General features: G+C 45.2%; 49 protein-coding genes (1 of these 49 running past the window's edge). 19 read left to right on the top strand and 30 right to left on the bottom strand.

Annotated features, from left to right (window positions below; genetic code table 11):
* Positions 1-540, bottom strand: the 5' portion of a protein-coding gene (gene motA / locus AC1DVJ_RS07470; RefSeq protein ID WP_477589571.1) for a flagellar motor stator protein MotA. Its footprint begins 258 nt before the window's first position; only the first 540 of its 798 coding nucleotides appear in the window; its start codon is at positions 538-540; its stop codon lies beyond the left edge, outside the window.
* A 363-nt stretch (positions 541-903) separates the two neighbouring features.
* Between motA and AC1DVJ_RS07465 the strand changes: the two genes are divergently transcribed.
* A complete protein-coding gene (locus AC1DVJ_RS07465) occupies positions 904-1,776 on the top strand; it encodes an aldo/keto reductase (RefSeq protein WP_477589570.1) in 873 nt (290 codons plus the stop codon).
* A gap of 85 nt (positions 1,777-1,861) precedes the next feature.
* Here AC1DVJ_RS07465 and AC1DVJ_RS07460 read toward each other — a convergent pair whose 3' ends face one another.
* The 7 genes from AC1DVJ_RS07460 to AC1DVJ_RS07430 form a co-directional block, all read right to left on the bottom strand.
* The gene (locus AC1DVJ_RS07460; protein WP_477589569.1) at positions 1,862-2,359 is read right to left on the bottom strand and encodes a metallophosphoesterase family protein; all 498 of its coding nucleotides are present in this window, start codon (positions 2,357-2,359) and stop codon (positions 1,862-1,864) included.
* A gap of 87 nt (positions 2,360-2,446) precedes the next feature.
* Entirely contained in the window at positions 2,447-2,677 is a 231-nt protein-coding gene (locus tag AC1DVJ_RS07455; RefSeq protein ID WP_477589568.1) for a cold-shock protein, read from the bottom strand.
* Between the two features lie 63 nt (positions 2,678-2,740).
* The gene (locus tag AC1DVJ_RS07450) at positions 2,741-2,941 is read right to left on the bottom strand and encodes a cold-shock protein (RefSeq protein ID WP_029194307.1); all 201 of its coding nucleotides are present in this window, start codon (positions 2,939-2,941) and stop codon (positions 2,741-2,743) included.
* A gap of 242 nt (positions 2,942-3,183) precedes the next feature.
* Positions 3,184-3,945 carry a DeoR/GlpR family DNA-binding transcription regulator gene (locus AC1DVJ_RS07445; RefSeq protein ID WP_477589566.1) on the bottom strand — a complete coding sequence of 254 codons (762 nt, stop codon included), beginning with the start codon at positions 3,943-3,945 and terminating at the stop codon, positions 3,184-3,186.
* Positions 3,946-3,955: 10 nt separating this feature from the next.
* Positions 3,956-5,458: a rhamnulokinase gene (gene rhaB / locus AC1DVJ_RS07440; RefSeq protein WP_477589730.1), complete on the bottom strand. Its 1,503-nt coding sequence runs from the start codon at positions 5,456-5,458 to the stop codon at positions 3,956-3,958.
* Positions 5,452-6,672, bottom strand: coding sequence for an L-rhamnose isomerase (gene rhaI / locus AC1DVJ_RS07435; protein ID WP_477589564.1), 1,221 nt, complete (start codon positions 6,670-6,672; stop codon positions 5,452-5,454). The genes rhaB and rhaI overlap by 7 nt, the downstream gene beginning before the upstream one ends.
* A 26-nt stretch (positions 6,673-6,698) precedes the next feature.
* Positions 6,699-8,768: a bifunctional aldolase/short-chain dehydrogenase gene (locus AC1DVJ_RS07430; RefSeq protein WP_477589563.1), complete on the bottom strand. Its 2,070-nt coding sequence runs from the start codon at positions 8,766-8,768 to the stop codon at positions 6,699-6,701.
* Positions 8,769-8,929: 161 nt separating this feature from the next.
* Between AC1DVJ_RS07430 and AC1DVJ_RS07425 the strand changes: the two genes are divergently transcribed.
* Positions 8,930-9,136 (top strand): DUF6199 family natural product biosynthesis protein, encoded by a 207-nt coding sequence (locus tag AC1DVJ_RS07425; RefSeq protein WP_477589561.1) that lies wholly within the window; start codon positions 8,930-8,932, stop codon positions 9,134-9,136.
* Positions 9,137-9,568: 432 nt separating this feature from the next.
* Here AC1DVJ_RS07425 and AC1DVJ_RS07420 read toward each other — a convergent pair whose 3' ends face one another.
* Positions 9,569-10,198: an SLOG family protein gene (locus tag AC1DVJ_RS07420; protein ID WP_477589559.1), complete on the bottom strand. Its 630-nt coding sequence runs from the start codon at positions 10,196-10,198 to the stop codon at positions 9,569-9,571.
* 162 nt (positions 10,199-10,360) lie between these two features.
* Here AC1DVJ_RS07420 and AC1DVJ_RS07415 point away from each other — a divergent pair, with 162 nt between their 5' ends.
* The gene (locus AC1DVJ_RS07415) at positions 10,361-10,738 is read left to right on the top strand and encodes a YmaF family protein (RefSeq protein ID WP_477589558.1); all 378 of its coding nucleotides are present in this window, start codon (positions 10,361-10,363) and stop codon (positions 10,736-10,738) included.
* A 25-nt stretch (positions 10,739-10,763) separates the two neighbouring features.
* On the opposite strand, the gene AC1DVJ_RS07410 is transcribed toward AC1DVJ_RS07415, so the two are convergent.
* Positions 10,764-11,783 carry an alpha/beta hydrolase family protein gene (locus AC1DVJ_RS07410; RefSeq protein WP_477589557.1) on the bottom strand — a complete coding sequence of 340 codons (1,020 nt, stop codon included), beginning with the start codon at positions 11,781-11,783 and terminating at the stop codon, positions 10,764-10,766.
* Between the two features lie 21 nt (positions 11,784-11,804).
* On the bottom strand, positions 11,805-13,088 hold the full coding sequence (locus AC1DVJ_RS07405) for a Gfo/Idh/MocA family protein (RefSeq protein ID WP_477589555.1): 1,284 nt from the start codon (positions 13,086-13,088) through the stop codon (positions 11,805-11,807).
* Between the two features lie 161 nt (positions 13,089-13,249).
* Between AC1DVJ_RS07405 and AC1DVJ_RS07400 the strand changes: the two genes are divergently transcribed.
* From AC1DVJ_RS07400 to AC1DVJ_RS07385, 4 genes are all read left to right on the top strand, one after another.
* Positions 13,250-14,071: a helix-turn-helix transcriptional regulator gene (locus tag AC1DVJ_RS07400; RefSeq protein WP_477589554.1), complete on the top strand. Its 822-nt coding sequence runs from the start codon at positions 13,250-13,252 to the stop codon at positions 14,069-14,071.
* 65 nt (positions 14,072-14,136) lie between these two features.
* The gene (locus AC1DVJ_RS07395) at positions 14,137-15,468 is read left to right on the top strand and encodes a spore germination protein (protein ID WP_477589553.1); all 1,332 of its coding nucleotides are present in this window, start codon (positions 14,137-14,139) and stop codon (positions 15,466-15,468) included.
* The gene (locus AC1DVJ_RS07390; protein WP_477589552.1) at positions 15,465-16,574 is read left to right on the top strand and encodes a GerAB/ArcD/ProY family transporter; all 1,110 of its coding nucleotides are present in this window, start codon (positions 15,465-15,467) and stop codon (positions 16,572-16,574) included. Before AC1DVJ_RS07395 ends, AC1DVJ_RS07390 begins: the two co-directional genes overlap by 4 nt.
* Positions 16,571-17,677, top strand: a complete 1,107-nt coding sequence (locus AC1DVJ_RS07385; RefSeq protein ID WP_477589551.1) for a Ger(x)C family spore germination protein — start codon at positions 16,571-16,573, stop codon at positions 17,675-17,677. The genes AC1DVJ_RS07390 and AC1DVJ_RS07385 overlap by 4 nt, the downstream gene beginning before the upstream one ends.
* Positions 17,678-17,822: 145 nt before the next feature.
* Here AC1DVJ_RS07385 and uxaC read toward each other — a convergent pair whose 3' ends face one another.
* The gene (uxaC, locus tag AC1DVJ_RS07380; RefSeq protein ID WP_477589550.1) at positions 17,823-19,223 is read right to left on the bottom strand and encodes a glucuronate isomerase; all 1,401 of its coding nucleotides are present in this window, start codon (positions 19,221-19,223) and stop codon (positions 17,823-17,825) included.
* A 134-nt stretch (positions 19,224-19,357) separates the two neighbouring features.
* Positions 19,358-20,290: a VanW family protein gene (locus AC1DVJ_RS07375; RefSeq protein ID WP_477589549.1), complete on the bottom strand. Its 933-nt coding sequence runs from the start codon at positions 20,288-20,290 to the stop codon at positions 19,358-19,360.
* Between the two features lie 272 nt (positions 20,291-20,562).
* Here AC1DVJ_RS07375 and AC1DVJ_RS07370 point away from each other — a divergent pair, with 272 nt between their 5' ends.
* Both AC1DVJ_RS07370 and rocF read left to right on the top strand, forming a co-directional pair.
* Positions 20,563-21,795, top strand: a complete 1,233-nt coding sequence (locus AC1DVJ_RS07370; protein ID WP_477589548.1) for an aminopeptidase — start codon at positions 20,563-20,565, stop codon at positions 21,793-21,795.
* 203 nt (positions 21,796-21,998) lie between these two features.
* Positions 21,999-22,916 carry an arginase gene (gene rocF, locus AC1DVJ_RS07365; RefSeq protein WP_477589547.1) on the top strand — a complete coding sequence of 306 codons (918 nt, stop codon included), beginning with the start codon at positions 21,999-22,001 and terminating at the stop codon, positions 22,914-22,916.
* Between the two features lie 86 nt (positions 22,917-23,002).
* On the opposite strand, the gene AC1DVJ_RS07360 is transcribed toward rocF, so the two are convergent.
* Positions 23,003-24,430: an aspartate ammonia-lyase gene (locus AC1DVJ_RS07360; RefSeq protein ID WP_477589546.1), complete on the bottom strand. Its 1,428-nt coding sequence runs from the start codon at positions 24,428-24,430 to the stop codon at positions 23,003-23,005.
* A gap of 233 nt (positions 24,431-24,663) precedes the next feature.
* On the opposite strand from AC1DVJ_RS07360, the gene AC1DVJ_RS07355 reads away from it, so the two are divergent.
* Positions 24,664-25,863 carry an ornithine--oxo-acid transaminase gene (locus AC1DVJ_RS07355; protein WP_477589544.1) on the top strand — a complete coding sequence of 400 codons (1,200 nt, stop codon included), beginning with the start codon at positions 24,664-24,666 and terminating at the stop codon, positions 25,861-25,863.
* 450 nt (positions 25,864-26,313) lie between these two features.
* Here AC1DVJ_RS07355 and AC1DVJ_RS07350 read toward each other — a convergent pair whose 3' ends face one another.
* From AC1DVJ_RS07350 to AC1DVJ_RS07340, 3 genes are all read right to left on the bottom strand, one after another.
* Positions 26,314-26,952, bottom strand: coding sequence for a carbohydrate-binding family 9-like protein (locus tag AC1DVJ_RS07350; RefSeq protein WP_477589543.1), 639 nt, complete (start codon positions 26,950-26,952; stop codon positions 26,314-26,316).
* 3 nt (positions 26,953-26,955) lie between these two features.
* Positions 26,956-27,399, bottom strand: a complete 444-nt coding sequence (locus AC1DVJ_RS07345) for a DUF2663 family protein (RefSeq protein ID WP_477589541.1) — start codon at positions 27,397-27,399, stop codon at positions 26,956-26,958.
* A 146-nt stretch (positions 27,400-27,545) separates the two neighbouring features.
* Complete coding sequence (locus AC1DVJ_RS07340; protein WP_477589539.1) at positions 27,546-27,779, bottom strand: cold-inducible protein YdjO-related protein; 234 nt, start codon at positions 27,777-27,779, stop codon at positions 27,546-27,548.
* Between the two features lie 157 nt (positions 27,780-27,936).
* On the opposite strand from AC1DVJ_RS07340, the gene AC1DVJ_RS07335 reads away from it, so the two are divergent.
* The 5 genes from AC1DVJ_RS07335 (at position 27,937) to AC1DVJ_RS07315 (ending at position 35,571) form a co-directional block, all read left to right on the top strand.
* The gene (locus AC1DVJ_RS07335) at positions 27,937-29,196 is read left to right on the top strand and encodes an MFS transporter (protein ID WP_477589537.1); all 1,260 of its coding nucleotides are present in this window, start codon (positions 27,937-27,939) and stop codon (positions 29,194-29,196) included.
* Between the two features lie 100 nt (positions 29,197-29,296).
* A complete protein-coding gene (locus AC1DVJ_RS07330; RefSeq protein WP_477589536.1) occupies positions 29,297-31,666 on the top strand; it encodes a helix-turn-helix domain-containing protein in 2,370 nt (789 codons plus the stop codon).
* A gap of 343 nt (positions 31,667-32,009) precedes the next feature.
* Positions 32,010-33,674, top strand: a complete 1,665-nt coding sequence (locus tag AC1DVJ_RS07325) for a type 2 periplasmic-binding domain-containing protein (RefSeq protein ID WP_477589534.1) — start codon at positions 32,010-32,012, stop codon at positions 33,672-33,674.
* A gap of 75 nt (positions 33,675-33,749) precedes the next feature.
* Complete coding sequence (locus tag AC1DVJ_RS07320) at positions 33,750-34,679, top strand: ABC transporter permease (protein ID WP_477589533.1); 930 nt, start codon at positions 33,750-33,752, stop codon at positions 34,677-34,679.
* Positions 34,680-34,695: 16 nt separating this feature from the next.
* The gene (locus tag AC1DVJ_RS07315) at positions 34,696-35,571 is read left to right on the top strand and encodes a carbohydrate ABC transporter permease (protein ID WP_477589531.1); all 876 of its coding nucleotides are present in this window, start codon (positions 34,696-34,698) and stop codon (positions 35,569-35,571) included.
* Between the two features lie 339 nt (positions 35,572-35,910).
* Here AC1DVJ_RS07315 and AC1DVJ_RS07310 read toward each other — a convergent pair whose 3' ends face one another.
* From AC1DVJ_RS07310 to AC1DVJ_RS07285, 6 genes are all read right to left on the bottom strand, one after another.
* The gene (locus AC1DVJ_RS07310; protein WP_477589529.1) at positions 35,911-37,674 is read right to left on the bottom strand and encodes a glycoside hydrolase family 2 protein; all 1,764 of its coding nucleotides are present in this window, start codon (positions 37,672-37,674) and stop codon (positions 35,911-35,913) included.
* A gap of 211 nt (positions 37,675-37,885) precedes the next feature.
* Positions 37,886-38,149 carry a hypothetical protein gene (locus tag AC1DVJ_RS07305; RefSeq protein WP_477589527.1) on the bottom strand — a complete coding sequence of 88 codons (264 nt, stop codon included), beginning with the start codon at positions 38,147-38,149 and terminating at the stop codon, positions 37,886-37,888.
* Positions 38,150-38,314: 165 nt separating this feature from the next.
* Positions 38,315-39,157 (bottom strand): hypothetical protein, encoded by an 843-nt coding sequence (locus tag AC1DVJ_RS07300; protein ID WP_477589525.1) that lies wholly within the window; start codon positions 39,155-39,157, stop codon positions 38,315-38,317.
* Positions 39,154-40,161: a hypothetical protein gene (locus AC1DVJ_RS07295; RefSeq protein ID WP_477589524.1), complete on the bottom strand. Its 1,008-nt coding sequence runs from the start codon at positions 40,159-40,161 to the stop codon at positions 39,154-39,156. The genes AC1DVJ_RS07300 and AC1DVJ_RS07295 overlap by 4 nt, the downstream gene beginning before the upstream one ends.
* A gap of 25 nt (positions 40,162-40,186) precedes the next feature.
* Positions 40,187-40,954 carry a DUF975 family protein gene (locus AC1DVJ_RS07290; protein WP_477589522.1) on the bottom strand — a complete coding sequence of 256 codons (768 nt, stop codon included), beginning with the start codon at positions 40,952-40,954 and terminating at the stop codon, positions 40,187-40,189.
* Between the two features lie 89 nt (positions 40,955-41,043).
* Positions 41,044-41,826, bottom strand: a complete 783-nt coding sequence (locus AC1DVJ_RS07285; protein ID WP_477589520.1) for a phytanoyl-CoA dioxygenase family protein — start codon at positions 41,824-41,826, stop codon at positions 41,044-41,046.
* 141 nt (positions 41,827-41,967) lie between these two features.
* Here AC1DVJ_RS07285 and AC1DVJ_RS07280 point away from each other — a divergent pair, with 141 nt between their 5' ends.
* Entirely contained in the window at positions 41,968-42,837 is an 870-nt protein-coding gene (locus tag AC1DVJ_RS07280) for a helix-turn-helix domain-containing protein (RefSeq protein WP_477589518.1), read from the top strand.
* A 147-nt stretch (positions 42,838-42,984) separates the two neighbouring features.
* Here the strand turns inward: AC1DVJ_RS07280 and AC1DVJ_RS07275 are convergent, their stop codons facing one another.
* Positions 42,985-43,857: a helix-turn-helix domain-containing protein gene (locus AC1DVJ_RS07275; RefSeq protein ID WP_477589516.1), complete on the bottom strand. Its 873-nt coding sequence runs from the start codon at positions 43,855-43,857 to the stop codon at positions 42,985-42,987.
* Positions 43,858-44,000: 143 nt separating this feature from the next.
* Between AC1DVJ_RS07275 and AC1DVJ_RS07270 the strand changes: the two genes are divergently transcribed.
* Positions 44,001-45,467: a HEAT repeat domain-containing protein gene (locus AC1DVJ_RS07270; protein WP_477589515.1), complete on the top strand. Its 1,467-nt coding sequence runs from the start codon at positions 44,001-44,003 to the stop codon at positions 45,465-45,467.
* Between the two features lie 113 nt (positions 45,468-45,580).
* Here the strand turns inward: AC1DVJ_RS07270 and AC1DVJ_RS07265 are convergent, their stop codons facing one another.
* Positions 45,581-46,483, bottom strand: a complete 903-nt coding sequence (locus AC1DVJ_RS07265) for an ArsR/SmtB family transcription factor (RefSeq protein ID WP_477589513.1) — start codon at positions 46,481-46,483, stop codon at positions 45,581-45,583.
* A gap of 140 nt (positions 46,484-46,623) precedes the next feature.
* Here AC1DVJ_RS07265 and arfA point away from each other — a divergent pair, with 140 nt between their 5' ends.
* A complete protein-coding gene (gene arfA, locus AC1DVJ_RS07260; protein ID WP_477589512.1) occupies positions 46,624-48,135 on the top strand; it encodes an arabinosylfuranosidase ArfA in 1,512 nt (503 codons plus the stop codon).
* A 164-nt stretch (positions 48,136-48,299) separates the two neighbouring features.
* Complete coding sequence (locus AC1DVJ_RS07255) at positions 48,300-49,802, top strand: glycoside hydrolase family 26 protein (RefSeq protein ID WP_477589510.1); 1,503 nt, start codon at positions 48,300-48,302, stop codon at positions 49,800-49,802.
* Between the two features lie 439 nt (positions 49,803-50,241).
* Here the strand turns inward: AC1DVJ_RS07255 and pckA are convergent, their stop codons facing one another.
* The 5 genes from pckA to AC1DVJ_RS07230 all read right to left on the bottom strand — a co-directional run.
* Positions 50,242-51,822: a phosphoenolpyruvate carboxykinase (ATP) gene (pckA, locus tag AC1DVJ_RS07250; protein ID WP_477589508.1), complete on the bottom strand. Its 1,581-nt coding sequence runs from the start codon at positions 51,820-51,822 to the stop codon at positions 50,242-50,244.
* 25 nt (positions 51,823-51,847) lie between these two features.
* Positions 51,848-54,013: a glycoside hydrolase family 28 protein gene (locus AC1DVJ_RS07245; RefSeq protein WP_477589506.1), complete on the bottom strand. Its 2,166-nt coding sequence runs from the start codon at positions 54,011-54,013 to the stop codon at positions 51,848-51,850.
* Positions 54,014-54,046: 33 nt separating this feature from the next.
* The gene (locus tag AC1DVJ_RS07240; RefSeq protein WP_477589504.1) at positions 54,047-55,024 is read right to left on the bottom strand and encodes a bile acid:sodium symporter family protein; all 978 of its coding nucleotides are present in this window, start codon (positions 55,022-55,024) and stop codon (positions 54,047-54,049) included.
* Entirely contained in the window at positions 55,009-56,118 is a 1,110-nt protein-coding gene (locus tag AC1DVJ_RS07235; RefSeq protein ID WP_477589502.1) for a glycoside hydrolase family 88/105 protein, read from the bottom strand. Before AC1DVJ_RS07235 ends, AC1DVJ_RS07240 begins: the two co-directional genes overlap by 16 nt.
* 25 nt (positions 56,119-56,143) lie before the next feature.
* On the bottom strand, positions 56,144-57,671 hold a 1,528-nt coding region (locus AC1DVJ_RS07230), incomplete at its 5' end, for a helix-turn-helix transcriptional regulator (RefSeq protein ID WP_477589501.1).

Below are 57,671 nucleotides of genomic sequence, written 5' to 3'. Positions count from 1 at the left end.
TCCTAGCTTTTCAATTTCACTCAAATTACCAAGAGCCGCAATGAGTCCGACTACAGCACCTAGTACTCCTAATGTTGGCGCGTACGTTCCTGCTTGTGTAAAAATGCTCGCAAATTTCTTATGTCTCGTTTCCATTTCAGCAATATCCTCAAGAAGAACATCACGCACGAAATCAGGGTCGTTCCCATCAATGATCAGACGCATACCACTTTTCATGAAAGGATCCGAGAGTTCCTCTGCTTGCGTCTCCAATGACAATAGCCCTTCACGACGTGTAATGCTCACCCAGTTAATGAAAGTCTCGATCAACTCTTTTTTGGGCATTAACTTTTGTTCTGTAAAAATAATTTTTAACAAGACTGGAATTTTCTTGATTTCTTCGAGTGAGAAAGCAATGAGCAGCGCCGAAGCTGTTCCACCGAAAATGATTAAGGCCGCAGCAGGATTTAATAAGGCAGCTAGACTTGCACCCTTTAATACCATACCTAAGCCAATTGATACACCCGCTAACACAATACCAATGATTGATGATTTCTCCATCCTTATGCACCTCTTTACGTATTCGATCAATTTATATCATCTTGTTCAAGCAAGGTATTCGACATTAAATGAGTCCTTACTTCCATAATAAGTTTATTCAGCCATTATCACAATCCTTTTCCATAAAAATATTAGGACTAAAGTCCCACACGTTCATAAATTCGATCTAATTAGGTCGAATCTTGACGATTATCTCTACCTTATAAGTTACATGTTGCACGTGATGATTCCTGCTTGTTTCGCTCTACTAACGATTTCAAACGAAGAAAACTTCATCTTTCATCTGTGGTAAAATTGGTATGTCTTGGTATTCATTTTGGGAACGATAGGACAGAATAATAGTAGCATGCCATCGTAGGAGGAATGATTGGATTGGAGAAAAGGCCTTTTGGCTCGACGGGAGCACGTTTCCCACTATTAAGCTTTGGCGCTCAACGTATTGTGGATGAACATAACTGCACGGAGGAACAAGCGATTCAGATTGTGAATCGTGCCATTGATGAGGGAATTACTTATTATGATACGGCGCCTAGCTATTCTGCGGGTCAATCGGAGGATCGTCTCGGCAAAGCGTTAGCGCTACATAAGCGTAGGGATGAGGTCTGGATTGCCACGAAGACCCATGATCGCACGCGTGACGGCTCCCTGCGACTTCTTGAAGCCAGTCTAAAGCGTCTGCAGACCGATCATGTGGAGGAATGGCGCCTACATAACATTATGAAAATGGAAGAGCTTGATCAGTGCTTCGCCAAAGGCGGTGCTTTGGAGGCTCTCATTGAAGCTAAAGAGCAAGGTATGATTAAACATATTTCCATTAGTGGTCATACGAATCCGAACGTCCAATTGGAAGCGATTGATCGCTATCCGTTCGATAGCGCACTTGTCGCGCTGTCCGCCGCAGATCACCTTGTATATAGCTTTGCGCATGAGTTTCTACCGAAGGCAAATGAAAAAGGGATTGCGATCATCGGGATGAAGGTCATGGCACTCGGTAAATTGGCGCCTTGGTATGAGAAAGCGCTGCGATATACGCTCTCTTTGCCGATTTCCACCGCAATCGTCGGAATGGAGTCCATGGAACAGCTCGAACAGAATCTCGCCATTGCCAATAACTTCACTCCGATGACCGATCTCGAACAGCTCGAGTTCCTCAAGGAAATCATGCATCTAGCGAATCCCGATGTGCTTAAATGGAAATCGACGGACTGGGTGTCCGGCGAGTGGTATGTGCGGTAGCGTTTAAGTTGAAACTGCGAAAAGCTCGATAGCTCAGATGAGACTATCGAGCTTTTTTATTGGATAACCAACACGTCACAGTAGACTACTGTTTGGAATCGAAGAAGAAATGCTCAGCCTTCCATTGCTCCCCGAATTGGAGAATGCCGTAAGAGTAGCGAGGCTGTCTTCTTTTATCTGTAGGTGAGCCTGGATTGAACATGATCGTCCCTTGAACATTTTGTAAATAAGGGATATGCGAGTGTCCAAAGATCACCATATCAGGCCGCTCAGCTTCGAATGCCTCACGCGCTCTTTCTTCCGTCGTTTTCCGGAAGCCATCCCCATGGATGAGTCCTACGCGAAAATTACCGAAGGTTAATAGTTTCTTCTTCCCAAACCTCTCCACAATGTCTGCACCGTCATTGTTACCAGCCACGGACTCACAAGGCGCAATCTGCTCGACAAGCTCGATGACATGCTCACTCACCCAATCACCGGCATGAATGATAAGATCAACACCTTGTAAACCCGCTACAAGAGCATCGGGCAGCTTCTGAGCTTTGTAAGATAAGTGAGTATCTGCTATAACACCTATTCGCATCGCTTTTTTACCCCTTCCAACATCAACTAGTCAATAAGGATATACTAGTCAGGAAAAAGTAGGAATGCAAATAAGTGCTTGGGAGTTCTAGGAGATTAGTCTACCTTTATGAAGAGATTTCATATTTTTATTGGAGTTGGAAATTATAGGGAGCATTTTCAAGCTGCTAATCATGGGAGAATGGCAGTTTTGGCAGGTTGGGACGTACTCGAACGAAAAATTATCGCGAATCCACGCCTTACAATCATCGTTATGACAAGCCCAAACTTTCGTGTTTTCCTGAATGAGATCCTCTAGCGGTTTTCTTCGAAAATACATCGTTTTCTCCTCCTTAAATGAAAAAACTGCCCTTAACACTTGTTAAGGACAGTTCACTGTGTATTACAGTTTTACAACATTTTCGGCTTGAGGACCGCGGTTGCCTTGAGCTACATTAAATTGAACGCGTTGACCTTCGTCCAACGATTTGAAGCCATCTCCTTGAATTGCGGAGAAATGAACGAAAACGTCATTTCCGCCCTCCATTTCAATAAATCCAAAGCCTTTCTCTGCGTTAAACCATTTCACTGTTCCTGTTTCCATAATATAATTACCTCCAAATTGTTATTTAACATGCTTTTTTAAACAAAAAAAATCACACATTGAAAAAGGCACCATTACACAAATGATCACTTTTTCAATATGTGAGTTTATGTCAAAGCTGTTTACTACTTCATATTAGCACACAAAAGTGTGCTTGGCAAATTTGTATTGTTCTCCGGTTAATATAGTAAACCCAGTCTAACACTTTATTTTCGTGTTTTGACTGGGTTTTAGTATATCCGCTAATCCAATTGTCTAACATTTACACCTTTTTCGCGAATACGCGCAAGAGCGTCCTTGTTGGTCATTCTATCCGTAATGACATGTTGAATATCGGACCAGTCTGCGACTTGCGTTAAGTCCTGCATACCGAATTTACTATGGTCAGCCAGCAGATAGGTTTCATCTGCGATACTAATCATTTTGCGTTTAATGAGCGCTTGAAGCTCATTCGATTCGCTGATGCCCCGCTGAACATGAACCCCTTTGCAAGAGAGGAACAATTTATGCGCATGGTACATATCTAAGGATCTCTCCGATAAAGGACCCACGTAGGACAAAGACTTAGGAGAAAGAAGACCCCCGGTCGAAATGACTTGAATCTTCTCTTTGCCGCTTACCTCTAGGGCAACCTTCATCGAGTTGGTGATGATCGTAATCGCCATATCCGGAATCATTTTCGCCATATACCAAGCCGTGGTACTCGCATCGAGAATGATGCGGTCCCCCTCCTGAATATGGGAAACAGCTTCCTTCGCGATGCTGTTCTTGAAGTCAGCGTGAGCAGTTTCCCGCTCCATGAAAGGAACTTCGGTCTGTGCTTCCTTCACACTCACCGCGCCGCCGTGGCTGCGCATGAGCTTGCCGTCGGCTTCTAACCGATCCAAGTCACGTCGGATCGTCTCTTCCGTGACCTGACACAGTTCACTCAATTCGGTTACGCGGATGCTTCCTCTTTCATTTACCAATTGAACGATTCTCTGCCATCTTTCTGCTACCAGCATCGTTAACCCCTCATTTCACCGTCGATCGGGAGGCCACCTGACAAAAACTTGCATACGCCGCCTGCCAACCCGTGCCATCTTCTGGCTCATACGTTTTGACTGGGAACGAATTCCGAATCAGTTTCCTGGCTTCGCGCAAATTCGCGATATACCCTAGTGCTATCCATTGTACTACAAGGTTACCTAAGGCACTACCCTCAACCGGCCCAGCCCACACCTCACGCTGCGTAGCGTTTGATGTGAACTGGCAGAGCAGCTCGTTCTGAATGCCGCCGCCGACGATGTGAAGTCCACGATACGTTTTGCCTGAAAGCTGCTCAGTACGCTCCAGAATAAAGCGATATTTCAGCGCTAAGCTTTCCAAAATGCAACGCACGATCTCACCATCGGTCTGAGGCATGGGTTGCTGCGTATCACGACAATATTGCTGGATTTGCTTAGGCATATGAGCAGGGTTAAGGAACATATCATCATCCGGATCGATGAAGAATTGGAACGGCTTCACGGCTTCCGCTTGTTTCACAAGCTCAGCGAAGCTAGCGGTTTTGCCTTCCTTTTCCCACGTCCGCTTACATTCTTGAATGAGCCATAAGCCCATAATGTTCTTCAATAAACGGTTCGTGCCGTACACGCCGCCTTCGTTCGTGAAATTCCAGGCTAAGGCTTGTTCCGTGAGCACAGGAGCGCTCGTTTCCGTACCAAGCAGCGACCATGTTCCACAGCTGAGGAATGCGAAGTCATCATCCAGAGCAGGAACGGCTACGACCGCAGAAGCGGTATCGTGCTCGCCAACGGCGATGACAGGAATGGAAGGAACGTCCAGTTCCTCGCAGACGTCAGCACTTAATGCACCTACTCGTGTACCCGAAGCGACTGGCGGCAGGAAGATCTGTGCCGGGAGGGCAAGCTGGTCGATCAACTCGGTGTCCCACGTCAAGCTAGTCGCATTAAACAACTGCGTAGTCGTGGCATTGGTGAATTCGCTATGCTTTTCGCCGGTTAAGAAGTAGCGCAGCAGGTCAGGAATCATTAGAAAGGTTGCTGCGCGATTAAGCATGTCCGGATTGTTTTCTTTTAAAGCGTACAGTTGGAAAATGGAATTGAATTGCAAAAACTGCAGCCCAGTTAGGGCATACAGCTTCTCACGACCCACAATATCCATCACTTCGCCCATGATGCCGTCCGTATGATGATCCCGATAGTGATACGGGTTCCCGAGCAGCTCACCATTTGCAGCAATCAATCCGAAATCGACTGCCCACGAATCAATCGCTAAGCTTTCAATCTCGGTATATCCATGTTGCTTGGTTTGTAAAATGCCTTGCTTCAGCTCATGAAGCAACCGCAAAATGTCCCAGTGAAGGTGGTTGCCCACCCGCACGGGATCATTCGAAAAGCGGTGAATTTCCTCGATCGTTATCCGGCCCGCTTTAGAATCAAGACGTCCGACGATCGCTCTGCCGCTGCTTGCTCCCAAATCAAAGGCTAGAACAGTCGATGGGGTACTCACCAGCTTGCACCGCCTTTGCCACGAGCGTTAATTTTCTCGTCGTAGCCGCTTGCTAAGTAAGCTTTCATCGGATCTGCCGGCATTCCCATGTCTTCACGAACCGCTTGTAACAGAGGCGTTACATCGAATTCAAAAGCTTTACGAACCGCATCCTCAGCGCCAAGAACATCTTGATTTTCTTGTGCAGCTCTAACTTCTTCAAGGTTAATAAGAAGCGCTTTAGCGTATTGTGTTTGTACGTTAAGTACGGAACGAAGCATTGCTGGGATTTTACGCTCAATGTTATGGCTTTGGTCGATCATATACGCAATATTGTCAGCCGCTTGACGAATTTGAGGATTCTTATCGTTCGCTGCATCAATGATTTGGTAGAAAATCAAGAACAATTCATACGGATTCACAGACCCAACGATCAGATCATCATCCCCGTATTTTCGGGAGTTGAAATGGAAGCCGCCGAGTTTATTCTCGTCCAACAAGTAAGTCACAATGTGCTCGATGTTCGTTCCTTGCGGGTGGTGTCCCGTATCGACAAGCACTTCTGCTTGAGGACCCAATTTGTTAGCCAAATTGAACGCCATGCCCCAGTCAGCAAGATCCGTGTGATAGAACGCTGGCTCGTAGAACTTGTATTCGATCAACATGCGCATGCTTGGTGACATCGCATTGTACATTTCTTTGAGTGACTCGTACATCCACGCTTTGCGAGCACGGATATCTACTTGACCTGGGTAGTTGGAGCCGTCTGCAAACCATAGGCTCAACACATCGGAACCCACTGTTTTGGCGATGTCTACACACTCCAAGAGGTGATCCGTCGCTTTACGGCGAATGGCAGCGTTCGAGTTCGTTACACTTCCGAAGATATAATCATCTTCTTGGAAAAGGTTCGGGTTCACCGCACCGATAGAAACGCCTAGATCAGACGCATGCTGCTTGAGTTTCGCGTAATCGTCTACCTTATCCCACGGAATGTGGATGGCAACCGACGGGCAAACACCCGTCAGCTTGTGAACTTGCGCAGCATCTTCGAATTTCTCGAACGGATTACGCGGTACGCCAGTTTGTTTGTAGACTTTGAATCGCGTTCCTGAATCCCCGTAACCCCAAGAAGGCGTCTCAACCTTCAGGGCTTTCAGTTTCGCTTTAACAGCTGCTATATCAATGCCTCTAAGGGCTTGTTGCTCTTCGAATAATGCGTAGGCTTTGTCGCTCATCGGTTTGTTGCCTCCTAATTGATGTATTAGCGCGTGAAGGCAGCAGGTACGCCACCATCAACAGTGATCATGCAACCTGTTGTTTTAGCTGCTTTGGATGAAGCGAAGTACACAATAGCTTCTGCAACATCTTTCGGGAAAATGTTAACAAGCAATGTTGTTCTTTTGCGGTAGTGCTCTTCCAACTGATCCGGTTCGATCCCGTAAGCAGCAGCACGCTCATTGCGCCAGCCGGAGTTCCAAATCGCGGAACCTTGTAGAATCGCATCTGGCAATACGGAGTTCACACGAATTCCGAATTCGCCGCCTTCTGCCGCGATACAACGAGCCAAGTGAATCTCAGCCGCTTTAGCAGTGGAATAGGCAGATGCATTTTTACCAGCAAATACGGAGTTTTTGGAGCCTACGAATACCATGCTGCCGCCGATTGTTTGCTTTTTCATAATTTTAAATGCTTCTCTGGCAACAAGGAAATACCCTGTGCTAAGCACGTTCATGTTCAAGTTCCATTCTTTAAGGGATGTTTCGTCAAAAGGACTGGAAGTCGCAAGACCTGCGTTATTCACGATAATATCGATCCCACCGTAGCTAAGAAGGGATTCACGGAACGCTGCTTCTACTTCTTCTTCTTTCGTTACGTCCATGCGAACAGCAATCGCTCTGTTTTCGCCGTATTGTTCGTTCAGTTCAGTCGCTAGCTTCTGAGCACCTTCAAGGTTCAGGTCAGCAAGCACGACGTGTGCGCCATCTTTGAGGAATTGACGAGCTGTTACGCTTCCGATTCCGCCAGCACCGCCAGTGATGAAAGCAACTTGACGGGAGAACTCTGCTTCAGCAGGAGCTAATGTTAATTTATAAAGTTCAAGAGGCCAGTACTCCACATTATAAGACTCATTCTCGCTTAGGGATACGAACGTTCCAAGAGCTGTAGCGCCTCTCATAACGGAGATTGCACGGTGGTATAGAGCGCCGCTTATTTGCGCCATTGCCCAGCTTTTGCCTGTATTGATCATCCCGATACCTGGAATAAGGATAACACGCGGAGCTGCTTCGTTGATAACGTCGCCTTCATTTTTGTTACGGTCAAAATAAGCTTTGTACTCTTCTTTATATGCTTCGATTCCGGATTTCAAAGCTTCTGATAAGGAAGCTGCGTCACCAGTTGTCGGATTCCAGTCGATGTAAAGTGGCTTCATTTTCGTATGAACAAGGTGATCTGGGCAAGCTGCGCCTACTTGGGAAAGAACGCCTGCATCACGGCTATTAACGAATTGAAGAACATCCGCCTCTGTGTCAATTGTAAGGATCATTTTCTTCTCGTTGCTTACCGCACCGCGGACAATTGGCAATACTTGCGCCAAAAGCTCACTGCGTGCTTCAGCACTAAGCGCTTCGTATTTCGAACCGCCATACAAGTTAGCTTCGTTCACGCGAGCTTCGATGAAGCTTGCTGCTTCATTGATGATAGCAATTGTTTTGAGGTAACTCTCTTCGGATGTTTCGCCCCAAGTAACTAGACCATGCTTCTCCATAAGAACAAGCTCAGCTTTTGGATTGTTGCGAACGCCATCTGCGATCATTTTGGAAAGTGTAAAACCAGGACGTACATAAGGAACCCAAACGAAACGATCGCCATAGATTTCTTTCGCAAGCTCACGTCCATTATGTGCGCAGCAGAGCGAGATAATCGCATCTGGATGCGTATGGTCAACGTTTTTGAATGGCAAGAAGGCATGTAAAAGCGTCTCAATGGAAGCACGCGGATGTTTGCTGTCGATCATACAGTTCACAAGGTAAGCAACCATTTCTTCGTCGGACATTTCGTCACGCTCGATCAATGGACGAATATCTTCCATGCGAAGACCTGTGAAATTCTTTTCTTTCATCGTTCCAAGGTCAGAACCGCTTCCTTTAACCCACATCACTTCAACATCGCGACCACGAAAATCCTTCTCGATCGTTTTGTAAGAGGTGTTACCGCCGCCCCAGTTGCAAACAGCGCGATCCGTTCCTAATAAATTAGAGCGATAAACAATTTCCTCTACGCCTTTCGATACTGCATTCGCTTTTGATGCTTCCCATAAATTCGCAACCATAATTTAATTACCCTCCTAATTTTACATCCCATGAGTACGTGTTTGTTTTTGATGGTTTCATCTTAACATATCTTTGTTTGTTTTTGAATAATTATTTTTATGTTTGTTTTTCTTTGCAAAATAAACATTTTACTCGATGTGATGTATATAGAAGAAAGGAGATGATTAGGATGATTTTTTTCTGCATTCTTTTTATTGCAGTGGCAGTTCTCAATACTTTCTTTCCCAAGTTCGGATGGCAAATGAGATATGGCTGGATGATGAAAGGAGAATCAGAGCCCAGCGATGCGGATCTGTTGATGAGTCGAATCTCTTCGATTATTGTTTTGATTGTGTTTCTTTTTGTTTCTCTTCCTTTTCTTAATTGAAGCTATAATTCGACTCCATCCACGCCTATTGCCACTCTCGCCACGCGTAACTCGATTTTTTCGACTTACACTACTCCTTTTGCCATGCTCGCCACACGCAACTCGATTTTTTCGACTTACACTACTCCTTTTGCCACGCTCGCCACGCGTAACTCGATTTTTTCGACTTACACTACTCCTTTTGCCACTCTCGCCACGCGTAACTCGATTTTTTCGACTTACACTACTCCTTTTACCACTCTCGCCACGCGTAACTCGATTTTTTCGACTTACACTACTCCTTTTGCCACGCTCGCCACGCGTAACTCGATTTTTTCGACTTACACTACTCCTTTTGCCTCGCTAGCACATGAGTTAGTCGATTTTATCGACTAACTCTAAAAATAAAAGACGTTCGTCAGATCAATCGACCTGACGAACGCCTCATTCGGATTAGATATCATCATCGAAATGCCATTTATCTCCGCCACTACTGCTCATTTCACCTGTCATGTCATCCTGAATGTCGCCAGCATAATCTCCCTGCTCATCCTCGGCTACATTTTGCAAATCGAAGGCATTGATCGTCATGATTGGATAGGCATGATGCGCCGCGATTTGAGCTGCCTGCAGTTTCATAAACTTCGGTGAACCTTCAGTCTCTTCGTCATAGACAAGCAGGATACCATCCGAGTTACGGAGCAGGAACTTGTCCCGTTCCTTGAACTGCCAGGGCCCCTCATATTTGGTCTTTGTTATGCTGTTCACATAATTGGCGCGTTGCATGACGCTCGCGTAGCAGCCTTTCTTGTCATCGCTCCACTTCTCTTCCTGCTCCAGAAATGGCGTGATCACAGCGAGCTTCAGTTCGGGATGGGTGCTCTCTCTCAGATCAAGCACGGCCTCTGCTGCCCAGAGCTCCACGCCCCATTGACCACTTACAACAACCCACTCAAGTCCGTCATCCAACAAGGCGATGAGTCGTTTTTGAATCGCTTTTTTAATAATCGGAATGCCAGGATGCTTCAGCGAGAAAATCCCTAACTCATTCGCTTTGTACCCTGTAATGAGTACTCTTTTCAACGAACTCACCCCCTTGTTGATTATCCTATCAGGTTAGCATAGTTGCATCTAATTAGGAAGGACATATCACTCAATTTTTCGCTATGCTAGCCATTCGACCAAGCCATTCCTTGCTTCGATACATAAACTATTAATATCTCAGTATGAAAGGTAGTTGATAGCATGGCTAAACTTACGCAAGGAAGCGGCGGCAATGTGCAATTCAGACATCGTTTTCAAGGATTAACATCACTAGTGCTAAGTCATAGACATTCCTTCGGCAATTTATCGGATATAGTCATTTTCGTGGGTGGAAGACACCGCCATACGTTCCGAGGCATTACGACTACAGCAGATGGACACCGTCATTCCTACTCCGGACAAACAGGTCTTAACATTGGTGTCGGCCCGAACCATTTCCATCGTTTTCAAATTTTCACCAATGTCACGAATGGTCATCGCCATGTGATTTCCGGTCGAACAACAGGCAATATTCGTATTGGCGTTATGGTTGGTCATAAATTAATTATCGAGAGTATCGTACGTGAACAAGTGAAATAAACATACCAAAAAGACGACTGAACGCTCAGTCGTCTTTCTCATTTTTCAAAACCTCAACCAGCCACGGATACGCCTGACTCCCATTCACCTCGTGGACTCCCTCATAGAAATGGACGCCAACGCGATCAGCCACGCCTGCTTCCTCGTAAATGCGCCGCACATCCGAAGCCGCAGAGCTTGCGGTTGCAATCGGGAATATCGGATCCTGCTTACCCGATGCAATGAACACAGGACGCGGAGCTAGCAGCCCGATCAACTCAGGAAGTTCAGCGAAGCCGAGTACGCCAGGCACATAGTTATCGATGCAATGTCGAACCGCCATGATGCTGCCTTTGAACGTATTCGTAAATGCAACCACTACCGTCGCCTCTATTCGTGGATCAAGTGCTGCCGTATAAGCCGCAAGCAGTCCGCCACCGGAAAATCCGAAACTACCGATGCGGTTAGCATCTACATCCTCACGTGATACCATGTAATCCAAGGCTCGCATTGCTTCCTTTACACGTACACCAGCTAACGAGATCCCATATAGCATAAGATGTGCGGCGAGCATTTGGCACGAAGAATTGCCAACTTGCCCGTCACGTTGGTCAGCCTCCAACCGCCGATCACCGAAGCCAAGGATTTCGGGAGCGACGACTATGAAACCGCGCCTTACCATTTCCAATGCATAGTTACCATGAATATCCGGCTCGCCTGTATGCTCAGTTCCATCTGCGTTCAAACCAACGATCTGCCTACTGCCGAAGCCGTGCCCATGAAGCGCCAACACAGCAGCAGACTTACCTGTCAATCCTTTGGGCAACAGCACATAAACCGGAACCCGAAAGCCCCATAATGTACCGATTTCGATACGTTCACAGATATGATCCTCGCACACCACACGTTCAAGAAGAACAGGACGAAGCTCGTCCTGTTCCTCCATTGGCACTGCTAAGGAGCTCGCCAAACGCTTTTTCATTTGATCCTTCGTCAGTTCCTGCTGCTCGCGTTTCAACTCGAAGGAACGATACAGATTATCCATGCTTGCGTCTGGACTCCACATAGATCAGCCCTCCGTCACATTTTAAAATTTAACGAGTTTATCAACGGCAACAGGTTGCCCCGTCCGTAATGAAATATTTCCAGCAATACCAGTCAGAATGGACATCGCCCCATCCACATGTGAAGCTGCACGATTGAATCTGTCATCGGAAGGCTTATCGAAAATATCCTTCAACAACACAGGATCTCCGCCGCCGTGACCGCCGACACCTTCTTCAATTTCTACTTGATAAGGTGCTGCGAACATTGGGAATACCGTAATCGTCTTCGATTTCAAAGCTCCCTCGTCTGCTTTTTCACCGCCGGAATTCACGTAGGATTTCTCGACAACTTTCATTTCAATTCGGCCTTTGCTGCCGTTAATGTTCACATTAAAGCCTTCCCAAGGTAAATACGCGTTCAGGGAATACGTCAGAATCGCTTTGTTTTTATAGCGAACCATCACACCCATCGTATCTTCAATAGAGATCCCGTCACCAAAAACGCTTTGATCACGCTGATAACCATCCTCATGCTCGGCATCCAAATAAAGCCCTTTTAATTGCGGGTTACTATCCAAATGAAGTGCAAATGGATCTCCTTTGGCGTTCTCATTTCCCGTAGCACGTTGGTAGAACTTCGTTTCTCCACGTTTCTCTGCATTGGCTTTTCCATAGAACATCAGATCGCCCATGGCAAAAACCGTCTCAGGCTGCGTCCCTAACCAGAAGTTAACAAGATCGAAATGGTGCGTTGACTTGTGGACAAGCAAGCCGCCGCCATTGCGCTTATCGCGGTGCCATCTGCGGAAATAGTCTGCGCCATGCTCTGTGTTAAGCAACCACTCAAAATGCACGGAATGCACATCGCCGATGGTGCCGTCCATGATCAACTCGCGGATTTTCGTATTATGCGGTGCATAACGATAGTTAAAGGTCACGCGAAGCTGCTTTCCTGTGCGTTTGATAGCATCCAGAATTTCTTGGCATTTCTCTTCATCAACCGTCATCGGTTTCTCTGAAATAACATCGCAACCGAGCTCCATTGCTCTAATAATATACGTATGATGCGTACGGTCTACCGTTGTAACAATGATTACATCCGGCTTTTCTTGACGAATCATTTCCTCGAATTGGTCTGCTTTATACGTAGGAACAGCATGATATTCATATTTGGACGACAATAAATCGTTCGTAAAATTCATACGTGTTTGATTAATATCACAAATCGCAACAAGCTCTGATGTATCTTGAAAGTCTTTTACCATTGATCCATAGAAAAATTCTGCCCGTCCTCCGGTACCTACAATCGCATAACGTGTTTTCATCTAGCTTTATCCCCTCTCGAATTAGAACCTCGACCATGTCTTACATTAAGATTAATACAATATTTGTATGGTTTCTAATCGAATATTGCCTAATGACTTTATTTCTTTGCATATATTGCTGTAAAATAAAGAGATATAACGAGAACCAAGGAGGTCCGACGTTGATTCATTATTTGATTGAAAGACTGCGAAGAGAGCAATCCTATAACATGCCTGTGAATCATTACCATGACCATTATGAAATTTATTACTTACTCAGCGGCAAACGCTACTACTTCATACAGGATCGCACTTATTTGATGCATGAAGGTGACCTTGTGTTTATTGATAAAAATACACTCCATAAAACGCTGGACGCCAACGATCAGCCACACGAGCGTATTTTGTTAAACTTTGATACCCCTTGGGTTAGCACAATCGGGCATGACTCTCACGCCATTGCGCTAGCCCCATTTCAGCATAAGCAGCGTATCTTCTCGCTATCCGGTGCAAATCGCACAATCGTTGAGAATCTACTCTTTAGTTTATTGCGTGAAAAGCAGCTGGAGCAAAAAGGTTGGGAACTCAACAGTAAGGCACTGCTTACGCAATTGTTGATCTGTTGCAGTCGACTGATGGATCAGCTCGACACATATGAAGAGCAGCCGCAGGCGCATAATCCCAAAATTTTCGAGATCGCCACCTATATCAATGAAAATTTCCACGAACGGCTTAGCTTGGCGACAATTTCGGATAAATTCCATATCAGTCCCAGTTATTTCTGCCGTTCTTTCAAGGAAACGACCGGTTTCTCCTTCGTTGAATACTTGAATAATATTCGCATTCGGGAATCTCAGCGGCTTTTGAGAGAAACCAAGCTGAAGGTCATTCACATCGCCGAGCAATCTGGGTTCGATAGCGTCGCTCACTTCGGACGGGTTTTCAAACAAGTGACTTCTCAAACACCTTTGCAGTGTCGGAAGATGATGCATCTCGGACTGTAACCACTCCGCCCAGTGAATGAATTCCTAAATTCTGGTCATCATAAGCCAAGAAGGAGGGACAAATATTGCCAACCGTTGATATCGCTTCGATTCAAGAGGCCCTAGGTCATACCGACGATTTTATCATTCGAGAACTGAATATGGGCGAGGACAAAGCCGTGCTTCTCTATTTGGAAACGATGTGCGACAAGGCAAAAATTGAACTTAGCCTTCTTAAGCAGTTACAACGTGAATCCATTGATGGGCAAATAGCAATTCCTATGGAAGAACTGCTGACCGCTACCAAAGTGAAGCCCTGCCTCTCGGTGCATGATGCTGTTGACGCTCTGCTCGAAGGCAGCGCCATCATCTGCAGCGAAGCAGCGGGTCTCTGCTACAGCTTCGATGCCAGTCAGCCAAACAACCGCTCTCCAGAAGAGCCAGTGAATGAGCGCTCCTTAGGGGGCAATCGAGACGGTTTCATTGAGCATTTGCAGACTAATCTGAATCTGGTTCGCAAACATCTGTCCACTGGTAAACTCAGAGTGCGTTATTTCAAGCTAGGCATGAACGCCAATCGTCAAATCGCTATGGTATGGTTGGATGGAACAGCCGATACGGAAATCGTAAATATTGCAGCTAACCGTATATCATCAATGACATCATCACACGACTTGCACCCCGGCCTAATTCGGAAGCAGCTGCGGGAAAGCAAGTATTCCATCTTTCCGCAAACCCTCAGCACGGAACGCGTCGATTTTGCGGCCGCTCTGCTTGCCCGCGGCAGGATCTGCGTGCTATGCGACCGAAGCACTTCATGCCTTATTCTCCCCGTTTCTTTTTATACGTTCCTGTTGACGGTGGACGACCTCTTACAAGGCACTATGCCCTCGTTATTGATGAGGATGGTCAGAGTACTTGGATTGCTGTTCGCCCTATTTCTGCCAGGTCTTTATATCACGATTGTCGGCTTCAATTATGAAGTCCTTCCGTTCTCGATGGTTAACACCATCAAGAGCTCCCTGGAAAATGTACCCTACCCCCCGATATTTGAAGCGTTACTCATGATTATGATTTTCCAGCTCATTGCTGAGGCCACTCTCCGTCTGCCCTCGACGCTTGCCCAGATGACGGGTATCGTCGGCGGTATCACCATCAGTGAGGCACTCGTCCAAATTGGTTTCGTGTCCAACGTCCTCATTGTTATCATCGCGCTTACGACGATCGGGAAGTTTGTGATTCCATCGAATGAGTTACGCTCCTCAACGACGATAATGCAGTTCGCACTTATTATCGGGGCAACAATCTTGGGCTTTTACGGTATGATGTTTGTGTTTGTTATCATCCTCATCCACTTCCTTGCCCTGGAACCATACGGCGTCCCGTACTGTTTGCTGGTCAGGAGCATCAAACGATGAAGACCGTAAATATGCCCATAGGTTCCATTCAGTTGTTCTGCCTGCTATTCCAAGCGCAATTCGGTCTTGGGTTCTTATCTATCCCGCATGCGGTTAACGCCTATGCCGGGTCGGACGGCTGGATTGCCTGCCTGTTCGGCGGCCTATTGAATACTATTCTATTGATTCTGGTCTGGATCCTTAGCAAGCACGACAGGAGCAAAACCGTTTTCCAGATGCTATTACAGCGGCTCGGCCCGTACTTAGGACGCTTTTTCATTCTGGCGTTTGCCGTTTATGCGTTTACCATATGTTATGAAGCCCTTGCGAGTTGGATTTTTATAACGCATTTATGGGCTTACGAGTATGTTCCCGCTTGGATGCTGGCGCTGCTGCTCATAGGCGGATGCACCTATCTCGTTTCCTATCCGACACGTGTTTTCGCCCGCTTCGCCGTGTTCGCCACGGCGTTCGTTCCATTGTTCATCGCGCTGATCTGCTATACGCTCAAGGATGCCGATTTTCACTATGTGAGGCCTCTATTTTCTTCCGGCTTTGTAAAAATCGGTCATGGCGCTTGGGAAAGCATGATGTCGTTTATAGGCTTAGAAATTCTTCTGGTTCTTTCGCCTTGTTTACAGATGCCGTCTAAATCCGTCTTGCGCACTGCGATTTTCTGCAATATCACAATCACAGCCATCTATATGCTCTGCGTGTTCTCTTCGACGGTCATTTTCAGTTCCGAAATAATCAATTTCATCCGACATCCGCTGCTGTTTCAGGTCAAAACGATATCGTTTAAGATCATCGAGCGAACGGATATCATCGTGCTGGCTGTTTGGATCCTGTTTATTATCACTACATTATCTACTTATCTGTTACTGTTTGTGTCCTCGGTGACTGCCATCGCAAGTCCCAAGAAGGGAATCAAACTTCCGGCGCTGATCGTGAGCGCGCTTGTCTTGATCGTGCTTGGCCAACGGGAGCTGGATGTCTCGCAATTAAATCGCGTCCAAAGCTTCGTCTCCCTTTATGGGCCGGCAGCGGTATTCGGGATCCCGGCAATGATGTTGATGATGATCTACCTTAAAAAATGGCTAACAGGGGGGAAAGGAGTTCGAACATGAAGCCATACATAGGAAGCTTGCTCCTAGTTCTCCTCCTTCTAGGGTTGACCGGGTGCTGGGACCAACGCGAATTGAAGGAAATACGGATCGAGGATGCAGAAGCCTTCGACTTGCTCGAAAACGGCAAGATTCTGTTTTCTATATCCGTTCCGACCATAAAGTTAAAGAAAGGAGCCCAATCCGAAATCGTTGTGCCAGTACTCGGCGCTGAAGGAAGGACGATCAACGAGGCTTACGTGGAAATTAAGAAAACGGCTTCCCAAAATCTGGATTTCGGGAAGACACGCATTATACTCATCAACAAACGATTGGCACGAAAAAGCTTGTATCCCGCGCTGGAGTCGTATTACCGAGAACCCCATAGTCCGATCAATGTCAAAATGGCCATCGTGGATGATTCCGCAAGCAAGTTGCTGCAGTTGAAAGCGGAGGATCGATTGATGGTCAGTGAGTATCTTTACGAATTGCTACAGAGTGGCGAAGATAACGGTCTGATTCCGAAAGCCTCTCCTTATTTAATTTATTCGATGTTAACGGAAACCGGTACCGACGCTACGATTCCGATCGTCAATCCAAAGGGCGCAGACCGGGCTAAAATAACGGGACTCGCGCTATTCCACAAAAAGCAGCTGACCGGCGAGCTTGACAGCAAAGCATCCATGGTCTTCATCATGCTCTCGAAATTCAAGCCTGAGTATTTCACTATCACCGAGAAGGACATTTCTTCCAACATGAATGTTTCGCTGTTCATGAACCGAGACGGCAACCGTAAAATTGACGTCACAAACGACAAGGGCTCCGTCAGGGCGGTTATAAGTGCCGACTTCACTTGTGACCTAGTAGAAGTGCCTGATACTATTCACTACGATGATGAAATGCTGAAGAAGCTCGGTTCGCAATTGGAGCAAAAGTTGAATGAGAGGGCGAAGGAAGTCATTAAGGAGCTGCAACAAGCTAATTGCGATGCCTTAGGTATTGGGTTGCAAGTAAAAGCGCATCATTATCGCTATTGGAAAACAATTCAATGGGACGATGTCTATCCCGAAATGTCCATCGAACCCAAAATCACCGTAAACGTCGTCAAAAGAGGCCTTTTGGAGTAAGGCAAAGCCGCATAATGATAAATCTGTGTTTGAAGAATTGCTCAGGCTACCGAGATGCTCGGTAGCCTTTTGAAGTATCGGGCAGCGTTCCTATTATGTAGAAAAAACCTTCATGCAAGCTCACGCTCGCATGAAGGTCCTAAAATTAAAAGCCAAAATATTGCTTAGCATTGTTGTACGAAATGCCTTGAACCAACTGCTTCAGCAGCTGCTCATCGTTCGGGAACTCGCCTGCTTCTACCCACTCACCGAACATATTACACAGGATTCGGCGGAAGTAGTCATGACGCGTGTAGGACAAGAAGCTGCGCGAATCTGTCAGCATCCCGACAAAACGGCCAAGCAAACCAAAGTTACCCAATGATTTCATTTGAGATACCATGCCATCCCGTGTGTCATTGAACCACCATGCGGCGCCTAGCTGGATTTTACCAGCGATGCCTTCGCCTTGGAAGCTGCCCATCAAGGAAGCTAAAATTTCATTATCCCGAGCATTCAAGGAGTAAAGAATCGTTCTTGGCAACGAACCTGCCACAGCCAAGGAGGACAACAATCCTGTTAATGCTCCAGCCACTGGGCTGTCTCCGATGGAGTCAAAACCTGTATCTGGACCTAGCGTAGCGAAAGCATGTCCATTGTTGTTTCTTGAAGCGTTAATGTGATACTGCATCGCCCAATCCAACTTCTTGTAGATGCCGCCTAAGAATAATAGCGTGAACGCCTTGTATTTCTTTTCATCTTCCAAGCTAACAGGCTGACCAGCAAGTCCTGCCGCGAAGATCGCATCCACTTCTTCTTTGGTCGCTGCTGCGTAAGGTACATAATCAAGCGCGTGGTCAGATACTTTACAACCTACGGAGTCGAAGAAGACAGCGCGGCTTTCTAGACCCGCTAGCAAATCATCATAGGAGCGAATTGGCGTACCTAGCGCTTTTTCTAATTGTGCGATCCAAGGAAGGAACGTCGCACGATTGATTTCGAGTGCCTTATCCGGACGATAGGACGGCAACACCTGCGTATCAAAGCCTTCAATTTCTTTAATTTTGATATGATATTCCAAGGAATCCACGGGATCGTCTGTCGTACAAATAACCGTTACTTTGGAGTTGGTGATCAGGTCTCTAGCGCGTGATCCGCCTTCAGCCAGCTTCGCATTCACTTTTTCCCAAATCGCTGGTGCATTCGCCTCATTAATAATATCATTCACACCGAAATATGTTTGAAGCTCCATGTGTGACCAGTGGTACAACGGATTCCCAATCGCCATCGGAAGCGTCGCGGCCCAAGCTACAAAGCGATCATAATCACTTGCTTCGCCAGTAACCTTGGACTCATCAACACCATTAGCACGCATCATCCGCCATTTGTAATGGTCACCATATAACCAAGCTTCCGTTATGTTGTTGAACTGCTTATTTTCATAAATTTCTTTAGGACTTAAATGGCAGTGATAGTCAATAATCGGTAGGTCTTTGGCATATTCATGAAAAAGATGTACGGCGGTTTCATTCGTAAGTAAGAAATTCTCATCTAAAAACGTTTTCATAAAGCACTTCCACCCTTCTTAAGCTGAATGATCTGCCCCCTATTTTAGCAAAAAATCAGCTTAGAAATCTTGCGATTTCGTGCTTTTATTTCATAAAATATGCATATCTTGACATCCATTTGGGCTCTCAGGGGTTAAGGAAGCATTTTTCCTACATTCGAATTCGTTTCTACTTCTTCTGGGATCGATTCCGTTGCACCAGGCACATGACGTGCTTTGAAATTGATAAGGTCAGAAGAAGAAATACTAATTTGCACCCGTCCAGGCAACGTGTGCGCTCGAATTAAAATAGGCTGATTATAATCATTTCTAAAACTAAAATCCGGCCCACCCCAATTGACTGTCGCATCTCTTCCATGCGGCACATACGGCACCGATCTACTGTGAGAGTATCTCTCAATAATCGTAAGACCTGCGCGGTCTACCGCATTAAAAAGCGTTGAGGATATTTGACAAATCCCACCGCCTATCCCCTCGGAGAATTCCCCCCTTACAATAACCTTAGCTGACATATATCCCCTGCTCGGTGTTCGAACACCAACCACCCGATTAAAGGAAAACGTCTCATTCGGTTGCACAACATAGTTGTTAATTGCCTGTGCAGCTAATTTGAGATTATTAACACGATGACTATTGCGCGAATTAAAATAGGTAACATAATAGCCGATAGGACGGACTCGTATGCTGGCAAGCAGTTCACTGTCTACTTTGGGATACATAATTTGAAGCGGCAACGCCACTTTCATGGGACCTTCTGCATAGAACTGTCCATAAAACTGATCGATAAACACACGACGATTCAGCCTAGCGCCTGCGATCTCTTTTACAATTGTCCCGTTGTCATGAATCGTGGCGTTGATCGGTTTGCGGTAAATCGACTTGTCAATTCGCTCTGCAAGCTTGTCTAATTTCTGAGTATCAACCATCGGCACATCCAGAAGTTGTATCGTGTAAGGCTCCCGCTGAATCTGGGCCATCGGCTCTCCATGAGAGTTTTCAGATAGTTGAAAAGGTACTTCTTTGGGCTGAGCTAGCAGCAGTAGGCCCAATAACCATTCATAACGCATGACGCAACTCACCTCCTGCCACTAGTGTAAACAAATGTCAAAATTCCATGCAATGACAACCAGAATTGAGCCATTTTTCAAACGGTAAAATTTATTTGACAGTCTGCTAGCAGAGCGATAAACTTCAAGAAAGACGGAGTGAGAAAACCTCTATCGAGGCCATTCAAAGATGAGCGACCGCGTTTAGAGGTAAGTTTTATCGCCAATTAGAAAGACGTTTTCGGGAACCGAAAACTTATACTTTCTAATGTGGAAAAAGGAGGATTTTTCTAATGACGTTTGAACAAAATCTCGAGAAATATGCGGAGCTGACGGTACGAGTTGCCCTCAACATTCAGTCCGGTCAATCGCTTTGGATTAATGCGCCAATTGGGCACCCCGAATTCGTGCGACTCATCTCCCGCAAAGCGTATGAAGCCGGCGCCAAGCATGTACATATTGAATGGGTGGATGAAATCTGCACGCAAATCCGCTATACACACGCACCTGAAGAATCGTTCAACGAGTATCCAACTTGGCGTGCGCAAGCGCTAACGGAATTAGCTGAAAACAATGGTGCCTATCTATGGATCGATGCTGATAATCCAGAGCTGCTTAAGGATGTGGATCCCGCTCGTATTGCTGCGAATGGCAAAGCGGCTGGTCCTAAGCTAGTCAAATGGCGAGAATATATGTCCTCCTACAAAATGACATGGTCCATCATCGCTGCGCCTTCGCTCGCTTGGGCACAGAAGGTATTCCCTGAACTCGAAGATCAGGCAGCCGTAAATGCCTTATGGGGTGCGATCTTCGAAGCTACCCGTGTAGATCAAGAAAATCCGGTACAAACGTGGCAAGATCACAACGCCACTCTCCGTAGCAAACGGGAACAATTGAATGCGAAGCAATTCCATAAAATTCATTATCGTGCGCCGGGCACTGAGCTTACCGTTGAACTCTCGCCTCAGCACATCTGGCGCGGCGGATCTGCTACGAACGAAACGGGTGGCTTCGATTTCAACCCGAACATCCCGACAGAGGAAGTGTTCATTTCCCCTAACCGCTTAGGGACGAATGGCACGGTATGCAGCTCCAAGCCATTAAGCTACCAAGGAAGCTTGATCGATAAATTCTCGATCACTTTCGAGCAAGGCCGCGTCACGCACTACACGGCGGAACAGGGATTTGAATCGCTGCAAGCCATGATCGAGATGGATGAGGGTGCGCACTTCTTGGGCGAAATCGCTCTTGTGCCGCATGTCTCCCCGATTTCGAACACGAATTTGATTTTTTTCAATACACTTTATGATGAAAATGCTTCAAATCATTTGGCCCTCGGCAGAGCCTTCCCTACCTGTATTGAAGGCGGCACGAAGATGACCAAAGAAGAACAACTGCAAGCTGGGCTTAATGATAGTCTCATTCACGTAGACTTTATGATCGGCTCCGCGGAGATGGACATTGACGGTGAACATGCAGATGGTACGATAGAACCTATTTTCCGTAAGGGAAATTGGGCATTTTAAGAAGGAAGAGCTTGGATTGTAGGTAGTAAACTACGATCCAAGCTCTTTTTGCATAGCTGTAAAAAAGGATTTCACAAACGAACAAAGAAAACATAGCTTCATATAGTAAAGAAGGATGGTTACATGAAGTTTGGGAATGTTAGTCAAAGGAGCGTAACCTGAGGATTTATCATCTAATCATTCAATCAAAAGGAGTTGATCCGATGAGTATCAAACCGAAAATAGCTGCAATCAGTGTCAACTTTGATCTTGGGGCTGGTCGTCGGGGCGCAAGTCAAGGGCCTAAGGCCATTTTTGAAGCAGGATTACTTCAAACGTTACACCAAATGGATTATACCGTTGATCACGTTGCTGATTTGCGTTTGGATAATGAAACAGTTGCTCCCTTAGATGCTCAAGTGGATACGACAAATTTGAAGCATTTCGCTGAGGTTATTGAGATCAATACCCAACTAGCTGAACAAATTTCTCACGTCGTGAGCCAAGATTATTTCCCACTCATTATCGGGGGCGATCATAGTATTGCCATTGGCACCATTGCGGGATTATCTAATCATTATAAGCAGTTAGGGGTCATTTGGATTGATGCACACTCTGACTTAAATTCAGCAGATACAAGCCCGTCTGGAAACATACACGGCATGTCGCTTGCGGTCAGCCTTGGCATCGGGCATCCCTTATTGACCAACATGAAAGGTATAAATCCGAAGGTAAAGCCAGAAAATATTGTGCTTATCGGAGCTCGATCTCTGGATGAAGGTGAGAAGAAACTAATTCGCTCCCTTGGTATCAAATGCTTTACCATGTACGATATTGACCGCAAAGGCATGGCACACGTGATGCAAGAAGCCATTGATTATATTAAATTAAGAACAGATGGCGTTCATCTCAGCTATGATGTTGATTCTGTGGATCCTATTGAGGCACCTGGCACAGGGACTGCCGTCAAAGGCGGACTTCAATTCCGTGAAGCTCATCTCGCCGTCGAAATGCTGCACGAAGCAGGTATTGTGACTTCTGCTGAATTTGTTGAGGTGAACCCGCTGCTCGACGATAGCAACAAAACCTCCGAGTTAGCGGTAAGCCTTATCAGCTCCTTTTTCGGTGAGCAAATCTTATAAGCTGTACATTTTCGAAAGATCGGAATGATAAATGTACAAATAACCCCCGCTCCTTATGGAGACGGGGGTATTGTCATTTCGAACATTTAATCTGCTGGTCGAAGCAATCTGTCCCCTGCTATCCCAGGCGTGGTCATTTGAATCGGATTCAGAATTTCTTCAATCTCCTCCTGTGTGAGAAGTCCTCGTTCTAAGATGAGTTCCTTTAATGTGAGTCCTGTGCGAACCGCCTCTTTGACAAGCTGCGCGGCAACCTCGTAGCCAAGATGCGGGTTTAAGGCTGTAACGATGCCGAAGCTTTGTTCCACGTAATTCTTACAGCGCTCACGATCAGCCTCCAAGCCCTCAATTGCGAAGCGTTCAAATACGTCGGCTGCGTTTCGTAATATTTTAAGTGATTGCAAAAGATTAAAGGCTAAGACAGGCCCCATGACGTTAAGCTCAAATTGACCTGCTTCACAGGCCAGACAAATCGTATGGTCATTGCCAATGACTTGGAACGCCACCTGATTCACAACTTCCGGCATCACTGGATTTACTTTTCCCGGCATAATCGAAGACCCTGGCTGTCTAGGAGGCAGCTTCAGCTCACCTAACCCTGCGCGAGGCCCAGAGGCCATCATACGAATATCATTGCATATTTTCGATAGGTTCACGGCGCATACTTTTAAGGACGCAGACAATTCCGTGTAGGCATCCATGTTTTGAGTTCCGTCTACCAAGTGCTCCGAAATCTCAACTGGAATCCCCGCTGCGCCTTTCAGATGAAACATGACACGTTCCACGTATTCAGGCTTCGCATTAAGCCCGGTTCCTACGGCAGTAGCGCCCATATTGACGATCAAAAGCCCCCGCATGGCCTGCTTGATTCGATTAATATCACGCATCAACACGCGCGCATAGGCGCCAAATTCTTGTCCCATACGGATCGGCACGGCATCTTGGAGGTGTGTCCGGCCCATTTTAATCACATCATCAAACTCAATTTCCTTCCGCACAAAAGCACTTTGTAACGAGCTTAATGCTTCTATTAATTGCTCAGACAAGCGGTAGGCAGCTATTTTAATCGCTGTAGGAATTACGTCATTCGTCGATTGCGACATATTCACATGGTTATTCGGATTGCAGTGGAAGTAACTGCCCTTGTCTTCACCTAGCAGCTCTAAGGCCCGATTCGCCAACACTTCGTTCATATTCATATTAATGGAGGTACCTGCTCCGCCTTGAATGGAATCTACGATAAATTCCTCCACAAGCCGTCCCTCACTTACTTCTTCAGCCGCTTTGACTAAAGCTTCACCTATTTTCTTAGGCAGCATGTGGGTATCCATATTCGCTAGCGCAGCTGCACGCTTCACTTGGGCTAGTGCCGTAATCAGCTCCACATGAATGGTAACACCCGTAATGGGAAAATTCTCAATTGCTCTCATCGTTTGAATGCCATAATAGGCATGAGAAGGGACTTGCTTTTCACCTAAAAAGTCTTTCTCAATGCGAAAAGTCATCGGAACCATCCTTTATCACTTCATATTTCATTCCCAAAGCTTTCATTGAACCTGACGCGGCCTCAAGTCCACTATCGTGGTTATTTTTAGCTTAAAAGTCAGGGATATGCACGGGTCGGCTAAAGTTTGCGTAGCCTCGCCTATTTTTCAATTATATACTTAGGAAGACATCGAACGCTAATACTAGAATACAATGAAGTACAACTGAAGGTGATTTGACCACATTTAGGGGAGGAATTCACATGGCTACGCAAAGCTCCTATCTCATTGAACTAACAGAGAAATATGGTGCACGTAATTACCATCCACTGCCGCTTGTTATTTCCAAAGCAGAAGGTGTTTGGGTGGAGGACCCCGAAGGTCATCGATATATGGATATGTTGAGTGCTTACTCCGCTCTGAATCAGGGGCATCGCCATCCGCATATCATAAAAGCATTGATTGAACAAGCGGGTAAGGTTACCTTGACCTCAAGAGCCTTTCATAGTGAAACACTTGGATTGTTCTATGAGAAATTGTCGCTATATACAGGCAAACCTATGATTTTACCGATGAACACCGGCGCAGAAGCGGTTGAAACAGCCATCAAAGCTGTTCGCCGCTGGGGTTACGATGTCAAAGGAATTCCGAGCGATCAGGCTGAAATTATCGTCTGTGAGGGTAACTTTCACGGTCGTACCGTGACGATCACGTCGTTCTCTTCCTCACCAGAATATCAGCGAGGGTTTGGGCCTTTCACGCCAGGCTTCCGCATCATTCCTTATGGGGATGCTGATGCGCTGCGTGAGGCGATTGGACCGAACACGGCTGGGTTTATGGTGGAGCCCATTCAGGGCGAAGCAGGTATTGTCATCCCGCAGGATGGTTATCTGCGGGAATGCTATGAGCTATGCCAAGCGAATAAAGTGTTGTTCGTTGCGGACGAAATCCAGACTGGATTCGGCCGTACAGGCCGCCGCTTTGCCAGCGACTGGGAAGGCGTCACGCCGAACCTGTATGTCTTAGGCAAAGCCCTTGGCGGCGGTGTGTTCCCGATCTCGGCGGTGGCCGGAGATCGCGAGGTTCTTGAGGTGTTCGAGCCAGGCTCTCACGGCTCGACGTTCGGCGGGAATCCACTCGGCTGCGCCGTGGGGATCGCCGCTCTTGAGGTGCTCGAAGCCGAACAGCTCGCAGAGCGTTCGGATGAGCTTGGGGCTTATTTCCTGAAGCGGCTTCAGGAAATCAAGTCGCCGCGGATCAACGAGATTCGCGGCCGCGGATTGTTTATCGGCATTGATCTAACCGTTGCCGCACGTCCTTTCTGCGAAGCACTGAAGGAAAAAGGCCTGCTGTGCAAGGAAACACATGATCATATCATTCGCTTAGCGCCTCCACTTATCATAACGAAGGATGAGCTGGATTGGGCTTGGCAGCATCTATATGATGTGCTGAATGAACAGTAAACAACAACAACAACAACAACAACAACAACAACAACTACAACTACAACAACTACAACTACAACAACAAACTATCTCGCGGTTCTACGCCTTCAAAAGGTGAAAACTACAGATCCATACACATTGCCACTGCCGCGTACGAATTAGTCGATTTTTTCGACTTACACTCTCGATTTGACTCTGTTGCGGCCGAGTTAGTCGATTTTTTCGACTTACACTCTTGATTTGACTCTATTCCGGCCATGCAAGTCGATATTTTCGACTTACATTCTCGATTTGACTCTTTTGCAGTCGAGTTAGTCGATTTTTTCGACTTACACTCTCAATTTGCATCTGTCGCACTCGAGTAAGTCGATTTTCCCATGCAATACGTCCCTGCATACTATCAATTCTCAAAACAACAAGAGACTCCCACACTTCCACAAGGAAGCATGGGGAGTCTCTTAATCATTCTCATACAAACACAAGCTCCCCAAATTGTTGAGGAAGATGAAAATTGACCTTCCCCGTAGGCGACCAAGCCGAATAATGCCGGGTGCCGTCGCGATCATCATCGATCCGGAATACATTCCAATGCCAAACCGTTCCCGGCAGAGGCGCGCCAACATCATCCAAGTCCGCAAATGGTATCCGCACATCATAGATGAGCCATCCATCGTCTTCAGTACCCGACGTGACCTCTGCTTGAAATCCTTGCGCCATCCAAGAGGTATCCACCTCTATATTCCCATCCAGCGTATTATGAATTAACGCATCGAATAAGACGCCCCGCGGACTTACTTCAAACTCGTAGTAGGTCCTGCCTCCGCCGAATGGATCAAGGAACACCTCTACGACGTCCTCCTTATAAAGAGGATCGTCACGCCGCGTCATTGTCGCGACAACATGATCATCTTTACATTCATATCGGATATGTAAGCACGCCTTCGTCCAGCAGGCACGAAAACGAGTTTCCAACCTCGTAGCTTCCTCCGTCACCACATCAAGCAAATAACCAATTTGCGCTTCTGACCAATTCCACTGAGTAACGTCTTCGATGTAACAACACTCATATTTCATCCCTGTTGCCAATTCCTCACCTCTACCTTGCATACTTTAACTCTTATAAACAATATTAATATCAAATTCCTTCGATAGGAAGTGCGAAATTTGATCGCGAGACTCCGACTTCACATCTTTGAGCCAAGAGGCATCGAAACGCTCAATCACTTCAATACGTAAGTCCTCATACTTACTTTTCGCCTTTTCCGTTTCACCCGCACGATTGGAGGTGTAAAGAAACAAGGTTATACAAGCAAGCAATAAGCCGCATAATACTTTACTGGCTATCAAAAGCTCTAAGATCAGCAGGGCATTACCACCTGAACGTACGATCACATGACGATACAATAAGAAGATGACGAAAAGCAGGATGCCGCCCGTAAGAATGGATAGAATGGGTTGAATTTTTTTAAGTTTGTCCCATTTCACCTTTCGATCTTGTAACTCTTTCAGCATAGCTTCTGTATCATCACTCACATTAATAGTAGGTCCAAACACAGCATCTCCCCCTCATAACCATGCTATGCTTGTCTACTGCTTTTCTTTACAAAAAAAAAGACCAAGAGCATCACTCTTCACGCCTCGCTGAAGATGCTCTTGATCTTAACCTATTATTAGAAGAAATAACTTCAATAATTTCGAAATTAGAAACGTTTCTTTCCTACAAGAAACTTTTTGTTTCCTTTTTTAGATGTTACGGGTACATGCTTGTAGCTGCGTACCATTTGCGTTTTACAAAGCGGGCAGGTTGGTAATGCTTCTGTCACGAATTCTTTGCGAACCCAAGCTTTACAATCGGTTCCTTTACATTTCCAAATCTCAATCTGTTCAACTTCCGGTTTCTGTTCTTCCGTTACAATACTCGTTGTTGTAGACATTTCAATTATGTGCTCCCTGCTTCGTAGATTAGACTACTTATTATTATACAGATTGGATCGAATATCAAGTCTTTCCCGTGTTCAAAAGTATTTACCAGTGGTAGAATAGACAAAGCGATTGCAATTTAGACACAAAATACAAAGGCAGGAATATCGCATGACCAATCTACTACTTGAATGGAAGCAGCAACTCGGTGGTTATAGCCGAAATATTAAGCTGTTTTTCTGGTTTAATTTCGTTTGGAACTTAGGCATCAGTATGTTTGGCCTGGTGTACAACCTTTATGTAAGAAGTCTGGGCTACCATCAAACTATGGTCGGCAGCTTAGTTGGCATGACCGCGCTCGCCGCGGCTATCATTCTGATCCCAGCGGGAATCATGAATGATCGATTGGGACCGAAGCGCGTCATCTCGTTTGGCCTGATTTTCACGATTGCCGCGCTCACCGCGCGATCACTCATCGAAGCCAACGAAGGCATGATGATTTCTGCGTTCCTAGGCGGCATGGCGTTAGCCCTTGTTTCGGCCACGATACTGCCCTTTATGGCGAATAACTCCTCACCGCAGCAAAGGGTGCATCTGTTCAGCCTTAATATGGCGCTGGTTATGCTTGCTAATGTCATTGGCATTTCCCTTGGCGGCATCCTGTGTGATTTCTTTCAATTCCTGATTGGCGTGGATGAGATACATAGCCTGCGATACACCTTATTAATTGGTGTTGGGATCGCAGCTCTTGGCGTCCTTCCTATGTCTTTATTTGAGAAGAGTGAACAAGAGGAAGTAGCACCTCAACGCGAAGCATTGAACTGGAAGCATACTTGGCGTGAACATAAAACGTCTATCCAAGTTATTAGTATTTTCTGCTTACTTGGTTTACTATCTTCACTCGGCGGCGGGATGATCGTTCCATATCTAAATGTGTATTTCGAGGATCGCTTTGAAGCTTCCAAATCCGCCATTGGGATCGTCGTAGCCATGGGACAAGCAGCGACAGGCGTCGCCTTCCTGATCGGGCCTATGATTGCTAAGCGCTTTGGTGAAGTCAAATCGGTTGTGTATTTGCAGTTAAGCTCCATTCCCTTTCTGCTGTTAACTGCCTTTTCAGCTAACTTCTACTTATCTTCTGGCGGGTATTTATTCCGTCAAGCCCTGATGAACGCGGCGAATCCTTTCTACAATTCCATCAAAATGAGCTACGTACATCGTTCGCTTCGCGGTCTTGCATCAAGCTCGGGAGAAGCTGTTTTTAACCTAGGTTGGTTTATTGCCTCTCCGATTAGTACTGGCCTTGTTTTCCGATACGGCAGTTATTTCGGCTATGCGTACGCCTTCTGCATTACCGCAGTCGTATATTCTGTCATTTCCTATCTGTTTTATTTCTTCTTTGGTAAGCAACGATTCAAAACCCTTGAATAATCCCACATAAAATATCTCTTTTCCCTCGTTGACGTAGACGAAGGAAAGGAAATACAATAGTATGATAGCGCATTCATTCTATACGAGGGGGTCGCTGCCTATGCGGAATAAAATCATCTTTAATGGACAGAGCATTGTATTAACATGGTTAATTTCATATATCGTAATCCTCCTATTACCGGTAGCGATTGGACTATTACTATATATAGAGTCCAACCGTACATTAAAGGAAGAAATTCAGCAAGCAAATGACTCCTTGCTAAAGCAAGTACGAGAAGTGATGGACAACCAGTTCAAAGCCATGGAACAGCTCAATTTTGAGATTACATGGAATGTGAATATTCAAGAGCTGCTCTATTCCAACAAATATGAGACCTATCCCAAAGATTTACCTTATGATACGTATCAAATAGCAAAGAGTTTATCCTTATACAAAACCTCCTACCCGTTGATCGACTCCTTTTATATTTATTTGAATAAAAATCAGTCTGTCATTCTCCCAACTACCGTTCGTTCGAAAGAATTTGCCTACGAGACCTTACATAAAAGCAATGATTTCTCCTTCAATTCCTGGCAATCTATCATGACACACAGTAATTTCAAAGGATTTATCCCCATGTACCGAATTGGCGACGATAATAGCCTTCGTAAAACTGTGGCGTATGTGAGTACTTATCCCCTTGAACACGATAAGCCGCTGGCTACGAATGTCATTATGATCGATCAGTCGCGCATACTAGGTGCCATTCAGAATATGGAAATATTCAATAAAGGCCATGTTCTTATTCTCAATGAACAAAATCAAGTTCTGGCATCCAGCACCTCGAGCACAATGCCTGCGGATTTCCCGTATGCCAACCTGGATAGCGCAACGAACTTCTATTTTAAAAGTAATGATGGCGAGAAGTATGAAGTATTTAATATTCAATCACCGCGTTCCAAGCTCAAATACGTCTCGATTATGCCTAGCACAACTTATTGGCAAAAGGCCTCACATATCCGCAACCTAACTTATTTAAGCATGATCATAAGTCTAATAGGCGGAGGTTTACTGACGTTTGTCTTCCTAAGAAGAAATTACAACCCTGTTCGCCGCTTAGTTCACGCCTTTTCCAAGAAACAGACGCTCGAATCCGGCAAAACCTACAATGAATTTCATTTTATACAGGAAGCTCTAGACAGTACTTTAATTGAGATGGCTGATTTCAAAAGTAAGGTCGAACAGCATCGGCATATCGTACGCTCGCATTTCGTAGAAAAGCTATTAAAAGGAAAACTAGATGGCAAAATTCCGATCGCAGAGGCATTAACGACCTTTGATATGAAGCTGGATCGGAAAGAATTTGCTGTCATGCTCTTTGTCATCGATAAGAGTGAGTCCTTTTTCGAACGAATAACGCATTCATCCGACGAGGAAAAGTGGAAACTGCTTCAATTTATCGTCATCAATGTGGTAGAAGAATTAGTGGCACAAAAGCACCGCGGCTATGTGGCCGAAATTGATGATACACTTGCTTGTTTAGTTAATCTTTCGATGGCCAATGGCCATAGTTCCAAAGAGGAATTACTTCGTATTGCAGATGAAGCACAAACCTTCCTTGCTTCTACGTATGATATTCATCTTACAATCTCAATTAGTAACGTATACGAGCATATTTCCTTGATTCCACAAGCCTTTTTAGAAGCATTAGATGCCATGACCTACAAGCTCGTTATGGGTGGACACGAAATTCTAGCCTATAACGATCTCAAGCCAAATACTCACTGTGATAACCTTTCTGGCTATTATTACCCGCTGAGTGTGGAGCAACAGTTTCTCAATGCTTTGAAATTCGGTGAATTATCCGATGCTCGTCAAATCCTACGTGAAATTATCGAGAAAAACTTTGAAGGATCCGGCATATCCGTTTCACTGACCAAATGCCTGATGATGTGCCTAGTGTCCACCATAATGAGGAGTTTGAATCATATTGACGGTATTCAGGAAAGCTTCTTCATCCGCAATCCTAAGCAGCTTGATCGCCTCTTAAGCAGTAAAACCGTCCAAGACATGGAGCTTCAGTTAGGTGAGATGATTGAACAGGTATGTGCCTTTACTGCAGCCAAACGGCAACATGCCAATTCATTAACCAAGCAGAAAGCACTGCAGCAGCTCGTAGAGCAAGTAAACACCTATATTGAGCACAATTATACCGATGTGAATTTAAATGTGACGATGATCGGCAGTCATTTTGACCGTAAAGCAACTTATTTATCCAAGATTTTTAAGGATTATGTCGGCGAAGGATTGCTTGATCGGATTAACAAGGTGCGGGTCGAGAAGTCCAAACAACTGCTCAAAGGGAAAGAACAATCGGTTGGCGACGCGGCATACGGGGTAGGCTTCAATGATATTAACGCTTTTATTCGTGTGTTCAAAAAGGTAGAAGGCATTACGCCAGGCAAATATAAGGAAATGCTTGAAAAATGAGAAAAACTAACGACATAGCAGATCGAGATAAGAGCGGGCAACCGCTCTTATTTTCGTAAAAAGTCGCAATACCGGTGTACGAAATAAGGTTATTTCACCCGAAATTGGCTTTTTTCATGAAAGGATTGGATATTTTGTAGATACTTTCGGCAATTATCGAGACGCAATTGGAGAAATTGAAGATACCATTCATGTAAGCGTTACCATATAGTTAGGGTATGGCACAGGTAACTAACCCATAAGACTTCCGAAGCTTGTTTTTCTGGTGAATTTCTCAATACCCCAGTTACGATTACGATGCCAGTTTTTCTTTTCTGGCAAAAAACTTTGAGGAGGTCTACACATGCAAAGAAACAGTAAAAAAATGTTCACCATGTTGGTTACCACATCTTTAATGGGAAGCTTAGTAGTTGCTTGTTCGTCCAATTCTTCAACTACTAGTACAGCTAGTCCAGCAGCTTCATCAGGTACAGCAAATGCTTCTACAGCGCCAGCCGGTGCAGCTGTTACTTATCCACTCAAAACGGACAAAACCTTAACTTACTGGGGCGAGCTTCCAGGTAACTTAACTGGGGTTAAAGCGACGCACGCGGATACACCATTCTTTCAAAATTGGCAGAAGGCCACTGGTGTCCCTTTAAAATTCACAGCACCGCCAACCAACCAAACGACGCAATCACTTAACGTCTTGCTAGCAACTGGTGATCTGCCTGACATGATCGAATACAACTGGCAAGGCGAGTTCCCGGGCGGACCAGAGAAAGCGATCAAAGACGGATACATTCTCAAATTGAATGATACGATAGATAAATTTGCACCGAATTTGAAGAAATATCTGAAGGAACATCCCGAAGTGGATAAGCAAGTTAAAACAGATAACGGAAGTTACTACGTATTCCCGTTCATCCGCGGCGACGATTACCTGCGTGTCTTCCAAGGTCCAATTGTGCGTAAGGATTGGTTAGATGAGCTTGGACTTCCTGTTCCTGAAACCATCGATGAGTGGTACACAACACTTAAGGCATTTAAAGAGAAAAAAGGCGCAACAGCCCCATTCTCCGTGGTATCTGTTCCTAGACCCTTCCAAGAATCTGGTAATGGCGCTTTCCTCAGTGCTTTCGGTGTAACGCGTGACTTCTTTATTGACGACAGTGGCGCCATTAAATTTGGCCCGGCTGAGAAAGGCTACAAAGACTATCTCGCAACCTTCCACAAATGGTATGCCGAAGGCTTGATTGATAAAAACTTTGCAACGGCAGACAGCAAAGCAATGGATGCGAACATGGCTTCCGGTGCTACGGGAGTAACAGTCGGGAACGCAGGTGGCGGTATCGGTAAATTCCAGCCGCTTATTACAGCGAAAGATCCTAAAGGCGTTCTGATCGGCGCTCCTTATCCAGTTCTCAAAAAAGGCGACATCGCGATGTATGGTCAAAAAGACCCTGCGAATGCACCAGGCGGATCTGTTGCCATTACGGCTTCTTCCAAAAATATCGAAACAGCTGCCAAGCTTCTTGACTATGGCTACTCACAAGAGGGAGGCATGCTCTTCAACTTCGGTACACCAGGCGTTTCTTATAACCTAGATAGCTCCGGTTATCCGAAATATACAGATTTGCTCATGAAAAATCCGGATAAGCTGGCACCAGCCCAATCCATGTCCTTGTATATTCGCGGTAACTATAACGGTCCTTTCGTACAAGACAAACGTTATATCGAGCAATATCTGGCTATGCAATCCCAACGCGACGCCGTTTCCATTTGGTCAAAAACCACTGTAGACAAACACAAAATTCCGCCAGTCACTGCAACACCTGAAGAAAGTACAGAGCTTGCTAAAATCATGACAGATCTGAACACACTTGTTGATGAAATGACACTCAAAATCATCTTGGGAACAGAGCCTGTTGATAGCTTTGATAAATACATGGAAAAGTTCAATTCCGTGAAATTGAGCCGTGCGATCGAAATCAAAAAAGCATCACTAGATCGTTATAACAAACGGTAGAACGTAACATTGGGGCGGGGAGCATGAGCTCCCCCTCACCATGTATGCAATTTCCTCGGCGAAAGGAGAGATATGATGCGTAAAACAGCGGAGGCTAGCTTTTCTGTACGCTTCAAACGCGATTTTCTATTGAATAAATACTTATACCTTATGATGGTTCCCGTCCTGGCTTACTACTTTATCTTCCACTATGCGCCGATGTATGGAGCCATCATTGCGTTCAAAGAGTATACTCCCATTAAAKGGATACTAGGCAGCCCATGGATCGGATTCCAAAACTTTCATGATTTCTTCACCAGTTATTATTTCTGGCGGATTCTCAAAAATACAGTGGTAATCTCACTTTATACCTTATGTTTTGAATTTCCTGCCCCGATCATTCTGGCCATTCTGATTAACGAGTTGGCGAATAAGAAGTTCCAACGGTTTGTGCAAACGGTTACTTATATGCCTTACTTTATCTCACTCGTCGTCATCGCTGGAATGATTAAAGATTTTACCAATAATGGCGGCTTAGTGAATAACCTACTGACTTATTTTGGCGCGAATGATACAGCGATGCTGCAGAAGCCTGAGCTGTTCCGTACGATATATGTATTATCCGAAATTTGGCAAAAAATCGGTTGGGAATCCATCATTTATTTAGCTGCACTCATGAGTATTGATCAAGAGCAATACGAAGCTGCGAAAATGGACGGCGCGTCTAGACTAAAATCGATTTGGCACATCACCTTGCCAGGTATTCTACCTACCATTTCGATCATGTTCATTCTGCGAATGGGGAATTTGCTCAACGTAGGCTTCGAGAAAATTATTTTGCTCTACAACCCAAGTACCTACGATACGGCTGATGTTATCTCCTCCTTCGTTTACCGCAAAGGCTTGCTCGAATTTGGATGGAGCTATAGCGCCGCCGTTGGCCTATTCAATTCTGTTATCAATCTAGCATTGCTCATTACAGCCAACAAAATTAGTAAACGAATTAGTCAAAATAGCTTATGGTAGCGGAGGAGGGGCCAAGATGAGAGCCAGCTATTCAGACCGAATATTTTACGCAGTCAACCATGTTCTATTGATTTTGTTAGTGATTGTAACGCTTTATCCGCTCATCTATGTCGCTTTCGCTTCCATTAGCGACGGTGGACAGCTCATCACGCACAAAGGGTTCCTCTATCGCCCTCTGGGCTTCAGTCTAGAAGCCTACAATAATGTATTCAGTAATCCCTCTATACTAAAAGGGTATCGCAACACGCTATTTATTCTCGTCTTTGGTGTTTCAACCAACCTCATTGTCACAGCCTTAGGCGCCTATGTACTCTCCCGTAAAAATGTCATGTGGAACAAAGTGTTTATTTTCATCGTCATCCTCACCATGTTTTTCAGCGGCGGACTTGTCCCGATCTACCTCGTCGTGAAGGGCGTTGGATTAATCGACTCCTTATGGGCAACCATTTTACCTTTCGCCGTCAATACCTTTAACTTAATTATTATGCGCACTGCCTTTATGGCCGTTCCCGAAAGCTTGGAAGAATCAGCCAAAATGGACGGTGCCAACCATTTCACCATTTTGTTTAAAATCATTATCCCGCTTTCCATGCCTGTTATCGCGGTAATGATCTTGTATTATGCCGTTGAGAAATGGAATGGATGGTTCTGGGCCTCGATCTTCCTGAAAGACCGAGAGTTATATCCACTTCAACTGACTCTACGGGAAATCTTAATCGCGAATAACACGGATATGATGTCCTCAGGCGCGAATGCGGCCGATCAGTTTCAGCTCGGGGAAACGATCAAGTATGCCACCATCATGGTTGCCTCTGTCCCGATTCTCATCCTCTATCCTTTCGTTCAAAAGTATTTCGTGAAAGGCGTCATGATCGGCGCTGTCAAAGGGTAATGACCAAACGTCGTCCGATTTTTCGGACTAACTCGGATCGGATTATTCCCTCTGCAGCTAATAGTCCGAAATTGCCGAATTAATCACATTGACTCCATTATTAAATCGTATTTAGTCCTAAATAGCCCAACTAAATCGACCAAAACAACTCTCACACAGGCAAAAAGAGGTAAATAATTCGGTGGAATCGGACTATTGGTATTTTTTCACAAGTAATCCTCGTTTTAATTCGGAGATATCGGACTAATGCAACTTCTGGCGTTAGCCGCACTTTATCCACCAGTTACACTTGCCGTAATCGCACAAAAGCCGAGGCTGTGGCAGCCTCGGCCTTGCTTATTAGTTACGATCATTAATCGCTTTGATGATTTCCACAGGGATTTTCGGCTTCCGATCATACGTGAGTAAGCCATTGATCTCCTGCTCAACATCCGTCAATTGCGTATAACAATAGCCTTGAACAACACCAGAGTTCAGGAGTGGTCGTATGACCGCGCGCAGCTTTTGCTCATAATCCTCATCATTATCGGCCCCCGAGTATCCCCAGCCCTCCCATTCACTCTTCTTGTAGGCAATTCCGCCAAACTCCGTGATTAGAATCGGCTGATCTTGGTACGGGAAGCCTTCCACAAAAATACGTCGATTCGCAGGCATCGCATGAACAGCCTTCTCCTTCGAGCTGTAACGCTCGGCGAGCACCTCTTCGCGCCACTCATAGTCATGAATCGCATAGAGGTCGGTTGTCACCATCTCCCAACCATCATTGGAGATGACAGGACGCATCGGATCCAGCGATTTGCTCAAATGATACATCGTTAAAGCATGCTGCTGCTGCAATTTATCGATTTGAATGTTCGGGACCCCCCAGCTTTCATTGAGCGGTACCCAAGCAATAATCGACGGGTGGTTGTAGTCACGTTCCATCGAGGCCATCCACTCTCTCGTGAATTGACCCACATATTTGTCTGAGTACTCATAGGCATTTGCCGCTTCGCTCCATACTACGAGCCCCAGCACATCACACCAGTAAAGGAATCTTGGATCCTCCAGCTTCTGATGCTTGCGAGCCCCATTGAAACCCATCGCCTTTGTAAGCTCGATATCTTGCTTGATCGCATTGTCACTCGGAGGCGTCAAGTTCCCATCCGGGAAGTAGCCTTGGTCCAGCACCATTTTCAGAAAATAAGGACGGTTATTCAGGCACAATTTGCCATCTTCGATCGATACCTTACGCATACCGAAGTAACTCGACACGACATCTTCAACCTCGTTATCCGTCAGTAGAGTAAATGTAACATCATAGAGGTTCGGATTTTCCGGCGTCCACCAACCGCCAAGCCCGTGATCATTGAAATCATTGAGTCGGATCTTCCGCGTGCCCGTCCCGCTCCGAATGCCATATACATCTTCGGAAACTAGCTCGCCTTTAAAAGAAATATCAACCTTCAGCTGATGCTTAGACGCCGAGTGTGCGTCGATACCTTCGATTTCGTAGCTAATTTCGATCTGCTTCGCATCGATATCCGGCGTCATCTTCACTTTATCTAAGTAAGCGTTCGCAGAAACGGCCTCCATCCACACCGTTTGCCAAATCCCCGTCGTTCTTGTGTAGAAAATACTTGCGGAATCTGCTTTCCAATACTGCTTTCMTCTAGGCAGCGTAACGTCTTGGCTAAAGTCCACAGCCTTCACAACGAGCTGATTGTTGGCGTCCTGAAGAGCATCTGTAATGTCCGCATGGAAAGGTGTATGGCCACCTTCGTGAGTTGCTACCAGGATGCCATTCACCCAAACCGATGCTAGGTAATCGACTGCACCAAAGTGAAGCAGAATACGCTTATTCTCAAAAGTCTGTGGAATCTCCAGCTCGCGGCGATACCAGACGACATCGTGAAATTCGTTGGTGCCAATACCACTCAATTGACTTTGAAAAGCAAACGGCACTTGAATCGTCTGTGAGAAATCTTTCTCTCCCTTATGCCACTTCTGTTTCGTCCCCTCACACGCATCATCAAACTCAAACTGCCACTCACCATTCAAATTCACCCAGCTGTCTCGTACAAATTGCGGTCTTGGGTATTCAGCTCTCGGTTGGTTGTTCATTGTGTTGGAAAACCTCCAATTAGATAATTTAAAAGTTAACTAAATAATGTAATAATCCCTGATTTCATTATGCAATCGCCCGAATATAAAGTCAATATGCGTTACTCAATTAACTTTTTGGTTAACTATTCTGCTTCCCTCAGAAAATAATCAAAACAACCCCCACATAGATATCTCTACGTGAGGGCAGTCCTTCCATGCCTATGATGACTTAGTCGATATAGCCGGCCATGCCATTTTTCATTAAATACTCCATTTCAGCTTCCAGGATCGTATCCACCGCAAGCTCACTTAGCTTCACGTCAGGGCGGCTCAGGATATGATCGATCAAATCATCGCTGTCGATATCTACTTCACCGGCTTTGGCAATATAAGCTTTCTCATGCTTCAAAACGAGCTCAACTTGCTTCGGATCTGCCTTCGACTTACTGATGATGAATTGTAAAAGCTCCTGCTCATTCATGGGTGCAGTCATTCTTCTCACTCCTAATCTGGTTATATCGCCTATTGTACCATAAGTGAACAAAAAGAGACCCACAGCAACGGGCTGCGGGTCTAAAGGTTTATATTTTAAAAGGGGGTCGTCTTTTATTATAATCGATTAACATGTATGGCAGATGTCTACTATATTTCTTTTATATTACAAATTCACATGGATCACATACGGAACGATGAAAACTTCGTTATTTTGCTGAAACTGGCCCCAAATTTTGTAGATCCCTTTTTTGGGGAACTGAATTTTGAACGCCGCTGCAGGGCCCGAAGTGGCTGCAGAATCAGTCGGATGCACGTGAACATATTCTTTTCCATCCTCACTGATCGCAACAACATGACCTATGCTTCCCAAATACGGTTGCAGGTCCGTAACAGGTGTTTTCGCAGCACCCTGCTTAAACGTGAATACCATGTCCAATGTCATGCCAGCCATCAAATGATCGAAAGCTAGTGTGACTTCCTTGTCACCGACTTGTTTGGTTAAACTTTTATCTGGCTGAAGCTTAACAGCCTTCGACGCCTTCCCGTTAATCGTCACCCAATGGGACTGAACCGTTTCCCCTAACCCAGTTGGCGTGAAATCAGCAAATAGCTGATAATAGCCGCCTGCTGGGAATGACGTTTTGACATCAAATCGCCCGGCGCCTGCATAGGTTGGATGTAAATGTTCGAAGTAGGACAAATCCTTACTGACCACGATGAGGTGCATGAGCTTCTCGTGCATCACATCAAATTTCTCGATGGGCCGATTCCATTTATTTTGAACCAGAATCGTGACGTTCGATAGCTCATTCGGTAAGTAATTCGGTGAATCCACAGAGAAATGGGCAAGCGCATCATTGGTGTGTTGATGGGTGACGGATGACGGCGTCATCGACATGCCCGACATATCAGACATATCAGACATATCAATCGTCGTATTGGATGATGAGCCACAAGCCGATAGGAAGACAACTAAACAGAGAATTGACAGCGACTTCACTTTCATTCGCTTGGGCTGGAAGTAACCGGTGCTGCAAGAATACTTAATCCAAGCGAGGTTAGCGCACATAGGAAAATCGAGCCGCCCCACAGCTCAGGAGCCCAATCCAAGGTATGAAATAATTTCAAATTGGCGAAATACAGCCCCCAGATCAAGATCGGAAGAACAAAGAACACAGCCTTATATCGCCAGTCTGTCACTTCCCTCTCTTTGATCCCTCGAAATAACACATCACCGATCACGCCGCTTATGAGCAATATGATAATTGATCCATAATCTCTAAATCCATCCAATACCGCTAAGAATATAGATTCAAACAGAAAGAAAAAAGTAACCGTACCGAAGGGGAGTTTCCATCTCCGTAGCACAAACATTAATGGAATCACAAGAATCATCGTTGTCAGCATGAAATCCACGACGGCTCTTGCGATCGCATCGTAGTCCCTAGCCATCCATAAGTTCTGGCGAAAAGACCAAGCATACATCAGGAAGAAAGCGAACACCGTAAAGGTTAGCCCTATTGAAGTTAACGCCGGTAACAATTGGCGGAACGTTGGCGCAGCACCCTTTTCAGCAGCGCTGATCGCACGGTAGGGACTTGTCAGAATTAAGAGGGCACCCGCAAGCAAAAGAAGATGTGTCGGGCTAAGCAGGGCTTCAATATTAACCTCAATGCCGAAGACAGTGTGCCAATACATATCGCCTAGCCCGCCAAGAAAGAAGAGGACCACGCCTGCTACACCAAGCTTGTAGCCTACGGGGATCGCCGCGAACCAAGTGGTTGATTGGCTGTTGATTTTGTTCGAGCGAATCATCATAAAAATCCACACCGCACAAGCCGAGTACCCGGAGTAAAGAATAGCGTGCCATGGAGTAAAAAAAGTTTCGACCGCACCATGGTTATGGGCGAACCCATCAATAAACAAGCCAATGATTAGCCACATCCCCATGATCATCGTAATCGAATGCTTCGAATTAGCTGTGGTTATTTGCGCGTTATTTACTATCACTGGGACAGACAAAACAATCAGCTCCTTATGAAATGGGTAGATTTAATTCTTTCGGGTCGCTCAGACCATCATGCAAGGCTTGCTGACGTAAAAACAGATATAACTCTGCTTTCGTCGTATTATAATACGGCAACACGAACAACACACCTACGCCTAAAGCTAAGGCACCGAGAAGAAACCAACCAATAAAGGAGAGATCCAGGACAAACATCCGCCATTTATATCCGCGAGTCATCTGATTGCTGAGTTGAACGGCTCTTTTCCTACCGATCGTAGGATTATCACCAAGAATAAACGGAACCATACTGTACGCATATGTCTTCACAATGCCAGGGATGATGAACAATAAAAACCACAAGAAATTAAGTAAAGCACTCCAGAACATAGCTGCGACAACACTTAAATATCTCCCTTTTTTGAATGCATATAAAAGGTAATTTAAGTCAGCTTCGCCCTGAGAAGCTTGTTTAAAATATTGCTGCGTATTCACCTTAAATGGAGCAAGTACAAAAATGTTGAAAGCTGTGACGGCCAAGCCTACCAATATCGCTACAATAATGATCACGATCAGAATGATGACACCTACACCATCAGTCACATGACCGAATCCTAGATGCGTATCGGACAAGTTAATGTTTGGATTCGAATGCGAATTCAAATTCCAGTTCCCAGACCAACTTGGAAACCCGCCACTAATGAAAGCTAGTAACAAACTTACTAGAAATGCTTTCCAGTACGTCGTTCGTAATACTTGTTTCGCTCTGCTTTTTAACTCTTTACGCGACCAATTCACGAAATCCCTCCTCAGGTAAAGCCTATGTATACCATCTTACTTTAACTTAGATAGTCATAGAACAATACCTGTTTTTACCAAAGAAAACTTTAGGTTTCCTTAATAATTTGGAAGTTGGGTTTCACTTTAGTGAAATTAGGATTCTCACCGCTTACCATCAGTCCCATGCCCCAATCAAAATGATCCTGATTGCAAGGAAAGTCGCTAGCCTCCCGATATTGAAACAACACATTTCTTCTCGTTCTAGCGCTTTTATTCGCGGAAGAGCCATGAATCGTTAAATAATTAAAGAACAATACATCGCCAGCCTCAGCCTCACATGGTGTTCCTAGGTGAATTGGATATTCCTTATGATTCAGATAGTGGGTGCCGACATGCGGTAAGCTCCCCTCGAGATGAGAGCCTGGAATGACTCGCAAGCACCCATTCTCTTCGTCAGCATTGTCAAGATGAATACTTGCAGCGAGCATTGTATGTTTTTCGTGCGGAAAATAGGGATAATCCTGATGCATGGGGAATGCAGCGCCGTTCTCAGGTGGCTTAACGAGCATCTTGGTATGATGTAATTGAACATTAGGTCCTATAATCTGTGTTAACACAGCAACCATATTAGGATGAATAACAGCTCTCATGAAGGCCGCATCATGATAGTGCACATCGTGAAAGCCTTTAAGTACGAGCTTCTTCAGCTCCTCTGCCGGAATATAGTCCCCTTGCCAAGCATCGTTGCGATCTGCTTTCGCTTGAGCTGCGCGTGTAATAATGTGTTCAACACCCTGTCTCATTTGGGCAACTTCCACTTCATTGAAAACACCCTTTACTAGTAAATACCCGTTCTCTTTGTAAAAATCGACATCCTTAGATTGAATCATTGTCTATCCCTCCGATTGGTAGTTGATCATGAAGCCACTTTCTATCTATAATTATAGGAAGTATCGTCATTATTTTCTTTTTCACCAGAGGACACCTTTTTGTACTTTGACGCCAATATTTTTCTTGAAGAGGTGAAGCCAATGTATCTGCACATGGAAACTTTTTCCATGCTTAATGAGGCTGTAAGCGTTATCCAAGGAGCTGGCGCTTGCTTTAAAGTTCATTATTGGGGGGTTGAGCCCTGTATGTTTGAGAATCAGCCCCATAAACATTCATTCTTCGAGATTTGTTACATTTTGGATGGAGAAGGAGACTATGCAGAGGATGAGCGCATCTATCCGCTCCGCGCTGGTACTATGTTTTGTTCAAAGCCTGGCATTACACACCAAATCCGCACTGACAAAGGATTGCACATTGTCTATGTCGCCTTCGAGCTCGATGAAACTTTATGTGAGGATTCGATGAAAATGGCCTTCAATGAACTTGCTGAACATGGCGATATTTGCATATATACGTCAGAGGATCAGCCCATTGCACAGTTGTGGCGATCCCTTCTGATACGGGATGGTCATGGGAGTCTGCCCTACATAGCGATTCATTCCGTTGCTTACGCCTTGCTAGTTTCGTTTCCAGCCGTATTCGGATCGTTGCCGAAGAAGAACATGAACCGCCAAACAAACACACATGTCTTGATGAAGCGTGCCAAGCTCTATATTCGCGATAACCTCGCTCAAGCACTTCAGCTTAAAGATGTTGCCAGCTATCTGAACGTATCGGAACGTCATCTCTCTCGCTTATTTGCGGAGGGGATCCATGAAACTTTTACCAATTTCATCCGCAGCGAACGTATCCGCCAAGCTGCCCATCTCTTGCTCAGCAGTGAGCTGCCGATTAAAGAAATTGCCGAAATGACCGGCTTCTCATCGGTGCATTATTTTTCTCGTACTTTTCAAATGGAGAAAAAGGTTCCACCAGGTCGATTCCGTCAGAAAGAGAAGGGTTATACTTAATCCATAAACTGCAAATACAATGAGAAAAATTTCTATCGAAGTACTTCGAAGATGAGCGACCGCGTTTTAGATGTTATTTTTATCGCCAATAAGAATTTGAACTTCCGAGTACCGGAAACATATAAATTCTTATGTGGTAAGAAAAAATCATAAACCTTCTCTGTTCTCTTCTCGATACTCCCGAGGTGATAACCCGTTTAACTTGCGAAATAGCTTCGAGAAATAATGCACAGAAGAGAATCCGTGCTTGTCTGCGATCTCGGTAATGCTCAGATTTGTATACAGGAGGTCAAATTCCGCCCGATTCATCTTAAATTGGATGACATATTGGGTAGGTGGCAATCCAGTTGCATCTCTGAACAAATCAAAAAAGTAACCACGACTTATACCCAGCTCTTTATAATAGACATCCAAAGGCTGTACATTCCCATGTATGAGATCCTGATCCAATCGCTCGAGCAATTTGGACATGCGAAGATGCGGAATATGCTCCTCTTTCAGGACAAAAGTTAGAAAAAACTCGATAAACTGCTGAAAGTTGCTCTGGATTTTTAAGTTTCGCACGTATGTTCGCTCGTTTATGTATTGATTTTCGGTATAGAACTTTTTGAATAAATCCACCCACAGCTGCAACTTCTCCACTTTTACATGCTCGGGCAAAGAATAAGGAAATGCAGGTCCAATAAGCGTAGAAACCAGAGTGGCTGCATCATAACATATCCTGCTCGGGTGGGTGAACTCGACCCGTCGATCTATGTATGACCAATCGAAATAACAGCAAACATGGACCATCGGGTCTTGGCTGTCGGCAACCCAATGGTGGAGTTGTCCTGCCGGTATGTAGAAAAGAGAACCAGGTGCCGTTTCATACGTGAGACCGTTTGTCTGAATGACACCTCTTCCCTCGCTGATTAAATATAGCGAGGAGGTATAGCAGATCCGATTGTTGTTAGTCTGTCCTTTGGAGAAAGAGTAACGGGTTGCATAGTACACATAAGGATGCAAGTCGGCGAAATCCATCCACGATCACCACCTTATAAAAGTGAGATTTATGATTAATTCATATGACGATTGTACAAATAATTGACGATTTTGCAAATACAAAATACGGCAAACATTGTAATATTTCTAAGTAACGACGAAGATTTCAAGGAGGATTTCACATGTTGGATAGCAATTATTTGTTGACGGATGAGCAAATGATGCAATTTATTACAAAGGGTTATCTTGTACTTAAGAACGACATGCCTGATAAGCTTCATAAGAGCATTATGAATCAAATTCATTACGTTATGCATAACGAAGGTAATCCTGGCAATAACATTCTCCCCCGTATTCCAGACATTCAGCAGTTGTTCGATACGTCAGTCGTCAAGGGAGCCTTAAGCAGTGTTCTCGGACCGGATTATTACATGCATCCGCATCGCCACTGTCATTACAACCAACCTGGAAATTCGACGCCAGGCGGCGGACAATGGCATAAGGATGGCTATTGGTCTTCGATGCGCAGCCACCGACCGTGGTGGGCGATGATTTTGTATTACACGCACGATATTACGGAAGATTTAGGACCAACTGCGATAATGCCAGGCACCCAATACTACGAAAAATTTCTTGGCGACCGTGGTGAGACCCTGCTTCCAACAGGCAAGGCAGGTACTATGGTGCTCATCCATTTCGACTTGTGGCATAAAGCTTCGCTTAACGTATCCGAACTAGATCGTTATATGCTTAAGTTTCAATTTCTCCGATTGAGTGCACCAACCTCTCCGAGCTGGAATCATCAAAGCAGTGAGATGATTGTTCCGGAAGGAACGCCAGCTATCCATATGAGTCTATGGCAAGACGTCTGGGATTGGCTTCGTGGAGAACATAGATCAAAACAGGATGACACGACAATGACCGAGGAGCGATTGTTGGCATTACGGCAAGAGCTTGAGGCAGAGGAAATGACCGCATTGAATGCTGCCTATGAGCTTGGACAACTTGGCACCCAAGGGATCTCAAAGCTGATTGCGGCAATTACGGAGGGGTCGAACCTGGAAGCAGAACGTGCTGCATATGGATTGCAAAGTGCTGGCATTGCGGCAATTCCCGAGCTTCTCCACGTTGTTACGCATACGGATGAGAAGCGCAGGGCATTGGCAGTATTCGTACTCGGGATGATAGGATCTTCGGAAGGTGATGTTGTATCATCTCTTATTGCAAGCTTGCAGGATCAAAGCGATTGGGTTCTTCGTAATGCGGTTGAATCTTTAGGTATGCTCAAGCATGCAGATCATCAAGTTGTTTCGGCAATAGCGAAAGTATTGAATGATTCTCTACTAGGTGAAACCGAAACTGATTCAGCATTACAATCTACTGAATCGAAAAAGTTATTTCAGCCATACATTGCCAATAAAATTGGATATACAGCTGCACTTTCATTACTGCGCACAGGTCATGCTGGCGATGTGAAAGAAGTTGTCCAATCCTTGGAGCAAGCGCTTTACAGCAAGGACCGTTACGTCAGAGCCTATGCAGTAGAAGCACTCACACATCTGCGATCGGAAGAAGCCGTTGATATCTTGATTCGGTACTACCGCGCTTCCCGTTGGTGTCAAGATACAAGCAAAATTAGTACTTTCTAGACTAATTAGTAAGAACCAGATAGAGGATCTAAGATCAGTTTTGTATTCGAATACTTTCACAATAGAGCTATGAAAAACGAACAGCAGCCGATCCTACGGCTGCTGCGTGCTGTTCACTCATAGAAACATCTCATCAAGATATCTTGTTCATAGTTCCCAAATCCCTTACCAAAAAGTGTTAAACCGCCGCGCCCCCTTTTGGTATCCTCCGCGCTTATTCGGAATATCCAGTGCTTCGGGTCTACGTTCAAGTCTTGTATGCTCACATCAGAAAGACGTTGACCATCCATATAAGAACCATTGTCCGTGATGCGAAGTACCTTCAGCAGCCCGTACTGATTCACATCCGAATGCCACCACTCTGGCGTCAACTTCCCTCTCGTCTCGCCATAATCGCCTGGGCTTGTCCAGGTACCCAGTTGCGTCCCATTTAGCGAAAAACAAATATCTGAGGGCCAGTTTTCGTTCACTTGAGGAGCTTCCGATCCAATTTCCAGCGAAATTTCTATTTCGGTTAAAATATGATCTTTTAACAAATAATTGGGCACTTTATACTCGACAAATCCCTTCGCAAACCAAAGAATACCCGCGTTTACCCTTTCCGGATCCATAAAATAGGTGGGATTATCATAGTGACCAATCATCTTCTTGGTCGTCGCAAGTCCACATGTCGGCCATGCTTCATAATCCGTGTAATGACCTATCGGCACGGACACTTCCTTCGAGCTGCTGCTTGATTTTCGCTCAGGARACAGCTTGATCTGCAAGTATTCCGTATTCACGAAGCAAAATTTATAGGTCCCACCGTTAACTCGCCTCATTTTACTGCCTACAAGTCCTGCTTGTTCGAGTTTGTTGACATGACTGCTGACAATCGCATTACTGAGATAGAGCTCGGCAGCGAGTTCCTTAATGTGCATTTCCTTGATGAAAAGCTTATCTATGATTTTCAGGCGTACTTCGCTCGCCAATGCTTCGTACACCTGTAGCGACGCAGCATCCGTCTTTAGATACATCGAATTCCACTCCTAGAATATGCAATTTTATTAATCCTAAACTTTATACTTGAACCACATAATCATCATCGTACATAATAGTGAAGAAATCAACGAACTCAGAATTCATAAATAAGCTAATTCAATAGGAGGATTACCCCATGTCCCTTCGTTCAAGTATGCTCATAGACAAAAATTTCGTTACAGCACAAGTCGATCCTCGTCTCTATGGATCTTTTATTGAACACCTAGGGCGAGCTGTTTATGGCGGTATTTACGAGCCAGGTCACCCTACCGCGGATGAGAATGGTTTCCGGCAAGATGCAATCGAAGCCATTCGTGCATTGAATGTTCCTATCATCCGTTATCCGGGAGGCAACTTTGTTTCCGGATATAATTGGGAAGATGGTGTCGGCCCGAAGAAAGATCGCAAACGACTTCTAGAGCTTGCTTGGTGGACAACGGAGACGAACGAAGTCGGTACCAATGAATTCGCCGATTGGGCGAAGTTAGTGGGTACAGAGGTCATGATGGCAGTTAATCTCGGGACACGTGGCATAGACGACGCAAGAAATCTGATCGAGTACTGCAATCATCCGTCTGGCTCCTACTATAGTGATCTACGGATTTCACACGGCTATAAGGAACCTCACCGATTCAAAACCTGGTGCCTCGGCAATGAAATGGACGGGCCATGGCAGATCGGCACCAAAACTGCTGTAGAGTATGGTCGCCTCGCCAATGAGACCGCCAAAGTGATGCGTTGGGTCGATCCATCCATTGAGTTGGTTGCTTGCGGAAGCTCATCAAGCGGCATGAGTACTTTTGCTGACTGGGAGGCCACCGTTCTCGATTTGACCTATGAGAATGTTGACTATTTATCTTTGCATGCCTATTACAATAATAATAACAATGACACTTCCAATTTCCTTGCCACATCGCTTAATCTCGATCAGTTCATTGACAGTGTTGCCTCCATTTGTGATTATGTGAAAGCCAAAAAGCGCAGTAAGAAAAAGCTTATGCTCTCCTTAGATGAATGGAATGTTTGGCATACAATCGGAACCAGTCGCATGGAAGAGCGATGGCAGATCGCTCCGCCCGAATTCGAAGATGTGTATACATTTGAAGATGCCTTGGCCGTTGGCTGCTTCATCATTACGCTCCTGAAACATGCTGATCGTGTCAAAATGGCTTGCATGGCTCAATTGATTAACGTGATCGCGCCGATTACCACAGAAACTGGTGGTCCATTATGGTTGCAAACGACTTACTACCCATTCCTTCACGCTTCTATTTATGGCAGAGGAACCGTTCTTCATACGGTCAATTCTTCACCCAAATATGATTCCAAGGATTTTACGGACGTCCCTTATCTTGAATCGATTTGCGTATACGACGAAGAACATGGTCAAATTACGGTCTTTGCCGTCAATCGGCATCTCTCAGAAGCTATGGAACTGGATCTCGACATCCGCAGCTTCGGCGATGTTAGCTTGATTGAGCATATTGTGCTTGAGCATGAGGATCTTAAAGCCGTTAATACCAAGGCTAACCCGAATCATGTCACTCCGCATAGGGGCGGTCAATCCTCCATTGACAATGGTCACGTCAAAAGCCAACTGGCTAAAGCATCTTGGAACGTGATCCGATTACAATCCAAAAAGGGTTAACAAAAACAGGTTGTCTCATTTATGGGACAGCCTGTTTTCCTCCATTGACCATCTCCTAGACTTGGGCATACAATGAATGTTAATCCCCTGTGAGAGGAACTTGGATCATGCTAAAAAAGGTAGTTTGGACATTGGGAGCCCTTCTCAGCTTGGCGAGTTGCATCGTGATTACTACACTAGTCATGAGTGGTGAAGGAGATCAGCTCGAGCACAATCAAGCTGACACGGTTGCCGTGCTGACTCATCCTACTGTTACTTCTTCACCTGAACGGCCTAAACAGTCGGATATCCTAACTTTTTGGAACAACCAAGAGAAGAAATCTGCGCAATCAGGACAACTGGAGGCCGCAGCTGCCTATCGGGACCGGATCGCTGTATACACAGCCGGACTTCCTTCAATATCTACACCTACTTCCTCTAGCATTCAAACTCCTTCAGCAAATATGGAACTTTATATCCGTACTCCCTTGACGCCCGAATYGGTTGAAACTTCTGAGTCTTCCCCTCTAGCCAAACATGAGCCGGCATCGGGGGTATATATCGGTATGCTCGGGGCCGATCGCAGAGTCGGTTACGATGTTACGAAGATTGAAGACGTTTACGGACGCAAGCACGCTCTATACTTGTCTTATGTCGGGTGGCGAAAGCTGCAGACTGATACGAATACTTATTTCCCCGCACGTACAGCTGAGAGAGTGAAGGAGCTTGGCGGTGCACTTCAGATCGGTTGGGAACCGCGCTATGGCTTAGACGACGTGCAGGATGACGAATACGTCCGCCGCTTCGCAAGAGAAGCCAAGGCCTCCGGCATTCCAATCTTCCTCCGCTATGCTTCGGAGATGAACGGAGAATGGGTGCCATGGCACGGAGAGCCTCAGAAATACATTGAGAAATTCCGTCTTATCCACGACATCATGGCCCAAGAAGCGCCTAATGTGGCTATGGTGTGGTCGCCAAATTTCTGGCCACCGGATACGATCGATGATTACTATCCAGGGGACTCCTACGTGGATTGGGTTGGTTTATCACTGTATAGTACCCCCTTTTCATCAGGTAAAGAACTGCTTAAGGGAACCGTGATCGATACCTTCGCTCCGCTCTACGACCGTTATAGCCATAAACCTATTATGATTTCAGAGGGCGCCATTGCTCACACGTATTTGCCCACTAACAATGCTTACTGGAGCTGGGCAGAAGACCAGTTGGGGTACATGTACGGACTGCTGCCGCGATTGTTTCCACAGGTCAAAGCGATCACATACTTCAACTTCAGCAAAGCTCAGGCGGTTCGAACGAACGGGAATTATGTGTACGATATCGGGGAGAATCCATTCATGGACGGGTTATATCAAAGACTGATCGCATCCGATTGGTTTTTAAGCAAAGTCGAAACAGGTGTGAATCCTATTCCATACCGCTATACGCCAGTCATTGGCCCTTCACTTCCTACTGGGAAACAAACCGTTCTTGTCTATCCTAAGCTTGAAAATGAGCAGGGGGAACCCCCATTTGCCATCGCCATTTATCAAGGGAAACAGTTTCTTGGCGTTAGTTATGAGGCTCCTTGGGAAATCGACATTCAAGTAAATCCTGAATCTGCATCAGAACCTTGGTACGTGTTGGCTTACAATGACAGGATGGAATTGATTGGTGTTACGAGGTATTAAAAGACTACCTATCATCGAAGCGTCAGCGCGACATACGAATAAAGCACCCCGAATTTCTTCAGGGTGCTTTTGAATGTCTGTTATCAGTATCCAACAAGTTATCTTCTTAACTTAAACCACCGTTCATTCCCCACAAATAGATGGATTTTTTGTAGTTAAATATAGCTAAATATTAGTAATTTATAGAATAAATGGATTTTATACAGTTAATTTTGTCCATTTCGAGCAATTGACACGATTCGTGCAGAATTAGCTGGAGATTTTCCATCAAAGTTGACTTATGAGCGAAATTTGCGAAAAGTAGCTGGAGATTTTCCAGTTATTCTATTTCTGAGAGCTGTGAAATCTCAAGCTTCGCTCACCTCAAAACCCAAAATAAATAAATTCTTATCTGTCAAAAAAATCCCTCGCTGCACAAAGCAACAAGGGATAGACTTATTTACACTTTAGGTCCAGCTAAGCGAACACCCTCACTTACATCATCAAACTTTTCGAAGTTCTTCGCAAAGCGAGACGCCAAGTCAGAGGCTTTTAAATCATAGGCTGCCTTATCTTCCCACGTGTTTCGCGGGATAAGAATGTCATCTGGGACTCCTTGAATATGGTTGGGCACCGAAAGACCAAAAATAGGATCAAGGTTATACTCGGCTTGTTCAATACTTCCATTAATCGCGGCCGTAATCATGGCTCTTGTATGAGCAAGATTCATTCTTTTGCCCGTGCCGTAAGCCCCGCCAGACCATCCTGTATTCACAAGATACACGCGTACATGATGCTTTTCGATATTCTTACCTAAAAGTTCCGCATACACGCTTGGGCGAAGTGGAAGAAAGGGTTCTCCGAAACAAGCCGAGAACGTAGCTTCTGGTTGTGTGACTCCACGCTCAGTTCCAGCCAATTTCGACGTATACCCGGAAAGRAAGTGATACATAGCTTGATCTTTGTTTAGCTTGGAAATAGGAGGAAGCACACCTGAAGCATCTGCTGTCAGAAATAATATCACTTCCGGATGYCCGCCAAGGCTAGGAATCATTGCACCAGGAATATTTTCAATCGGATAGGCAGCACGCGTGTTTTCCGTAATCGAGTTATCGTTATAGTCCGTTTTTCCCGTATCAGCTTCCAATACTACATTCTCTAATACGGAACCGAATTGAATAGCATCCCAAATTTGAGGCTCTTTCTCTCTAGAAAGGCCAATACATTTGGCATAACAACCGCCCTCAAAGTTAAATACTCCCGTTTCTGTCCAACCATGCTCATCATCACCAATTAAATGACGATCAGGATCTGCTGATAATGTCGTTTTCCCAGTGCCCGAAAGTCCAAAGAACAACGCCACATCACCATTCCTACCAACATTGGAAGAGCAATGCATTGGAAATATATCTTTAAAGGGGAGCAGATAGTTTAGTATGCTGAAAATAGCCTTCTTCATTTCACCGGCGTATTCCGTGCCACCGATTAAGACTACTTTTTTCTCAAAAGAGATGGCAATAAAAGTATTAGATCGTGTCCCGTCCATAGACGGATTCGCTTTAAACCCCGGTGCCGCTAGAATTGTAAACTCCGCTGAATGCGTTTTTAATTCTTCCTCCGTTGGACGTACAAAGAGTTGATGAACGAACAGATTATGCCATGCATACTCATTAACGATTCGAATAGGCAAACGATAATTGGGATCCGTACCCGCATAACCATCGAATACAAAAAGCTCACGATCGTTTAAGTAATCCACTACTTTTATGTAAAGCTTATCGAAATTAGCCTGGGTCATCTGTGGGTTTACAGTTCCCCATGCTATATGATCAGCGACAGACGGTTCATGAACAATATACTTATCTTTCGGAGATCGTCCTGTAAATTTACCTGTGGAAACTCGAAGAGCCCCATTTGCGGCTAATACACCTTCTTTACGTGCGATCGCCTTTTCCACAAGTCTAGGAACAGATAATTGATAATGAACCGATTCTCTTTCCAAGACATCCTCTAACTGTCTATTTAGATTCATCATCTTCATAGGTTTTTCGCCATCCTTTTCTTCATTACATCCCAGCAAAATCCGAAATCCGATCCAATATGGTGATTACTTCCGCATAGGTAACTACTCTTTTGGGCGAGAATCTACGGTCCTCAGTTCCTGTCATAAACCCGAAATAGCAGCTGCGCTCAACATTCGTCAAATAAACATCGCCGATTTCGTTTCCGTCTTGAAACGTAGAATCGTAAATCGTGGAAGCATTTTTGAACGATACGCCGCAGCTCATCATGGCAACGGACGCGATTTCTTCCCTTGTGATCGTTTCATTTGGGCAAAAGTTGCCCTTATGAAGCGCCATCATGCCTTTTTCAATGACAGCCGCCGCTACGTTGTAGTCAGGGTCCGAGTTGTCCATATCTGCGATGACGAGCTTGTTGAAAGGCGTGGTTATCTTCCACATTCTCGCCAACATGCGGGCAATCTCTATTCGCGTGATCAATCCTTCTGGATCAATCGCGTCATCCCGATTAATAAACCCTTTGGATGCAATTCGACTGACAGCTGACGCAATCGGACTGTTCTCTGGAAGCCAGGCAGCGGAAACAGTTGCCAACACTTTATAAGGCATGCTGACCTCCACCGCTCCACTTAAGTCCGTAGCACATACCGTGACAAACTTACCGATCGCATCCTCTGGAACGGTATACGTCGAGCCAACTGAAATGGAGTTGTAATCATCGTCGTATACATTTGCCAGCAACCAGGTATACGTCAGCTTGTCTGCATCACCACCGATCAGAAGAGCTGATGCGTGCAACGTGGCACCAGGAGCAGGAACTCCCAAAATCCTCGCTTCTGTTGGCCGCGGGTACGCTTCGCCATTGATGGTCACATTCTCCAATAGGACATCTTTGCCCCAGTTAATTGCACGGATTGGATTTATCACGTTCGTAATTTCAATATTTCTCAAGACAAGTCCGGTAATAGGCACCTCTTCGAACGCTTCGAGAAAGATGCCGTACTGCCCGCCATTGCCTTTTACATGTTCCACCACAATATTTTTAAACTCCGGGAGATATTCGCCGTCCCTTCCTTCCGCATAAAACATCGTGCCATGGATCGTCGCCTGATTGACCGTTTCGATAATCGAGTTACGCAAATAAATGTTCTCAATTTTACCGCCTCTTCTAGCGTTCGTTTTCAGACGGAGCGGATACGTAAGATTCAGGCTGTCAAAATGGTTATCGTCGGCAAATACATTCTTAATCCCGCCACTCATCTCGCTGCCTAGTGCGATACCGCCGTGACCGTCGGCGAACGTGTTGTTTCGGATCACGATATTTTGACAGAGAGCATTTAGCGTTCTTCCATCCAGATCACGGCCGGATTTAAGCGAAATGCAGTCATCCCCGGAATCGAACACATTGCTTTCTATTAACACATAGTTGCAGCTTTCCGGGTCGACACCATCGTTGTTTGCGCCGTGGGAGCGAAGTGTCATACCGCGAACGATCACATTCGTACACAGAACAGGATTCACTTGCCACATGGGGGAATTGATCAGTGTTACGCCTTCGAGCAGTACATTGTCGCAATAGAGGGGTTGAATAAAATTCGGACGCAGATAACTGCCATCGCCAAATACCCGCTTCTCAACAGGAACACCCGCGTTGTTCAAATCCCTTAATTGGTTGCTGGCTTTCTCCTGCAAGCTGATCTTGCTTTCCGACCAGGTATGCTCAATCTGATGCTTCCAGTTCCACCACACTTCGGTGCTTGCCTGCCCATCTAACGTACCCTTACCGGTAAGTGCAATATGACTTGCACGGTAGGCATAAATAAGTGCGCGATAGTTGTAGGCTGGGGAAGCTTCCCAATGGCCATAAGCGACAGGATAGTTACGTTCATTGATTTCGGTCGTGAACTTGAGTAGAGTATCTACATCCTCTAAGTGAAGATTCACATGGCTTAAAAGCTCAAGGGAACCGATCAGGTACGTCCCCTTAGGTACGATGACGGTTCCCCCGCCATGTTCGTGCGTATGTCTTATCGCCTTTTCAAAGGCTGGCGTGTCCAGCGTAATGCCATCGGATTTCGCACCAAAATCCATCACACTTACTTTATAATCAGAAAATATTGGATCTTTTATACAGCGTAAAATATCTTCCGCCATATCCCATGTCATACCGGAGCCGGCTGCTGCTCTCGCACTACTGTGATGCCTATCCATAACAAACCCTCCTGATTTTTAAAGCGCGTTCATTTAAGTGATCGTTTTTTGTGATAAGGGCTTATTCTGTTGTATCCATTCGGGTGATTTACAAAATAACTGACCAAACAAGGAAGCGAGCAGTTGTTGAAAAAGCATACACATAATAACCGGTATTGCGACAGGCGGCGGAAAAAACGAAATGGCCAGCACCGCACCAGCGCTATTATTTCTCATCCCGCTATTAAACACCATTGTAATCATGGTACCTCGGTCCCACTTTAGCCATCTGGCGATCAACCAACCAATGACATAGCCAGACGAAGCCAAGACCACAATCACACAAGCCGTCATAACCAGTTTACCGTCAATCTTAGTCAAGTAAGGTGCTACTACAGCACCGTTAATCGCGATGGTGAAAGCTAGCCCAATCTTAGAGAATGGCGACAAGGGACGCCCCAATTTCTCCTTCACCTTTCCTTGCGAAAGTTGATTTAGCAGCATACCCAGTAGTGACGGAAGGACGATCATCAAGAAAAGGCCTTTCATCATACCAAACACATTCATCTGCACCTGTACACCGACAAACACCTTCATTGTATAAGGCACTAGAAACGGAGATAATAGCGTATCAATCAAAATAACCGACAACGTTAGGGCAATATTCCCCTTATAAATGGATACCCACATAAAACTTACGACACCCGTGGGAATGACGACCATTAAAATTAACCCTGTTCGCAAATAAATATCGTCGTGAAAACATACATAGCCGATGATCCATGCAATGGCAGGCATCAACACATGCAGAGCAATCATGGAAACAAAGATTGGAAACGGCTGCGTTAATACCCTTTTCAAATCTTTAAAGTTCATACTTAGGCTGCCTGTAAAAGTCATAAAACCGAAARTCCATGGTACTAAAAAAGTAAAGGATTTTAACCATACAGTAAAAATAATTCCTAGAATAACACTCGTAGGAGTAATCAGCGGAAGCCATTTCTCCAGGCTTTTGTTTAAATTGTGCAGCATAGCTTAACCTCGCTATAGGCCATAAGCAGCGGCGCTACACCATGTCCATTATTACTCACGATGATTTCGTTCTCTGTGTAGTACTTAAAGGTCCCATCTCGAACCTTACCGGTATCAGGGTTGGTGCCCAGCCCTGCACTTCTGCAGATCCCGCCAAGCAGCACTTCGCCATTCTCCTCGCGGAGATATTGCCGGACGGTGCCATCAAATGCAAACTTCCCGCGCTCGGCATATTCTTCACCAAGATAGCCAAGACGCGAACCTTTCAACATGGCATATGCAAGCATCAAGGTTCCGCTGGATTCCAAGTAATTCCCTGGTCGATCCCCCATATCAACGATCTGGTACCACATGCCCCCGCTATGCTGGTAAGGTAACATCCCATCTAGCGTTTCCTGCAACATCACTTTCAGCGGTTCGGTGTCAGCGAGTTCATCTTCCAGTAGCTCAAGCACGTCGACTAGAGCCATTACGAACCAGCCCACAGCACGTCCCCAGACATTCGGAGACATTCCCGTCGTTTTGTCACACCAAAACATGTCTCTGCTCTCGTCGTAAGCGTGGTAGTATAATTGATTCTCATTATTAAAAATGAATTTTTTAACATTCATAAACTGATTGATGGTATCCGAATAATTCTTCTGTTTCTCGAACTCCTTGATATAACGAACCAAAAACGGTTGCCCCATGTAAAGTCCATCCAACCATACTTGATTCGGATAATTTTCTTTATGCCAGAAGCTTCCGGACTTTGTTCTTGGATACGTCTTCAACTGTTCATAAATCAAGTCAAGCACTTGCTTATATTTGGGATCGTTCTCTTTCTTGTATAAGTCAAAGAGAATGGTCGCTGGTCTGATTTGATCGATACTATAATAGTTCACATCAATGGCAGGAATACGGCCACTCTCATCATAAAGCCGATCGATGAAATTTTTGACAAACTGGTAATACGCTTCTTTGCCTGATTGCTTATAGCTGTCCATATACGATTTGAGAATGCAGTTCTCGATATAATGCCATCGTAAGGAAAACCATTTTCCTTCACTTTCTAAATACTGATCTCTGAGTTGATCCAACATTTGATAATTCATACGATCCCTCTCCCGAATGGTTAACTTAACTGTCGCGATATTGGCCAGGTGTCATCCCTGTCAGCTTTCGGAATGTCCGGATGAAGCCAGTGGAATTGGCATAATTCAGTCGTTCCGCAATTTCCGAAATCTTCATATCCGTCTCTTTCAGCCATTTCTTCGCCATGTTAACCCGATAGTTCGTTAAATAATCAATAAAAGTAACACCTATTTCCTTCTTAAACACGCGGCTTATATAAACAGGATGATATTTAAGCTGCGCGGCACATAATTCCAGAGAAATATCCTGTTCATATCCTTCATGGATCATTTTAACCATTTGATGTGCGAGATTGATATATTGCGAATCTGCGCGTCCTTTGAAGAAGGCAAGAGCAGGTGGCAACAAGTCCGTCTTAAACCACGACGTAATCTCTTGTACCGTGTTCAGTTTCATGAAAGCATGTAGCACTGACTTGGTGCTGATTAAGCCTTCCAATGTGCCGCCTTGCTGCTGGACATAGCCATGAATCTCCGTGATCAGCTCAACCATCACAAATTGAAAATCATTAAACCGGATTTCTTTTTCCATAATCGACGCAACATATTGATCGTAATGTTCAAAGGTAGAGGTTGTATCGCCTGTTTTTAATGCGTTGACGAAATAATCTTTCAAGTAAGTCAGGGATGATGCCAGATGCTTGCTGTTCTCTTGAACGGATTCGATATCATCATAATGGATGATGATGTCACTACCTAGACGGATCCTTCTCTTCAGCGCTTCCAAAGCCTCTGCATGGGCATTCATGGCATCTGTATACCGAGAAAACACACGGCTGATTCCAATGCTGACTTTCAGCTGTAGCAGCTCGTGAACCTTGGATTTAATTTCCTCTGCTGCCTGATGAAAGCTCCTTTGCAGTTCCTGAGGATCATCGACATCTCCCGTAAGCAATGATACCTGGGACTGATCCAGCAAAAGTGAACCCAGCAATCGATTTGCTGGCAAAAGCTCACTGACGATGTTCTGGATAGCAAATAGCAGCAATTCCTTATCACTTTCCATGTATCTCGTATCCTGAAGGGAATCGATCTGCAGTACAATCACACCCATCGGCTTCCCTTTTTCCGCGAAACCATAGGTATCACACTTGAAAGCAAATTCGCTCTCCGTCACTTGTCCCATGAACAGTTTCAATAGGAAGAACTCTTTCATCTGTCCCGTTTGACCTTGAAGCTGCTGTTGAAATTGCTTCCGTGTTCGGAATAAAGCAGTAAATCTATCCTCCATATAAGCAAATTCATCTTTCCTGCGAGACTCTGTCGTTTCTCCTCCGAACTGCTCCATCGTCTTGAACAACCGTCGAATTGGAGAATACATACGTCTACTCCCGTAGAAAGCGGCAGCTGCAATCACGACAAAGACGATCAGGCAGACATTTATCGTAACGAGTGCAATCTTCTTGGATTCCATCKTTACTTGATCAATGGAAACGACGGAAGCATAAATCCAATTATTGGACGATATGCGGTAATTCACTGCCGTATTTTCCCCTTCGTAATAACCGTTTGCT

This window comes from Paenibacillus sp. P4_A9, from assembly GCF_056402415.1.
The sequence above is the reverse complement of the archived record's forward strand: the minus strand, read 5'-3'. Positions and strand labels throughout refer to the sequence as shown.

Bases quoted from the DNA above. Each gene is read 5' to 3' on its own strand.
- AC1DVJ_RS07325 (WP_477589534.1), top strand. From the start codon at position 32,010: ATGCAAAGAAACAGTAAAAAAATGTTCACCATGTTGGTTACCACATCT.
- AC1DVJ_RS07385 (WP_477589551.1), top strand. From the start codon at position 16,571: ATGAAGCCATACATAGGAAGCTTGCTCCTAGTTCTCCTCCTTCTAGGG.
- AC1DVJ_RS07390 (WP_477589552.1), top strand. From the start codon at position 15,465: ATGAAGACCGTAAATATGCCCATAGGTTCCATTCAGTTGTTCTGCCTG.
- AC1DVJ_RS07270 (WP_477589515.1), top strand. From the start codon at position 44,001: ATGTTGGATAGCAATTATTTGTTGACGGATGAGCAAATGATGCAATTT.
- rocF (WP_477589547.1), top strand. From the start codon at position 21,999: ATGAGTATCAAACCGAAAATAGCTGCAATCAGTGTCAACTTTGATCTT.
- AC1DVJ_RS07330 (WP_477589536.1), top strand. From the start codon at position 29,297: ATGCGGAATAAAATCATCTTTAATGGACAGAGCATTGTATTAACATGG.
- AC1DVJ_RS07425 (WP_477589561.1), top strand. From the start codon at position 8,930: ATGATTAGGATGATTTTTTTCTGCATTCTTTTTATTGCAGTGGCAGTT.
- AC1DVJ_RS07355 (WP_477589544.1), top strand. From the start codon at position 24,664: ATGGCTACGCAAAGCTCCTATCTCATTGAACTAACAGAGAAATATGGT.
- AC1DVJ_RS07455 (WP_477589568.1), bottom strand. From the start codon at position 2,677: ATGTATTTTCGAAGAAAACCGCTAGAGGATCTCATTCAGGAAAACACG.
- AC1DVJ_RS07410 (WP_477589557.1), bottom strand. From the start codon at position 11,783: ATGTGGAGTCCAGACGCAAGCATGGATAATCTGTATCGTTCCTTCGAG.
- AC1DVJ_RS07375 (WP_477589549.1), bottom strand. From the start codon at position 20,290: ATGCGTTATGAATGGTTATTGGGCCTACTGCTGCTAGCTCAGCCCAAA.
- AC1DVJ_RS07275 (WP_477589516.1), bottom strand. From the start codon at position 43,857: ATGGATTTCGCCGACTTGCATCCTTATGTGTACTATGCAACCCGTTAC.
- AC1DVJ_RS07350 (WP_477589543.1), bottom strand. From the start codon at position 26,952: ATGCAAGGTAGAGGTGAGGAATTGGCAACAGGGATGAAATATGAGTGT.
- AC1DVJ_RS07370 (WP_477589548.1), top strand. From the start codon at position 20,563: ATGACGTTTGAACAAAATCTCGAGAAATATGCGGAGCTGACGGTACGA.
- AC1DVJ_RS07460 (WP_477589569.1), bottom strand. From the start codon at position 2,359: ATGCGAATAGGTGTTATAGCAGATACTCACTTATCTTACAAAGCTCAG.
- AC1DVJ_RS07450 (WP_029194307.1), bottom strand. From the start codon at position 2,941: ATGGAAACAGGAACAGTGAAATGGTTTAACGCAGAGAAAGGCTTTGGA.
- AC1DVJ_RS07335 (WP_477589537.1), top strand. From the start codon at position 27,937: ATGACCAATCTACTACTTGAATGGAAGCAGCAACTCGGTGGTTATAGC.
- AC1DVJ_RS07430 (WP_477589563.1), bottom strand. From the start codon at position 8,768: ATGGTTGCGAATTTATGGGAAGCATCAAAAGCGAATGCAGTATCGAAA.
- AC1DVJ_RS07360 (WP_477589546.1), bottom strand. From the start codon at position 24,430: ATGGTTCCGATGACTTTTCGCATTGAGAAAGACTTTTTAGGTGAAAAG.
- AC1DVJ_RS07300 (WP_477589525.1), bottom strand. From the start codon at position 39,157: ATGAAAGTGAAGTCGCTGTCAATTCTCTGTTTAGTTGTCTTCCTATCG.
- arfA (WP_477589512.1), top strand. From the start codon at position 46,624: ATGTCCCTTCGTTCAAGTATGCTCATAGACAAAAATTTCGTTACAGCA.
- AC1DVJ_RS07285 (WP_477589520.1), bottom strand. From the start codon at position 41,826: ATGATTCAATCTAAGGATGTCGATTTTTACAAAGAGAACGGGTATTTA.
- AC1DVJ_RS07245 (WP_477589506.1), bottom strand. From the start codon at position 54,013: ATGGATAGGCATCACAGTAGTGCGAGAGCAGCAGCCGGCTCCGGTATG.
- rhaI (WP_477589564.1), bottom strand. From the start codon at position 6,672: ATGAGCGACAAAGCCTACGCATTATTCGAAGAGCAACAAGCCCTTAGA.
- AC1DVJ_RS07235 (WP_477589502.1), bottom strand. From the start codon at position 56,118: ATGAATTATCAAATGTTGGATCAACTCAGAGATCAGTATTTAGAAAGT.
- AC1DVJ_RS07340 (WP_477589539.1), bottom strand. From the start codon at position 27,779: ATGTCTACAACAACGAGTATTGTAACGGAAGAACAGAAACCGGAAGTT.
- AC1DVJ_RS07305 (WP_477589527.1), bottom strand. From the start codon at position 38,149: ATGACTGCACCCATGAATGAGCAGGAGCTTTTACAATTCATCATCAGT.
- AC1DVJ_RS07415 (WP_477589558.1), top strand. From the start codon at position 10,361: ATGGCTAAACTTACGCAAGGAAGCGGCGGCAATGTGCAATTCAGACAT.
- AC1DVJ_RS07465 (WP_477589570.1), top strand. From the start codon at position 904: ATGATTGGATTGGAGAAAAGGCCTTTTGGCTCGACGGGAGCACGTTTC.
- AC1DVJ_RS07280 (WP_477589518.1), top strand. From the start codon at position 41,968: ATGTATCTGCACATGGAAACTTTTTCCATGCTTAATGAGGCTGTAAGC.
- AC1DVJ_RS07405 (WP_477589555.1), bottom strand. From the start codon at position 13,088: ATGAAAACACGTTATGCGATTGTAGGTACCGGAGGACGGGCAGAATTT.
- AC1DVJ_RS07315 (WP_477589531.1), top strand. From the start codon at position 34,696: ATGAGAGCCAGCTATTCAGACCGAATATTTTACGCAGTCAACCATGTT.
- uxaC (WP_477589550.1), bottom strand. From the start codon at position 19,223: ATGAAAACGTTTTTAGATGAGAATTTCTTACTTACGAATGAAACCGCC.
- AC1DVJ_RS07445 (WP_477589566.1), bottom strand. From the start codon at position 3,945: ATGCTGGTAGCAGAAAGATGGCAGAGAATCGTTCAATTGGTAAATGAA.